This is a genomic window from Streptomyces sp. NPDC029466 (assembly GCF_055574515.1).
In genome coordinates, this window is the sequence record NZ_JBVHZH010000008.1 from 146,350 (window position 1) to 190,037 (window position 43,688).

37 protein-coding genes are annotated in these 43,688 nt (G+C 72.4%); 21 read left to right on the forward strand and 16 right to left on the reverse strand.

What is annotated here, in order from left to right; all coding sequences use genetic code 11:
• Positions 1 to 240: 240 nt before the first annotated feature.
• The 5 genes from cseC to ACZ4XD_RS09845 form a co-directional block, all read right to left on the reverse strand.
• The gene (cseC, locus tag ACZ4XD_RS09825) at positions 241 to 1,545 is read right to left on the reverse strand and encodes a two-component system sensor histidine kinase CseC (RefSeq protein WP_468040007.1); all 1,305 of its coding nucleotides are present in this window, start codon (positions 1,543 to 1,545) and stop codon (positions 241 to 243) included.
• 8 nt (positions 1,546 to 1,553) lie between these two features.
• Entirely contained in the window at positions 1,554 to 2,264 is a 711-nt protein-coding gene (gene cseB, locus ACZ4XD_RS09830; RefSeq protein WP_042150225.1) for a two-component system response regulator CseB, read from the reverse strand.
• A gap of 9 nt (positions 2,265 to 2,273) precedes the next feature.
• Positions 2,274 to 2,885, reverse strand: a complete 612-nt coding sequence (locus tag ACZ4XD_RS09835; protein ID WP_468040009.1) for a hypothetical protein — start codon at positions 2,883 to 2,885, stop codon at positions 2,274 to 2,276.
• 253 nt (positions 2,886 to 3,138) lie between these two features.
• Positions 3,139 to 3,690 carry a SigE family RNA polymerase sigma factor gene (locus ACZ4XD_RS09840; protein ID WP_037743322.1) on the reverse strand — a complete coding sequence of 184 codons (552 nt, stop codon included), beginning with the start codon at positions 3,688 to 3,690 and terminating at the stop codon, positions 3,139 to 3,141.
• Positions 3,691 to 4,344: 654 nt separating this feature from the next.
• Positions 4,345 to 5,304 (reverse strand): HhH-GPD family protein, encoded by a 960-nt coding sequence (locus ACZ4XD_RS09845; RefSeq protein WP_468040012.1) that lies wholly within the window; start codon positions 5,302 to 5,304, stop codon positions 4,345 to 4,347.
• A 390-nt stretch (positions 5,305 to 5,694) separates the two neighbouring features.
• On the opposite strand from ACZ4XD_RS09845, the gene ACZ4XD_RS09850 reads away from it, so the two are divergent.
• The 4 genes from ACZ4XD_RS09850 (at position 5,695) to ACZ4XD_RS09865 (ending at position 11,216) form a co-directional block, all read left to right on the forward strand.
• Positions 5,695 to 6,423 (forward strand): pyridoxamine 5'-phosphate oxidase, encoded by a 729-nt coding sequence (locus tag ACZ4XD_RS09850; protein ID WP_468040014.1) that lies wholly within the window; start codon positions 5,695 to 5,697, stop codon positions 6,421 to 6,423.
• Positions 6,424 to 6,740: 317 nt separating this feature from the next.
• Positions 6,741 to 7,556, forward strand: coding sequence for a hypothetical protein (locus tag ACZ4XD_RS09855; RefSeq protein ID WP_468040016.1), 816 nt, complete (start codon positions 6,741 to 6,743; stop codon positions 7,554 to 7,556).
• 509 nt (positions 7,557 to 8,065) lie between these two features.
• Positions 8,066 to 9,052 carry an NAD-dependent epimerase/dehydratase family protein gene (locus ACZ4XD_RS09860; RefSeq protein WP_468040018.1) on the forward strand — a complete coding sequence of 329 codons (987 nt, stop codon included), beginning with the start codon at positions 8,066 to 8,068 and terminating at the stop codon, positions 9,050 to 9,052.
• A 553-nt stretch (positions 9,053 to 9,605) separates the two neighbouring features.
• A complete protein-coding gene (locus ACZ4XD_RS09865; protein ID WP_468040103.1) occupies positions 9,606 to 11,216 on the forward strand; it encodes a sensor histidine kinase in 1,611 nt (536 codons plus the stop codon).
• 46 nt (positions 11,217 to 11,262) lie between these two features.
• Here ACZ4XD_RS09865 and ACZ4XD_RS09870 read toward each other — a convergent pair whose 3' ends face one another.
• Positions 11,263 to 11,961 carry a response regulator gene (locus ACZ4XD_RS09870; protein WP_468040021.1) on the reverse strand — a complete coding sequence of 233 codons (699 nt, stop codon included), beginning with the start codon at positions 11,959 to 11,961 and terminating at the stop codon, positions 11,263 to 11,265.
• Positions 11,962 to 12,229: 268 nt separating this feature from the next.
• Here ACZ4XD_RS09870 and ACZ4XD_RS09875 point away from each other — a divergent pair, with 268 nt between their 5' ends.
• Positions 12,230 to 13,519, forward strand: coding sequence for a globin domain-containing protein (locus ACZ4XD_RS09875; RefSeq protein ID WP_468040025.1), 1,290 nt, complete (start codon positions 12,230 to 12,232; stop codon positions 13,517 to 13,519).
• 107 nt (positions 13,520 to 13,626) lie between these two features.
• Positions 13,627 to 14,124, forward strand: coding sequence for a pyridoxamine 5'-phosphate oxidase family protein (locus ACZ4XD_RS09880; RefSeq protein ID WP_468040106.1), 498 nt, complete (start codon positions 13,627 to 13,629; stop codon positions 14,122 to 14,124).
• 143 nt (positions 14,125 to 14,267) lie between these two features.
• Here ACZ4XD_RS09880 and disA read toward each other — a convergent pair whose 3' ends face one another.
• Together disA and radA are read right to left on the reverse strand one after the other, a co-directional pair.
• Positions 14,268 to 15,392 carry a DNA integrity scanning diadenylate cyclase DisA gene (disA, locus tag ACZ4XD_RS09885; protein ID WP_387249374.1) on the reverse strand — a complete coding sequence of 375 codons (1,125 nt, stop codon included), beginning with the start codon at positions 15,390 to 15,392 and terminating at the stop codon, positions 14,268 to 14,270.
• Between the two features lie 125 nt (positions 15,393 to 15,517).
• On the reverse strand, positions 15,518 to 16,930 hold the full coding sequence (gene radA / locus ACZ4XD_RS09890; RefSeq protein WP_468040028.1) for a DNA repair protein RadA: 1,413 nt from the start codon (positions 16,928 to 16,930) through the stop codon (positions 15,518 to 15,520).
• A gap of 254 nt (positions 16,931 to 17,184) precedes the next feature.
• Between radA and ACZ4XD_RS09895 the strand changes: the two genes are divergently transcribed.
• Positions 17,185 to 18,936 (forward strand): RNA polymerase sigma factor, encoded by a 1,752-nt coding sequence (locus ACZ4XD_RS09895; protein ID WP_468040031.1) that lies wholly within the window; start codon positions 17,185 to 17,187, stop codon positions 18,934 to 18,936.
• A gap of 47 nt (positions 18,937 to 18,983) precedes the next feature.
• On the opposite strand, the gene ACZ4XD_RS09900 is transcribed toward ACZ4XD_RS09895, so the two are convergent.
• A complete protein-coding gene (locus tag ACZ4XD_RS09900) occupies positions 18,984 to 19,838 on the reverse strand; it encodes a DUF3109 family protein (protein ID WP_423661248.1) in 855 nt (284 codons plus the stop codon).
• A gap of 77 nt (positions 19,839 to 19,915) precedes the next feature.
• Here ACZ4XD_RS09900 and ACZ4XD_RS09905 point away from each other — a divergent pair, with 77 nt between their 5' ends.
• The 6 genes from ACZ4XD_RS09905 (at position 19,916) to ACZ4XD_RS09930 (ending at position 26,596) form a co-directional block, all read left to right on the forward strand.
• Positions 19,916 to 20,842, forward strand: coding sequence for a Ppx/GppA family phosphatase (locus tag ACZ4XD_RS09905; protein WP_468040036.1), 927 nt, complete (start codon positions 19,916 to 19,918; stop codon positions 20,840 to 20,842).
• Between the two features lie 182 nt (positions 20,843 to 21,024).
• Positions 21,025 to 21,849, forward strand: coding sequence for a sugar phosphate isomerase/epimerase family protein (locus ACZ4XD_RS09910; protein ID WP_468040038.1), 825 nt, complete (start codon positions 21,025 to 21,027; stop codon positions 21,847 to 21,849).
• Positions 21,846 to 22,496, forward strand: coding sequence for a TetR/AcrR family transcriptional regulator (locus tag ACZ4XD_RS09915; protein WP_468040041.1), 651 nt, complete (start codon positions 21,846 to 21,848; stop codon positions 22,494 to 22,496). The genes ACZ4XD_RS09910 and ACZ4XD_RS09915 overlap by 4 nt, the downstream gene beginning before the upstream one ends.
• Before the next feature lie 259 nt (positions 22,497 to 22,755).
• The gene (ilvD, locus tag ACZ4XD_RS09920) at positions 22,756 to 24,606 is read left to right on the forward strand and encodes a dihydroxy-acid dehydratase (RefSeq protein ID WP_468040044.1); all 1,851 of its coding nucleotides are present in this window, start codon (positions 22,756 to 22,758) and stop codon (positions 24,604 to 24,606) included.
• 248 nt (positions 24,607 to 24,854) lie between these two features.
• On the forward strand, positions 24,855 to 25,787 hold the full coding sequence (locus ACZ4XD_RS09925; protein ID WP_468040046.1) for an ABC transporter ATP-binding protein: 933 nt from the start codon (positions 24,855 to 24,857) through the stop codon (positions 25,785 to 25,787).
• A gap of 14 nt (positions 25,788 to 25,801) precedes the next feature.
• Positions 25,802 to 26,596: a hypothetical protein gene (locus ACZ4XD_RS09930; protein WP_468040049.1), complete on the forward strand. Its 795-nt coding sequence runs from the start codon at positions 25,802 to 25,804 to the stop codon at positions 26,594 to 26,596.
• 61 nt (positions 26,597 to 26,657) lie between these two features.
• Here the strand turns inward: ACZ4XD_RS09930 and ACZ4XD_RS09935 are convergent, their stop codons facing one another.
• Both ACZ4XD_RS09935 and ACZ4XD_RS09940 read right to left on the reverse strand, forming a co-directional pair.
• Positions 26,658 to 26,870 carry a DUF397 domain-containing protein gene (locus ACZ4XD_RS09935; protein ID WP_468040051.1) on the reverse strand — a complete coding sequence of 71 codons (213 nt, stop codon included), beginning with the start codon at positions 26,868 to 26,870 and terminating at the stop codon, positions 26,658 to 26,660.
• Positions 26,852 to 27,694, reverse strand: a complete 843-nt coding sequence (locus tag ACZ4XD_RS09940; RefSeq protein ID WP_468040053.1) for a helix-turn-helix domain-containing protein — start codon at positions 27,692 to 27,694, stop codon at positions 26,852 to 26,854. Before ACZ4XD_RS09940 ends, ACZ4XD_RS09935 begins: the two co-directional genes overlap by 19 nt.
• Before the next feature lie 170 nt (positions 27,695 to 27,864).
• On the opposite strand from ACZ4XD_RS09940, the gene ACZ4XD_RS09945 reads away from it, so the two are divergent.
• A complete protein-coding gene (locus tag ACZ4XD_RS09945) occupies positions 27,865 to 28,089 on the forward strand; it encodes a hypothetical protein (protein ID WP_468040056.1) in 225 nt (74 codons plus the stop codon).
• Positions 28,090 to 28,240: 151 nt separating this feature from the next.
• Here the strand turns inward: ACZ4XD_RS09945 and ACZ4XD_RS09950 are convergent, their stop codons facing one another.
• Positions 28,241 to 30,634 (reverse strand): serine/threonine-protein kinase, encoded by a 2,394-nt coding sequence (locus ACZ4XD_RS09950; RefSeq protein WP_468040058.1) that lies wholly within the window; start codon positions 30,632 to 30,634, stop codon positions 28,241 to 28,243.
• Between the two features lie 216 nt (positions 30,635 to 30,850).
• Between ACZ4XD_RS09950 and ACZ4XD_RS09955 the strand changes: the two genes are divergently transcribed.
• The 4 genes from ACZ4XD_RS09955 (at position 30,851) to ACZ4XD_RS09970 (ending at position 35,054) form a co-directional block, all read left to right on the forward strand.
• Complete coding sequence (locus ACZ4XD_RS09955) at positions 30,851 to 31,174, forward strand: peptidase (RefSeq protein WP_468040059.1); 324 nt, start codon at positions 30,851 to 30,853, stop codon at positions 31,172 to 31,174.
• A gap of 155 nt (positions 31,175 to 31,329) precedes the next feature.
• The gene (locus ACZ4XD_RS09960; protein WP_468040061.1) at positions 31,330 to 31,884 is read left to right on the forward strand and encodes a hypothetical protein; all 555 of its coding nucleotides are present in this window, start codon (positions 31,330 to 31,332) and stop codon (positions 31,882 to 31,884) included.
• Positions 31,885 to 32,717: 833 nt separating this feature from the next.
• Positions 32,718 to 33,698: an RNA polymerase sigma factor SigJ gene (gene sigJ, locus ACZ4XD_RS09965; protein ID WP_468040065.1), complete on the forward strand. Its 981-nt coding sequence runs from the start codon at positions 32,718 to 32,720 to the stop codon at positions 33,696 to 33,698.
• 225 nt (positions 33,699 to 33,923) lie between these two features.
• Positions 33,924 to 35,054, forward strand: a complete 1,131-nt coding sequence (locus tag ACZ4XD_RS09970; protein WP_468040068.1) for an NAD(P)/FAD-dependent oxidoreductase — start codon at positions 33,924 to 33,926, stop codon at positions 35,052 to 35,054.
• Between the two features lie 36 nt (positions 35,055 to 35,090).
• On the opposite strand, the gene ACZ4XD_RS09975 is transcribed toward ACZ4XD_RS09970, so the two are convergent.
• From ACZ4XD_RS09975 to ACZ4XD_RS09985, 3 genes are all read right to left on the reverse strand, one after another.
• Entirely contained in the window at positions 35,091 to 36,515 is a 1,425-nt protein-coding gene (locus ACZ4XD_RS09975; RefSeq protein ID WP_468040072.1) for a M1 family metallopeptidase, read from the reverse strand.
• A 125-nt stretch (positions 36,516 to 36,640) separates the two neighbouring features.
• A complete protein-coding gene (locus ACZ4XD_RS09980) occupies positions 36,641 to 38,218 on the reverse strand; it encodes a SulP family inorganic anion transporter (RefSeq protein ID WP_468040076.1) in 1,578 nt (525 codons plus the stop codon).
• 224 nt (positions 38,219 to 38,442) lie between these two features.
• Positions 38,443 to 38,844: a hypothetical protein gene (locus ACZ4XD_RS09985; RefSeq protein ID WP_468040080.1), complete on the reverse strand. Its 402-nt coding sequence runs from the start codon at positions 38,842 to 38,844 to the stop codon at positions 38,443 to 38,445.
• Between the two features lie 296 nt (positions 38,845 to 39,140).
• Between ACZ4XD_RS09985 and ACZ4XD_RS09990 the strand changes: the two genes are divergently transcribed.
• From ACZ4XD_RS09990 to proC, 3 genes are all read left to right on the forward strand, one after another.
• Positions 39,141 to 39,938 carry an ABC transporter ATP-binding protein gene (locus ACZ4XD_RS09990; protein ID WP_468040083.1) on the forward strand — a complete coding sequence of 266 codons (798 nt, stop codon included), beginning with the start codon at positions 39,141 to 39,143 and terminating at the stop codon, positions 39,936 to 39,938.
• Positions 39,935 to 40,714 carry an ABC transporter permease gene (locus tag ACZ4XD_RS09995; RefSeq protein WP_468040085.1) on the forward strand — a complete coding sequence of 260 codons (780 nt, stop codon included), beginning with the start codon at positions 39,935 to 39,937 and terminating at the stop codon, positions 40,712 to 40,714. Before ACZ4XD_RS09990 ends, ACZ4XD_RS09995 begins: the two co-directional genes overlap by 4 nt.
• A 92-nt stretch (positions 40,715 to 40,806) precedes the next feature.
• Complete coding sequence (proC, locus tag ACZ4XD_RS10000) at positions 40,807 to 41,616, forward strand: pyrroline-5-carboxylate reductase (protein WP_468040087.1); 810 nt, start codon at positions 40,807 to 40,809, stop codon at positions 41,614 to 41,616.
• Between the two features lie 56 nt (positions 41,617 to 41,672).
• Here the strand turns inward: proC and trpS are convergent, their stop codons facing one another.
• Positions 41,673 to 42,692: a tryptophan--tRNA ligase gene (trpS, locus tag ACZ4XD_RS10005; protein WP_468040089.1), complete on the reverse strand. Its 1,020-nt coding sequence runs from the start codon at positions 42,690 to 42,692 to the stop codon at positions 41,673 to 41,675.
• Positions 42,693 to 43,688: the final 996 nt, after the last annotated feature.

Genomic DNA, 43,688 nt, shown 5'->3' on the forward strand with positions numbered 1-43,688 from the left:
CACCGGGGGGGGGGGGGGGGGGGGGGGGGGGGGGGGGGTGAAACAAAAACAGGCCCCCCCCCCCCCCCCCCCCCGGACCCCCCTCCACCGCACCCACAGCCCCGCGCAGCGGACCCGGCCCGCCGCGTGGGGGTACCTCCCACGCCCTTCAGGCAGTGGGGGAGCAACGGCGGGGGCACCGCGCAGCGGGCACCAAACGGCGGGCAACCACCATGGCGGGACAGCCGAAAGCGTGGGAAGTCAGCGATCCGGCAGCTGAATAACCGGAAAGCTCCCCGTATTGGTAGGAGCGTTCTCCGGAAGCCAGAGAACGGACACCGCCCCCGTCGACCCGTCCGTCAGCTCCTCCGCGTTGCGGAACGTCAGGCGGGCCCCCAGCACCCGGGCCTGGCCCGCCGCGATCGTCAGCCCCAGCCCGTGCCCGCGGCCCGCCCGGTCGCTGCTGCCCGTACGGAAACGGCTCGGGCCCTCCCGCAACAGCGCCTCGGGGAAACCCGGACCGTGGTCGCGCACCCGCAGCACCCGGCCCTCGACGGTGACCTCGATCGGCGGGCGGCCGTGCCGGGCCGCATTGGCGATGAGATTGCCGAGGATCCGCTCCAGCCGACGCGGATCGGTGGTGACATCGGCGTCCCGTACGACGTTGACGACGATGTCCGGGTCCAGGGCCCGCACCCGGCGGGCCACGAACTCCCCGAGCACCACGTCCTGAAGCTCGGCGCGCTCCGCATGACCGTCCAGCCGCGCCACCTCCAGCACATCCTCGACCAGGGTGCGCAGCGCCTGGGCCCGGTCGCGCACCAGCTCGGACGGGCGGCCCGGCGGCAGCAGTTCGGCGGCGGTCAGCAGACCGGTGACCGGGGTGCGCAGCTCATGCGCGATATCGGCGGTGACCCGCCGCTCGGCCTCGATCCGTTCCTGCAGGGCGTCCGACATGGCATCCACGGCCCACGCCAGATCATCGGTCTCGTCCCGCACCCGGCCGATGCCGACCTCGTCGCGGATACGGACCGAGGTGTCGCCGTCGGCGAGCTTGCCGGCCGCCGCGGCCGCCTTGCGCAGGCGCTGGGAGAGCCGCCCGCCGACCAGCACACCCAGCGCACAGCCGCCGACCACCACCGCGGTCGAGCCGATCACCAGCGCCTGGTCCAGATCGTCCAGGACGGCGAAGCGGTCCGGGAAACTGTCGTGGATGGACAGCACCCGGCCGTTGCTGAGCGGGGAGGCCGCCCACACCTCGGGGGCGGTCTGCCCGGTGTCCTGGAGATAGGTGGCGCGCTTGTTCTTGGCGACCTCGTCACGCAGCGGCCGCGGCAGCGACGGATCATCGATCTTCGCGCCGAACTGCAGCCGGTTGGTGGACTCGAAGATCTTCTGCGTGAAGTTGAGCCGCTCGATCTGCACATCCCGGCTGTTGTCGAGCATGGAATGCCGGGCGGCGTTGTGCACGACAAGGCTCAGCGCGATCGCGACCAGTGCTCCGACGAGCGCGATCGCGGCGCTGAGCTTCCATCTCAGCCCCGTCCGCAGGGCCAGCCTGACCACCGGAGGTGTCAGCCTCTCAGCTTGTATCCGAAGCCGCGGACCGTCTCGATCCGGTCCTGGCCGATCTTGCCGCGCAACCGCTGGACATGGACGTCCACCACCCGGGTGTCACCACCCCAGCCGTAGTCCCAGACCCGCTCCAGCAGCCGGTCCCGCGACAGGACCGTACCCGGCGCGTTCGAGAACTCCAGCAGCAGCCGCATCTCGGTGGGCGTCAGCGCGACATTCCGGCCGCCCTTGCGCACCTCCATGCCCTCGGTGTCGACCTCCAGATCACCGAACCGCAGCACGGCCTCGGCGGGATCGTCCGCCTCGGCCGCCGCGGCACCGCCCCGCTCCGGCCCGCTGGCGTGACCGAAGCGGCGCAGCACGGCACGGATCCGGGCGACCAGCACCGCACCGTCGAACGGCTTGGTGACATAGTCGTCGGCGCCGGCCTCCAGACCGAGCACCACATCGATGGAATCGGCACGCGCCGACAGCATGATGACGGGAACCGTCGACTCGTCGCGGATCCGCCGGCACAGGCTGACGCCGTCGAGCCCCGGCACCATCACATCGAGCAGGGCGATGTCCGGACGGTTGGCACGGAACGCCTCCAGCCCCGCGAGCCCGTCGGGCATCGCGGTGACCACGAAGCCGTCCCGCTCCAGAGCGAGCTGAGTGGCCTCGCGGATGACGTCATCGTCCTCGACGAAGAGCACATGGGTCTCGGCCATGCGGTTGTCTCAACCCTCCGATCCCGTGCCGTCGTCCGGCGTGGCGCCGTCGACGGTGGTCTTGCTGTAGTCGGTGTGATAGCCGTGGTCCTCGACGAAGCGGCCACCCGACCAGCGGTAGGGCATCACGTCCTCACCCGAAGGGCAGCACACCTTGTCGCCGGTGTCATAGGTCTGCTTGGAGACCTCCAGCTCGCCCTTGTTGACCCCGGCGGAGACCGACGGCTGTTCGTTCGTGTACACGTTGTCATACCCGAGCTTCGTGCCGCTGTGCTTGCGGTAGACGTACGAGCCGATCCCGACGGAATCCGCGCAGGTCATGACGTTGACGATGACATCGGGGGACTTGCCGCCGGTCAGCGACGCATAGGTCACCTCGACCGGGTACTCGTCGGCGGCGCACGGCTTGGCCAGGGACTTCTTCACGAACGCGCCGACCTTGGGGTCGTCCTTCAGCAGCTGGACCGCGTCGACCTTCTTGTAGTCCGCGGTCGAGGACGGGCTGGGAGAACTGCTCACCGGGCCCTTGGGGGGCACCGGGGTGCTGGTCGCGGAGCCCTCGCTGCGCACACCCTCGCCCCCCGGATTGCATCCGGCCAGCAAAAGGCCGACGGCGGCCACTCCTGCCGTGGCCGCGCCGCCTCTGGTCAACCCGATCCTGGTCAACCTGTACCTGGACAATCCGCTCCCGCTCACCGTGCTGCTCGCACAGCCGCTGATCCCGCTGCTGTTCCTGAAGTGATTGTCGCGCGTCGAGCCCGGAGCCGTAAGGCGCCCGTCGTTCTGCCCGTTTTCACCGGTAAGGATAGTTTTCGTGTGGTAACTGGTGTGATGTCGTGCGTCGTGCCGTGTCCCGCGTGCCGTGCGTCGCCCGTCAGGCCGCGCACCGCTCCCGCTCCCGCTCGCCGCGCTCCAACATCCGGGCATCGATGTCGCGCATCTGAAGCTCCTGACGCAGCCGCGCCAGCGCACGGTGCAGCGTGCTCTTGACGGTACCCGTCGACATCCCGAGCGCCGCCGCGGTCTCCTCCGTGCTCATCTGCTCCCAGTGTCGCAGCACCACCACGCTGCGCTGCTTCGGAGCGAGCACCCCCAGGATGTCCATCAGCAGGGCACGGTCCGCGCGCTGCTCGGTGCCGTCGTCCACGCTCGCGTCAGGGAGCTGCTCGGTGGGCACCTCCTCCAGCTTGCGCGCCCGCCACCACTCCGTCCGGGTGTTGATCATGACGCGGCGGAGGTAGGCGTCGGCCAGCGACTTGTCCGCGATGCCGTCCCAGCGGCCATAGGTGCGGACCAGAGCGGTCTGCAACAGATCCTGAGCGTCCACCGGATCGGGCACGAGGCGCCGGGCGCTCCGCAGCAGGGCCTCCTGCCGCGTACGAACGTACTCTTCGAAGTCCAGTACCTTGCCGCCGCTGGTCGCCATCTCGACGCCTCCGATCCGCTTTCGTTCCCCACGTTGACCGTGCCGGCAGTCATCTCCAGCACGAGGAAGACGCTACGGAGGGGGTGTTGCGACGTAATGTGCGTCGGCCCCACAACGAGTGCACGGAAAACCCTCGGTTGTGTAACAGCGCGCCAGGGGTCCTACTTCGGACGGACGGCAGGCCCGCGCACGTCATACTCCGGGGGGAGAAGCACCCCCGCCGCAAGACCTACCGGCCGTGACGCGACGGCAACCGCGCCCGGCGAGGGCCTTCTTCAGGCCGTATCGCGGCACCTTTCGGTCATGCGGCCCTAAATGTGTTACCGCGTCAGACGGTCGGCCGTCACGCCGGGAGGCGCGGCCGCCTGAGCGGCCGCGCCTCCTTTTGGTGTGAGGGTGTGGTGGGTGTGGGTGGGGCTGGGGGATGGCGGCCGCGGCCCTGTGCGTGTGGCCGGTGCTGGGGACGGCCGCGTTCTTGGGGGAGGGCAGCCGCGGTCGCGCACGTGTGACGGCCGCGGTCCTGTGGGGTGACAGCCGTGCTCTGGCGCACATGGTGGCCGGGCTTCTGCGCGTATGGCAGGCGTAGCCCGGCCTGAGCGACGGCCGGGCTCCTGTGCGTATGGCAGCCGTAGTCCGGCCTGGGTGACGGCCGGGCTACGTCAGTGGCAGCCGGTACCGGCCTCCGGCCAGCGGCTCGACCAGACCGTCCGAGACCAGCCCGTCCAACGCCCGCGCACGCTGCACCGGCTCGTCCCACACCGCGTCCAGCACCTGCTGCGGCACCGGCGCGACCGCCTCGCGCAGCACGGCCAGCAGCTTGCCGCGCACCTGCCGGTCGGTACCGGCATAGGTCTGCGTACGACGCGGCGGACCGTCGTGCGCCGGCGACCCGGCCTGCCGCCACGCGCACTGCGCCGCGATCGGACAACGGTGACACTCCGGCGTACGCGCCGTGCACAGCAGCGCACCCAGCTCCATCGTGGCCGCCGCCCAGCGCGCCGCGAGCTGCTCGTCCTCGGGCAGCAGCGCACGGGCGAGCTTGCGTTCCGCCGCGGTGGTGGCGTTCGGCGGGAACTGGCGGCCGGCCACCGCGCGGGCGAACACCCGGCGCACATTGGTGTCCAGCACCGCGTGCCGCTGCCCGTACGCGAAGGACGCGACCGCCGCGGCCGTGTACTCGCCGACGCCGGGCAGCGCCAGCAACTGGCCGTGCTCACGCGGCACGTCGCCGCCGTGCCGCTCCTGTATCGCGGAGGCGGCGGCGTGCAGCCGCAGCGCGCGGCGCGGATAGCCGAGCCGGCCCCAGGCCCGGACCGCCTCGCCCGGCGCCTCGGCGGCCAGGTCGGCGGGGCGCGGCCAGCGGGCCAGCCACTGCTCGTACACCGGCAGCACTCTGCTGACCGGGGTCTGCTGCAACATGAACTCGCTCACCATCACACCCCAGGCGCCCGCTTCGGGGCGGCGCCAGGGCAGATCGCGGGCGTGCTCGTCGAACCAGTCGGTGACCGGGCCGTGCAGCGCGGTCCCGTCGGCGGCTTCCGCGGCCGCGTCGGCGGCAGAAGCGGTCTCGGCGGCGGCGGTCGTGGCAGTGGTGGTGACAGGCGTCGAAGTCATGGCATGCCGATCCTGGCACGTCCGGCCTCGCCCAGGAAACGCACCGGGCCCGCCCCGCCGCACGCCCACCCACACGCAGGACGGCCAACCACTCACGGACGGGGGCTACTGGGGGGTAGGGAGGGGTGGGGCGGGGCATGGGGGGAGGGTGGTGAGCGGCGAGCGGCGAGCGGTAAGCGGTGGGCGAATCGGTCGGCGGTCGGCGCTCTGCGTTCAGGGGCCGGGGGTCGGTGGCCCGGCGGCGGGCGGGGAGAGGGCGTGCGATGCGGGGGACCGGCGCGTCGCCTCAACCGCAACACCCCGCCAGGAACTCGCTACTCTCCGTAATCGTTGCTGGAATAGAAGGAGGCGGCAAGCGAGGCCAAGGAGACAACGAGCGAGGATGCGGGCATGGCGGAGATGAGTGGAGCGGGCGGCACGGACGGTACGGGGACGGGCGGGGCGGACGGCGCGGGCGCGACGGCCGGGCCGGTCTGCCCGGAGGTGATCCGGCGAGCGCTGGCCGCGCATACGACGATGACGCTCGCGTATGTGGACGAGGAAGGGCCGCAGGCCTGCGCGGTGCTGTACGCGACCGGGGCGGCCGAGGCGGTTGAGGGGACTGCCACCGCCGACGCGGCCAAGACACCCGGCGCGATCGACGAGGCCTTCGCAACCGACGAGGCCGGCGCAACCGACGGCGTCGACGAGGCCGATGAGTCGGGCGTGTCCGGCGCGTCCGGCGTGTCGGGGGTGGAGGCCGGCGGGGCGGCCGGCGTGACGGGCGGCCTGGAGGCTGGTGCCGGGCCCGTGCTGTATTTCGTCACCGCGACCACGACGCGGCACGGCCGGGCCCTTGCGGAGCCCGGCGCGCGGGTCGCGTTCACGGCTCAGCGGGACGGGCAGGAGTGGGGCGGCCTGACGGGGCTTCAGGGGCGGGGGCGCTGCCGTCCGCTGACCGGCGCCGAGCGGGCGGCCGGCTGGCAGGTGTATGTCGAGCGCTTTCCGTTCGTCGCGACGAGTGACCGGCTGCGTGCCGCCCTGGAGCGGACGACGCTCTGGGAGCTGCGCCCCGACTGGCTGCGGCTGATCGACAACAGTCAGGGCTTCGGCCACAAGGAGGAGTGGTCGCGGGGCTGAGCATGATCAACGGCCGTATGGACGGGTCCGGTTGTGCCGCTGCTGGCGATCGGCCGGGGCGCAGCTGACAGTGAGGCCGGAGTGGAGTAGCCGGAGCGGACCGGAGTGGAGTGGATCGAGAGCTGGTGGCGCCCGCGCCGACGGCGGCGGTTGTCGAGGAGTTGCTGGGCCATCAGGCACCGTTGGGACGGAAACGCGGGTCGGGGGGCGGCTTCCGACCGGCTTCTGGCCGGTTCCGGGCCGATCATGGGAAAAGTTGCAGCCGGAAGCGGCGGGTACTGGCCGGTGTGGGTGCCGATCTCTCGTAGAGTTTCCGCGTGGGATCACTGCGCAATCCGATCGGGCCGCTTCCCTCCTCCATCTACTGGCGGCGGAGGGCCGTTGCGCTGGCCATCGTCGTCCTGCTCGCCCTCCTGGTGGTGTGGGCCGTCAACTGGGGCGGGGATGCCGGAAAGAGCGGTGATGAGGGCAAGGGATCGCACGGCCAGGGACCCGCGACGTCCATCACGCCTGGACCTTCCGCCAGCGGGCCGGTGAATGACCAAAAGCCGGGCGGGCGCGATGAGTCGGGTGACGACGGGGGCTCGGGCTCCGGTTCCGGTGGGTCGGGCGCCGCGGGGGGCGGCAGTGGTAGTTCCGGCGGCAGTGGAGGATCCGGTGGTTCCGGTTCCGGGAGTGGGCCGATCGGTCAGGGCTCCGGCAAGAACGCCGTCGCGGCCGGTTCCTCGCTCCCCAACTGTGTTACCGGTAAGGCCGAGTTGGATCTTCGTAGCGTCAAGCACTCCTACGCGCCCGGTACCCGGCCGAAGTTCGAGCTGACGATCGAGAATGCGGCCGGGGCGGCCTGCAAGGTGGATCTCGGGCAGAAGGCCGCGGTGCTCACCATCAGCGACGCGGCGGGCGACGAACGGGTCTGGGCCTCGAACGACTGCCCGTCGGGCACCGCCCCCGCGCTGTTGCAGGTGCCGGCCAAGGGGTCCGTGCAGCGCACCATCGAGTGGGACCGCCGGGCCAGCGGCCCGCAGTGTGCCACGCCGAGTTCGGCCAAGGTGCCCGCCGGCAAGTATGAGATCGAGGCGAAGGTGCCGGGGCTGGAGGCGGCCCGTACGACGTTCGTCCTGGCTGAGGGCTGACACGGCGGAGGGCTGACACGGCTCAGGGATGACACGGCTGAGGCCGTCGCCTGAGGGCCGAAGCCGCCGCCTGATGCCCAGAGCTGAGCCCAGAGCTGAGCTCGGAGCTGAGCCTGGAGCTGAGGCTGCGAATCGAGCCCGACGACCGGCACCGGCCGGAGCCGACCACCACTACTGACCGGCTCCGATCCGCGCCGACCAGAGCCGAACGCCCGGCCGCCCCAAGCACGGAAGCGCCCCCGGCACCGGCTGGGCCGACCACTACCGACCGGCTCCGACCTGCGCCAATCAGAGCCGAACGCCCGGCCGCCCCAACCACGGAAGCGCCCCCGGCACCGGCTGGGCTGACCACTACCGACCGGCTTCGACCGCGCCAACCAGAGTCGAATACCCGGCCGCCCCCAAGCGCCAAGTACGGAAGCGTCCCCTCCCCTTGTTCTGCTCAGAGGGATTCTGCTGAGAGCGTGCGGTGCTGGTCGCGGGTGGTGGCGTGCGGCACAGTCGCCGCTATGAAGCTACTGATGCTGGGTGGTACGGAGTTCGTGGGGCGGGCGGTTGCCGAGGCGGCGTTGGCGCGGGGGTGGGAGGTGACGGTGTTCCACCGGGGGAAGCATGCGCCGCCGGAGGGGGCGAGGGCGCTGCACGGCGATCGTGGGAGTGCGGCGGGGCTCGCCACCCTGGAGGAGGGTGAGTGGGACGCCGTCGTCGACACCTGGAGCGGTGCCCCGTCGGCGGTGCGGGACACGGCGCGGCTGCTGGCCGGGCGGGTCGGGAGGTATGCGTATGTCTCCAGCGGCTCGGTGTACACCTTTCCGCCCACGCCGCCGTTCGACGAGCACGCCCCGGTGGTGGCGGGCTCCCCCGACGCCACGGACGCCGAGGACTATGCGCAGGCCAAGCGGGGCGGTGAGCTGGCCGCGGCCGAGGGGTTCGGGGACCGGGCGCTGCTGCTGCGTGCGGGGCTGATCCTCGGGCCGTACGAGAACATCGGGCGGCTGCCGTGGTGGCTGACCCGGATCGCCCGTGGTGGCCCGGTTCTTGCGCCGGGGCCACGGGAGTTGGCGCTCCAGTACATCGACGTCCGGGATCTCGCCGTATGGACGGTCGACGCGCTGGAGGCCGGGCGCGGCGGTGCGTACAACCTGGTGAGCGAGGTCGGGCACGCCACGATGGGGGAGTTCCTGGAGAGTTGTGTGTCGGTCACGGGCGCGGACGCGGAGCTGCGCTGGACCGCCCCGGAGGAGGTTCTCGCCGCCGGTATCGCGCCATGGATCGAGCTGCCGGTCTGGCTGGCGCCCGGCGAGCCGGATGCTGCGATCTACGGTTCCGATGTGTCCAAGGCTCTGGCGGCGGGGCTGCGTTGCCGTCCCGTGGGTGAGACGGTCGCCGACACCTGGGACTGGCTCCAGCGCATCGGCGGGGTGGCGCCGCAGCGGTCGGACCGACCGGTGGTGGGGCTGCCGGAGGAGAAGGAGGCCACGGTCCTGCGGGGGTGAGGGCCGCGTCCTGTGGGGGTGAGGGTCGCGCCCTGCGGGGGTGAGTTTTCGCGGTTTCTCCACGAGACGAGGTCCCGCGGTCCCCGCGAGGCCCGGAAACGCGGCCAATGGACCGGGAAGGGCCGGGACATGAGCACGGGGGAGACTCGGCCCTTCCCGGTGTCACCATGCTCGTTCGCCGGGGTGCCGGCGCCCAGGGCCGAACAGCCCCCTCGCCGGGCCGAAAAGCCCCTACGGGGAGGGGATGTTCGGCGGTGCGGCCCCCGGGTCGGGGTGGCCGGCCGGTGCGGTCCCCGGGTGGCGTGGCCGGGGGGATGCGGCCCCCGGTCGGGGTGGCCGGCCGGTGCGGTCCCCGGTTGGGGTGGCCGGGGGACGCGGTCTCCGGTCGCGGTGGCCGGGGGATGCGGTTTCCGGACGGGGCGGTCGGGCTGCTCGCGTACGCTGCTGAGCAGGGACGGGGTTCGGGGCAGTGGGGGGCAGTGCGGTCATGTCCGAGGCGAAGCGGGCCGTGCCGGAGGCGCGTTGGGCGCAGCTGCGTGCGCCGGAGGACCGGATGCGCAGTCTGCTCGACGCGGTGATGGGCCTGGGGCGGGGGCTGGAGTTGCCGCAGGTGCTCGGGGGGATCGTGGAGGCGGCGGTCGACCTCACCGACGCGGAGTACGGCGCGCTGGGTGTGGTCGGTGACGGGCAGCGGCTCTCGCAGTTCCTGCCGGTGGGGATGTCCGAGGAGCTCATCGCGTCGATCGGCCCGTTACCGTGCGGCCGGGGCATTCTCGGTGAGCTCATCCGCCGTCCCGAGCCGCTGCGGCTCAACGATCTGTCCCGCCATCCGCGCAGTTACGGTTTTCCCGCGCACCATCCGCCGATGCGGACGTTCCTCGGGGTGCCGGTCCGGGTGCGTGACGAGGTGTTCGGCAATCTCTACCTCACCGAGAAGCGGGGCGGCGTCTCGTTCGACGCCGATGACGAGGCGGTGGTGACCACGCTGTCGATCGCGGCGGGGGTGGCCATCGACAACGCCCGGATGTATCACGAGAGCCGTCGCCGGGAGCGCCGGCTGGAGGCGCTGGGCGAGATCACCAGGAGTCTGCTGTCCGGTACGGAGGCGGACCAGGTGCTGCGGCTGATCGCCGAGCGGGCCATGGAGGTGGCCGGCGCCGACTGTGCGGCGGTGCTGCTGCCGGTGCCGTCGGCCCCGGACCGGCTGGCGGTGGCGGTGGCGCACGGCGCGGGCGCCGGCCGTATCGCGGGGCTGACGGTGCCGGCCGAGGGGTCGCTGCCCGGGACGGCGGCGCGTACGGGGCGGCCGGTGGTCAGCGCCGATGTGCGGAGCGATCCACGGGCGCATCCGCTGGGGGCGGGTACCGGGGCGGACGAGGAGTACGGTCCGGCGGTCGCGGTGCCGCTCCAGGTCGACATCGGGTGCGGGGCGCTGCGGCTGTGCCGGCTGGCGGGCCGGCCGGCCTTCGACGAGACCGACGCGAAGCTGATTTCGGGCTTCGCCGATCAGGCCGTGATCGCCCTGGAACTCGGCCGGCGGCGGGCCGAGTCGGAGGAGCTGGCGGTCTTCCACGACCGGGACCGCATCGCCCGGGACCTGCATGATCTGGCCATTCAGCGGCTATTCGCCACCGGGATCACGCTGCAGAGCGCGACCCGGCTGATCGACCGGCCCGAGGCGGCCGAGCGGGTCGGGCGGGCGGTCGATGACCTGGACACCACCATCAAGATCATTAGGTCCACCATCTTCGAACTGCGCACGGCCGGGGACGGCGCTGACGGTGCGGGTCTGCGCCGCGGGCTCACCGACGCCGTGCGGACGGCGGCGCGCACGCTGGGCTTCACCCCGTCGCTGCGGATCGACGGCCCGGCGGACACCAACGTCCCCGAAGAACTGGCCGGGCACCTGCTGGCGGTGACCGCGGAGGCCCTCAGCAACGCCGCCCGGCACGCCCGCGCCCGACGTCTCGATGTCGCCCTGACGGTGGCGGACGAGGTGACGCTGACGGTGGTGGACGACGGGGTGGGGGTGGGCGCCGCGCGGCATACGGGGGGCCTGGCCAATATGCGGGCGCGGGCCGAGCTGTACGGGGGCCGGCTGACGGTCGAGTCCCCGGAGGCGGGCGGTACCCGGATCGTGTGGCGGGTTCCGCTGCCGGGCTGAGCCCCGTCGGGCATCGGGGCGGACCCGGTGGGGCGGACGGCGGCGCTCAGCCCCGCTGTTCCCGGACGCGCTCGGCGACCATCGCCGCCTGGACGCGGCGGCCCACGCCCAGCTTGGCGAGGATGGCCGAGACGCGGTTCTTGACGGTCTTCTCCGCGAGGAACAGCCGGTCGGCGATCTCCCGGTTGGTCAGTCCCTCGCCGATCAGCTCCAGTACCTGCCGTTCCCGGGGCGAGAGCTGGTCCAGCTCCGACGGCGGTGCCTCGGGCGTCTCGTGGGGGCCGCGCAGCCGCGCCATCACCCGGGACGCGGTGCGCGGGTCCAGCATGGATTCGCCCGCCGCCACCGTGCGCACCGCGTGGACCAGGCCGGATCCGTTGATCTGCTTGAGGACGTAGCCGGCGGCCCCCGCCATGATGGCGTCGAAGAGCGCTTCGTCGTCGTCGAACGAGGTCAGCATCAGGCAGGCCAGCTCCGGCATCCGGGCGCGTAACTCCCGGCACACCTCGATGCCTTCGTGGTCGCCGCCGGGGCCGTCGCCGCCGCCGAGGCGGACGTCGAGCACCGCCACCTGCGGGCGGACGGCCGGTACCCGGGCGAGGGCCTGCCGGCGGTCGCCCGCCTCGCCCACGACCGCGATGTCCTCCTCCGCTTCGAGGAGGTCCCGCACCCCGCGCCGGACCACCTCGTGGTCGTCGAGGATGAAGACGCGCAGCGGCGCGGCGGGTGCGGGATGCAGATTCATTCGGTGCTCGCTTGGTCGCCCGGTGGTGCGGGATGCGGTCCGTTGTGGGGACTCTCAGTATGGGTGGCCCTAGTGGGCGTGCCGTGCCCGGTACGGCCCCCGGGGTCGAGCATCGCGGGCTGCGCGGCGGGGCGAAAGGGCCGAACGGCCCTGGGGAGCAGGGCCGATGGGGCACCTCGGCCCGCTGCCATACTGGCGCCCCTTTCCGGACCGCGGCATCCCCGGTATCCCGCCGCCCGGTCCCTCGTCGCAGCCAGGAGGTCCGCTCATGCATGCCTTTACGGGCACCGTCGGCCACGAGTACCACGCACTGCTGGCCCGGCACGACGCGATGCGGCTGCGGCGCCGGATGCTGGGCCAGGACCGTGCGCCGGAGCCGGACTTGGCGTCGGCGGTGCCCTATGACGGCGCCGCCGACCAGCGGCTGATCGTGCGGCACCTGCCGCTGGTGACGCCGTTCGACGAGTTGATCGGCCTTCTCTACGACGAGATGTTCGCGCGGTGGCCGTCCCTGCGGCGGCTGTTCCCCGCGTCGATGGAGTTCCAGCGGTCCCATCTCGCCCGCGCCTTCCGCTACTTGATCGAGAACCTGGACCGCCCGGACGAGGTGGCCGCGTTCTTCACCCGGCTCGGCCGGGACCACCGCAAACTCGGGGTGCGGCCGGTGCACTACGAGACGTTCGAGGCGGCCTTGTGCGTGGCGTTGCGGAAGTCCGCGGGGCCGGGCTGGAGCGAGGCGGCGGAGCAGGCGTGGGTGCGGATGCTGCGGTTCGCCGTGGCGGCCATGGTCGACGGCGCGGAGGCCACTCTGGCCGAACCGGCGTACTGGCGGGGCACGGTGGTCGGCCATGAGCTGCGCCGCCCGGACCTCGCGGTGCTGCGGGTGCGGACCGACGAGCCGTATCCGTACCGGGCCGGCCAGTACGCCGCCGTCGAGTCCCCGCTGCTGCCGCAGGCCTGGCGGCAGTACTCCCTCGCCTGCGCCCCGCGGCCGGTGCGCGAGCTGGAGTTCCATGTGCGGCAGACCGGCGCCGGAGGGGTCAGTGAGGCGCTGGTGGCGCACACCCGGGTCGGGGACGCCCTGCGTCTGGGGCCCGCCCAGGGGACGATGACGCTGGACGACGACCCCTCGCGCGAGCTGCTGATGGTGGCGGGCGGCACGGGCTGGGCCCCGGTCAAGGCGCTGCTGGAGGAGCTGGCCGGGCGCCGGGGCGGCGGTGGTGGGCCCGCCCGGCCGGCGGTGCGGGAGCCGCGCGGGGTGCGGCTGTTCCTGGGCGCCCGCAGCCGCGATGAGCTGTATGACGCGCGGGTGCTGTCCCGTTGGGCGGAGCGCCATCGGTGGCTGCATGTGGTGCCGGTGCTCGACGAGGGCGCCGGAGGGGGCGGCCGCGGCCCGGTGGCGGAGGCGGTGGCCCGCCGTGGTGACTGGTCCGGGCATCTCGCCTTCGTCAGCGGGCCGCCCGCGATGGTCGGCGCGACCGTGGCGCGGCTGACCGCGGCCGGACTGCCCGCCGAGCGGGTCCGGTACGACCCGGTCCTCGACTCCCCGGCCGCCTGATCCCGCGCCGCCCGGGGGCCGAACGGCCCCTGGTGCGCGGTGCTCGCCGGCTTTCTACTGGGCATGTCAGCGCGTGGGAGGACGAGAGGGAGGACATGGTGAACTACATGGCGTCCCGGCCGGGTACCGGAGTGACCCGGGCGGGCGGGGCCGGGACCGCGGGGCCCCGGCGCAGCATCCCGCTGCACCGTGCGGAGGCGCTGCGGCTCCTCGGCAGTGTGTCGCTGGGCCGGATCGTCTTCACCCAGGACGCGCTGCCGGCCATCCGCCCGGTCAACCATCTGCTGGACCGGGGCGAGATCATCATCCGGACGCAGGAGGGCGCGGCGATCGCCACGGTGACCCGGCAGGCCGAGACCGAGGGCGTCGTCGTCGCCTACGAGGCGGACACCATCGACCCGGTGACGCACGTCGGCTGGAGCGTGGTGGTCACCGGTTACTGCCGGCCCGTCACCGATCCGCGCGACCTGGCGTACTACGGGGAGCTGCTGCACCCCTGGACGGAAGGGCAGCGGGAACACGCCCTGCGCATCCGCCCCGACCTCGTCACGGGCCTCCGGCTCACCGCCACGCTCCCCGCACCTGCCACCGGGTCCCGCCCCTGACCGGACGAGCCCTGAGGCGTCTCGTCCGGCTCACCGGCGGCACCACCCCATCGCGGCGTACGGCGAGCGGCGGCGACCAGGGCGTGCCCCCTTGGACGTACTGCATGGACGTACTACTTGGACGTACCGCTCAGAGGTGCCGCTCAGACGTACCGCTCCAGGATCGACGACTCCGCCAGCCGCGACAGGCCCTCGCGGACCGAGCGGGCGCGGGCCTCGCCGACGCCGTCGACCGTCTGGAGGTCGTCGACGCTGGCCGCGAGCAGCTTCTGGAGGCCGCCGAAGTGGTCGACGAGGCGGTCGATGACCGTGCCGGGCAGCCGGGGGACCTTCGCCAGCAGGCGGAAGCCGCGCGGCGAGACCGCGGAGTCCAGCGTCTCGGGGGCGCCGCTGTAGCCCAGGGCGCGGGCCACGATGGGGAGTTCGAGGAGTTCGGTGTGGCTGAGGGCGTCCAGTTCGGCGAGCGCCTCGGCGACCGTACGGGACCGCTTGGCGGTCGGCTCGGGGACATAGTCGCGGACGACCAGCTCCCGCTCGGGCTCCACGCCGGCGATCAGCTCCTCCAGCTGGAGGGCGAGCAGCCGGCCGTCCGTGCCGAGCTCGACGACGTACTCGGCGATCTCGGTGGCGATCCGGCGGACCATTTCCAGGCGCTGGGCGACCGCGGTGACATCGCGGACCGTCACCAAGTCCTCGATCTCCAGGGCGGAGAGGGTGCCGGCGACCTCGTCCAGGCGGAGCTTGTAGCGCTCCAGCGTCGCCAGCGCCTGGTTGGCGCGGGAGAGGATCGCCGCCGACTCCTCCAGGACGCGGCGCTCCCCGTCGACATAGAGGGCGATCAGGCGCATCGACTGGCTGACGGAGACGACCGGGAAGCCGGCCTGGATGGAGACGCGCTGCGCGGTGCGGTGGCGGGTGCCGGTCTCCTCCGTCGGGATGGAGGCGTCCGGTACCAGCTGGACCCCGGCCCGCATGATCTTGGTGATGTCCTTGTCGAGGACCAGGGCGCCGTCGAGCTTGCACAGCTCGCGCAGCCGGGTCGCGGTGAACTCCACATCGAGGACGAAGCCGCCGGTACACATGGACTCGACGGTCTTGTCGAAGCCGAGGACGATCAGCCCGCCGGTGTTGCCGCGGAGGATGCGCTCCAGGCCGTCGCGCAGGGCGGTACCGGGCGCGACGGCGCTCAGCGAGGCGCGCATCAGGCTCTCGGTGCCGGAGCTTCCACCGGACCTGCCGGAAGTCGATGCCCGGTCGTTGGCTGCCACTGCACTCCTCCGTCACAAGGTCTGTCGGTCCGCAGGCCGCCCGGCCCATGCTGTGGTTGACGTACCAGCGGAGCGTACGTGGCCGACAGGCAATTCTGCGGTGACGGGCGAGACCAGGGCAAAGTCTACCGGCGTGCGCCCTCTTCCTGTGGGGCCTCCCGGCGCACCCGCTTGGGCAGCACGCTGAGCGCCTGTCCGACGTCGGCGACCTCCAGGACCCGCATCCCGTCGGGGATCTTGCCGGGGTCGGTGGGGACGAGGGCGTGGGTGAAGCCGAGGCGGGCCGCCTCGGACAGCCGGCGCTGGACGCCGGTGACCCTTCTGACCTCGCCCGCGAGGCCCACTTCGCCGATGGCGACGAGGTTCTTCGGCAGCGGGGTGTCACTGGCCGCGCTGGCCAGGGCGAGGGCCACGGCGAGGTCCGCGGCGGGCTCGGTCAGCTTCACGCCGCCGACCGTCGCGCTGTAGATGTCGCGTTTGCCCAGGGCGCTGATCCGGCCGCGCTGTTCCAGGACGGCGAGCATCATCGAGACGCGGGAGGTCTCCAGGCCGGAGGTGGTGCGCCGGGGGGAGGGGATCTGGGAGTCGACGGTCAGCGCCTGGACCTCGGCGACCAGGGGGCGGCGGCCCTCCAGGGTCACGGTCAGGCAGGTGCCGGGCACCGGCTCGGCGCGGCGGGTCAGGAAGAGGCCGGAGGGGTCGGCGAGGCCGGTGATGCCTTCGTCGTGCAGTTCGAAGCAGCCGACCTCGTCGGTGGTGCCGTAGCGGTTCTTGACGCCGCGGACCAGGCGCAGCCGGGCGTGCCGGTCGCCCTCGAAGTGCAGGACGACATCGACGAGATGCTCCAGGAGGCGCGGTCCGGCGATGGCGCCGTCCTTGGTGACATGGCCCACCAGGAGGGTGGCCATCCCGCGTTCCTTGGAGGCCCGGATCAGTGCGCCGGCGACCTCGCGGACCTGGGCCATCCCGCCGGGCGCCCCTTCGATCTCGGGGGAGGCGACGGTCTGCACCGAGTCGAGGATCAGCAGCGACGGCTTGACGGTGTCGAGGTGGCCGAGCACCGCGGACAGGTCCGTCTCGGCGGCCAGATACAGATGGTCGTCGAGGGCGCCGATGCGGTCGGCGCGCAGCCGTACCTGGCTCGCGGATTCCTCGCCGGTGACATACAGCGTGCGGTGGGCATCGGAGGCGGCCTTGGCGGCGACGTCCAGCAGCAGGGTGGATTTGCCCACGCCGGGCTCGCCGGCCAGCAGCGCGACGGCGCCGGGGACCAGCCCGCCGCCGAGGACGCGGTCCAGCTCGGGTACGCCCGTCGAGCGGGCGGTGGCCTGCTTGCCGTCGACCTGGCCGATGGGCAGGGCGGCGGTGGTGACCCGGCCGGGCGCGGTCGTGCGCACCGCGGGGGCGCCGCCGAACTCCTCGACCGTGCCCCACGCCTGGCACTCGGGACAGCGGCCGAGCCATTTGGCGGTGGTCCAGCCGCATTCGGTGCAGCGGTAGGAGGGACGCTCCTTGCCCGACGATTTACGCGTTGCCATGGGGTCACCGTAGCGGCGGGGTCCGACAACGCCGCCGGGAGCCGGCTCTCGCGGAGCGGAGGCCCCGGCGCGGAGCCTCTCGGGAGGGGGCGCCGCCGTCGGCAGTTGCGCCGACCGAGTGGCGCATACGGAGCGCACCGCCCGTGTAAAGAGCCATTCGTGTCCCCTTTTGAGGGAGATGGTCACCCGTAAGGGTTAAAAGTGTCCAACGCGAGCGAGCGGGGCTGCATCATCCGCCTACCGTCGCCGGGGTGATGAGCAGCAGGCCCGAGCACCCCACGCACTCCACCGGCGCACACCGGTCGCGCGGCGACGCGCGGCGCCGGAACCGGCCGCAGCCGTCCGAGCGGCCCGGCCCGGACACCGCGCGCCCCCCGGACCGGGGCCGGGACGGCTACCAGCCCCATCTGGACGGGCTGTTCACCTACTGCCTGTCCGTGCTGTGCGAACACGACGCCGCGACCGCGGTGCTCGGCGAGACGCTCGCGCTCGCCGAGCGGCACCGCGGCCGGCGCCCCGGCGACCCGGCGCTGTTCCGCTCCTGGCTCTACGCCCTCGCCCGCTGGGCCTGTTTGCGCCGGCTCGCCGAGCGGACCGCGCCGGCCGCCGGGACGCCGGGCCCCGGCGCGGCCCGCGAGGCCGAGCGCCGGCAGCGTGAACTGGCCGCGCTGGCCTGGCCGGAGGCAGCCGGCACCACCCCCGAGCAGCGGGAGGCGCTGGAGCTCTCGGTGCGCCACCACCTCTCGGCCGACGAGGTCGCCGCGGTGCTCGGCGCCGACCCGATCGCCACCCGCACGCTGCTGGCCACCGCCGCCTGCGAGGTCGAACGGACCCGGGCGGCGCTGGCCGTCGTCGAGTCCGGCCGCTGCCGGGAGGTCGCGCAGCTGGCGGGCGACACCCAGATGCTGCTGGGCGCGGCGCTCAGCCGGGAGCTGGTGCGCCATGTCGACGACTGCGGCGAGTGCCGGCGGACCGCCGAGCGGGCCACGGCGCCGGGGACCTGGCCGGGCACCGCGCCGGTGGAGCGGGGCAGTCTGCCGCTGGTCACCGCGCCCCGGGAGGCCGTGCTCGGTGCGCTGGCGGTCGCCCGGCGCACCAAGTCGGGCCGCGCGGAAGGGGTGGCCGGGGCGGGAGGTGGCGGCCGGGCGAGTGGGGCAAACGGTTCTCCTCGTTACGACCGGAGCGGTTTCCCTGTGGGCCCCCCGAAGGACCGGGTGGCCCGCCGGCGCCGGCTGCGCAACCGGGCGCTGACCACCACCGTGGTCGCCACCGTTATCGCCGCGCCGGTGCTGGCCCTGTGGGCGGCCTACCGGGGCGCCCCCGCCACCGACGTGGCGGCCGAGGACGCGCCCTCGGTGACCGCCGGCGACAAGGAACCCGGGCCGCGGCTGGGCGGCAGCCCGTACGAGAACGCCGGGAACGCCAGGACGACGCCCGGGCCCGGCTTCAGGGCGGGTGACGGGACGCCCGATGTGTCCGTTGAGGTGATCAGTGCGGACGGCACCCCGCAGCGGCCGGAGGACGCGGACCGCCGGCGGGAGTCGGGCCCCGGCCGGCTGACGATCGCCGCCGAACCCAGGGGCCGGACCACGCTCCTCACGCTCCGCGCGACCGGCGGCACCCCGGTGCGCTGGTACGCCGCGGCGGGCGCGGCCTGGCTTCAGATGAGCCGTACGGCGGGCACCCTGCGGCCGGGCGAGACCACCACGATCACGGTCCATATCGACCACGACCGGGAGCCGGCGGGCCCCTGGCGGGCCAGGATCGCCATCGAGCCCGGGGGCACCGCCGTCACGATGCGGGGCTACGGCGCGACCGGCCCGGCCGCCGGTCCGCAGCGCCCGGGGCCCGCGCACCCGAGGCCGACCCGGCCGGCCCCGAAACCGACGCCCACGCCGACCCGGACATCGCCGTCACCCACGCCGACGGCGACGGCCCCGACGCCGAAGCCGACCGGCCCGGCCCCGTCCTCGACGCCCTCGAACACCACGCACCCGGCGCGCTGAGCACGGACGGGTGCCCGGCACCGATGTGGCCCGGCCCGGGTCGCGTGCTACTCCTGCGGCTTCTTCAGGGGCGCCGGGTCCGCCGGGTGCGGCGCCATCGGCAGCGTCGCCGCCAGCCGCTCCTCGCACAGCTCGGCGAGCTTGGCGTAGCCCTTCTTGCCCATCAGCTCGGTCAGCTCGGGCTTGTACGAGACGTAGACCGGCTCGCCCGCGCCGTGCGCCGAGGTCGCTGAGGTGCACCACCAGTGGAGGTCATGGCCGCCGGGGCCCCAGCCGCGGCGGTCGTACTCGCCGATCGTCACCTGGAGGATCTGGGTGTCGTCCGGCCGGTCGATCCAGTCGTAGGTGCGCCGGACCGGCAGCTGCCAGCAGACGTCCGGCTTGGTCTCCAGGGGCTCGCGGCCCTCGCGCAGCGCGAGGAGGTGCAGCGAGCAGCCCGCGCCGGCCGGGAAGCCGGGGCGGTTCTGGAAGATGCAGGAGCCCTCCCAGCGCCGGGTCTGCCGTTCGCCGTCCTCGTCCTCCTCGACCCAGCCGGTCGTGGTGCCCACGTCGTGGTGCTGCCACACCTCGGGCGTGAGCCGTGCCACATGCTCGGCCACCCGCTTCTCGTCGTCGTCGTCCGAGAAGTGCGCGCCGAGCGTGCAGCAGCCGTCGTCCGCCCGGCCGGCCTGGATGCCCTGGCAGCCACTGCCGAAGATGCAGGTCCAGCGGGAGGTCAGCCAGGTCAGGTCACAGCGGAAGAGCTGCTCGTCGTCGCCCGGGTCCGGGAAGGTGACCCAGGCACGGGCGAAGTCGAGCCCGACCTCGTCGGCGGGGGCCCGCCGGCCCTCGGCCGCCTGGGCGCGCCGCTTTTCTTCCTTCTTGAGCGCTTTTTCGTGCTTCGCCTTTTTCGTCTTTGCCACGACTCCAGCGTAAGGGGGAGCGACGGGTGCCGACCGCGCCGACAGGAGCGGTCGGCGCGCGCAGTAGGTTTCCCCCCATGAGACTCGGTGTCCTCGATGTGGGTTCGAATACGGTCCATCTGCTGGTGGTGGACGCACACCCGGGCGCGCGCCCGCTGCCCGCCTATTCGCACAAGGCGGAGCTGCGCCTTGCCGAACTCCTCGACGAGGACGGCGCGATAAACGACGCCGGGGTGGAGCGCCTGGTGGCCACCATCCACGAGGCGCTCCAGGTGGCCGAGGACAAGGGCGTCGAGAGCGTGCTGCCGTTCGCCACGTCGGCGATCCGGGAGGCCACCAACGGGGAGGACGTACTGCGCCGGGTCGCCCTGGAGACCGATGTCTCGCTCCAGGTGCTCTCCGGTGAGGACGAGGCGCGGCTCACCTTCCTCGCCGCCCGCCGCTGGCTGGGCTGGTCGGCCGGCCGGCTGCTGGTGCTGGACATCGGCGGCGGCTCCCTGGAGATCGCCTACGGCCTCGACGAGGACCCGGACGTGGCCGTGTCGCTGCCGCTGGGCGCCGGCCGGCTGACCGCGGGCGACCTGCCCGGCGACCCGCCGGAGGCCGATGACGTCCGGACGCTGCGCCGCCGGGTCCGGGCCGAGATCGCCAAGGTGGTGAGCGACTTCAGCCGCCACGGCACGCCTGACCAGGTCGTCGGCACGTCCAAGACCTTCAAGCAGCTGGCCCGGATCGCGGGCGCCGCGCGCTCCGCCGAGGGCCTCTACGTCCAGCGGGAGCTGACCCGTAAGAAGCTGGAGGAGTGGGTGCCGCGGCTGGCCGGGATGTCCGCGGAGGAGCGGGTGGCGCTGCCCGGGGTGTCCGAGGGGCGCTCGCGGCAGCTGCTCGCCGGGGCGCTGGTCGCCGAGGCGGCGATGGACCTGTTCGGGGTCGAGACGCTGGAGATCTGCCCGTGGGCGCTGCGCGAGGGCGTCATTCTGCGGCGCCTGGACCACCTGCCGTAGGGCGCCCGGCCGTCCGCCGCAGCGCGCCCGGCGCGGGTGAGACTCGTCACGCCCCCGCTGGCCGCGCCCCGCGGTGGCGCCCGTCCCGGCCTCCCCGCCCACGGGGACGGGCCACCGGCGGCGGCCCGCGGCTGCCCGGACCTCCTGCCCCGCACCCGGCCCCGGCCCGTACGCTGTCCCTCGTGACAGAGCCAGTGGTGCGCATCCCGGATGCGAAGGTCGCGCTGTCCACGGCCTCGGTGTATCCGGAGTCGACGGCGACGGCCTTCGAGATCGCCGCGCGCCTGGGCTACGACGGCGTCGAGGTCATGGTGTGGACCGATCCGGTCAGCCAGGACATCGAGGCGCTGCGCAGGCTCTCGGACTACCACGGCGTGCCGGTGCTGGCCGTCCACGCCCCGTGTCTGCTGATCACCCAGCGGGTCTGGTCCACCGACCCGTGGGTCAAGCTCCAGCGCGCCCGCAACGCCGCGGAGAAGCTGGGTGCCTCGACGGTGGTCGTGCACCCGCCGTTCCGCTGGCAGCGCAGCTATGCGCGGGAGTTCGTCCGCGGGGTGTGGCGGATGGCGCACGAGACGGATGTGAAATTCGCCGTCGAGAACATGTACCCGTGGCGCTACCGGGACCGCGAGATGCTCGCCTACGCCCCCGACTGGGACCCCACCAACGACGACTACCGGCACTTCACCGTCGACCTGTCGCACACCGCCACCGCCCGCAACGACGCGCTGGCGATGGTCGAGCGGATGGGCGACCGCCTGGGGCATGTCCACCTCGCCGACGGCAACGGCTCCGCCAAGGACGAGCATCTGGTGCCGGGACGCGGCAGCCAGCCCTGCGCCGAGGTCCTGGAGCGGCTGGCCGCCACCGGCTTCGGCGGACATGTCGTCGTCGAGGTCAACACCCGCCGGGCGATGTCCGCCGCCGAACGCGAGGCCGACCTGGCCGAGGCGCTGGCCTTCACCCGGCTGCATCTCGCCTCACCGAGCCGGGTCCAGGGCCCGTGAGCGCCGGCCGGGACGACGCGGCCCCGGAGCCCGGTACACCGCCCGCACCGGCCCGCCGCCGGGGCCGCCCGGCCCGCGCCGCCGACGGGGCCGGCCCCGGTGCCCGGGAGCGCATCCTGGCCGCGGCCCGTACGGAGTTCGCCGCGCGCGGCTACGACAAGACCTCGGTCCGTGGTATCGCCAAGGCGGCCGGGGTGGACGCGGCGCTGGTCCATCACTACTTCGGCACCAAGGAGCAGGTCTTCGCGGCGGCCATCGAGCTGACCTTCGCGCCCGCGCTGACCATGCCGGACGCCCTCGCGGGCGGCGGCGCGGACGTGGGCGAGCGGATGGCCCGCTTCATGTTCGGCGTCTGGGAGAACCCGGTCAGCCGCCCGCCGCTGCTGGCGATCATGCGCTCGGCGCTGACCAACGAGACCGCCGCGGCGGTGCTGCGCGGCCTCATCGAGCGCCGGATGCTCCAGCGGGTGGCGGGCGAACTGGACGTCCCCGACCCGGAGTTCCGGGTACAGCTGGCCGCCGGGCACCTCATCGGGATCGCCATGCTGCGCTATGTGATCAAGATGGACCCGATCGCCTCCGCGGACCCGGAGGAGATCATCGCCATGGTGGCGCCGACGCTCCAGCGGTATCTGACCCAGCCGTGACCGCAGCCGTGACGCAGCCCTGACAAGCGCTCCCCAGGGCGCCTCCTCGGCCCGCCGAAGCCCTCGACCTGCGAGAAGCGCTCCCCGTCCGCTGTCCGCACTGCGGTCAGCCGTCTCACATGCCGGAGAGGCTGTCCAGATCTTGGATCAGAAGCGTAATCTCGACAGGAGCTGCTATATGACGCCGCCCGGTACGCGGCCAGGGGGCCAGGTACCGGCAGCGGCGGTCGTACGGACGATCCCGAGGGAGTGACCCACCGTGCCTGATCTGAGGTCCCGCACCGTTACCCATGGCCGCAACATGGCCGGCGCCCGAGCCCTTATGCAGGCCTCCGGCGTAGCGCGCGAGGACTTCGGCAAGCCGATCGTCGCGGTGGCCAACAGCTTCACCGAGTTCGTGCCCGGCCACACCCACCTCCAGCCGGTCGGCCGGATCGTCTCCGAGGCGATCCACGCCGCGGGCGGCATCGCGCGCGAGTTCAACACCATCGCGGTCGACGACGGCATCGCCATGGGCCATGGCGGCATGCTGTACTCCCTCCCCTCCCGCGACCTGATCGCGGACTCGGTCGAGTACATGGTCGAGGCGCACTGCGCCGACGCGCTGATCTGCATCTCCAACTGCGACAAGATCACGCCCGGCATGCTGATGGCCGCGATGCGGCTCAACATCCCGACCGTCTTCGTCTCCGGCGGCCCGATGGAGTCCGGCAAGACGACCCTGGTCGACGGCACCGTCCGCACCCTCGACCTGGTCGACGCGATCTCCGACGCCGTCAACGACAAGATCTCGGACGAGGACATCCTCCGCATCGAGGAGAACGCCTGCCCGACCTGCGGCTCCTGTTCGGGCATGTTCACCGCCAACTCGATGAACTGCCTGACCGAGGCCATCGGCCTCTCACTGCCCGGCAACGGCTCGACGCTGGCCACCCACACCGCCCGCCGGGCGCTGTACGAGAACGCCGGCCGCACGGTCGTCGAGATCACCAAGCGGCACTACGACGAGGACGACCACACCGTCCTGCCGCGCAACATCGGCAGCCGCGCCGCCTTCGAGAACGCCATGGCCCTGGACATCGCCATGGGCGGCTCGACGAACACGATCCTGCACCTGCTCGCCGCGGCGCAGGAAGCCGGCCTGAACTTCGACCTGGACGACATCAACGCCGTCTCCCGCCGGGTGCCCTGCCTGGCGAAGGTCGCCCCGAACGTCGCCCCCGGCGGCACGTACTACATGGAGGACGTGCACCGCGCCGGCGGCATCCCCGCCATCCTCGGTGAGCTCTACCGCGGCGGTCTGCTCAACGAGGACGTGCACACCGTCCACAGCGCCTCGATCGAGGACTGGCTCAAGACCTGGGACGTCCGCGGCGGTTCCCCCTCCGACGAGGCCGTCGAGCTGTGGCACGCGGCCCCCGGCTGCAAGCGCTCCGCGACCGCCTTCTCGCAGTCCGAGCGCTGGGACTCCCTCGATGTGGACGCGGCCGGCGGCTGCATCCGCGACATGGCGCACGCCTACTCCGTCGACGGCGGCCTGGCGGTCCTCAAGGGCAACATCGCCGAGGACGGCTGCGTCGTGAAGACCGCCGGCGTCGACGAGTCCATCTGGACCTTCGAGGGCCCGGCGGTGGTCTGCGAGTCCCAGGAAGAAGCGGTCGACAAGATCCTCAAGAAGCAGGTCAAGGAGGGCGACGTCGTCGTCATCCGCTACGAGGGCCCCAAGGGCGGCCCCGGCATGCAGGAGATGCTCTACCCGACGTCCTTCCTCAAGGGCCGCGGCCTGGGCAAGACCTGCGCCCTGGTCACCGACGGCCGGTTCTCCGGCGGCACGTCCGGCCTGTCCATCGGCCACGCCTCCCCCGAGGCGGCGGCCGGGGGCACCATCGCCCTCGTCGAGGACGGCGACCGCATCCGGATCGACATCCCGAACCGCGGCATCGAACTCCTCGTCAGCGACGAGGAGTTGGCGGCCCGCCGCGAGGCCCTCGGCGGCGTTTACGCCCCCAAGAACCGCGAGCGCAAGGTCTCGCAGGCCCTGCGCGCCTACGCGGCCATGGCCACCAGCGCCGACAAGGGCGCGGTGCGGGACGTGTCGAAGCTCGGCTGACACCCGACCGAGGACTCACCCCGGCAACGCCGAACAGCAGCACCCCGGACCCAGTTGGGCCCGGGGTGCTGCTGCATCCGCTCCTGGAATCCTTGCGTCCGTATACCCCTCAGGTCGTACGCCGCATCAGACCCCGAGCTCATGGCCACGGCGGATTACCGGCCGCTGGAGTGACGGAACCCCGCTGTCACGCGCCCTAGCGTGGTGCACCTGCACTCCGGAATCCGCCTTCCGCCCTGAGGAACACCATGATCGAAGTACGGGGACTGTCCAAGCGCTACGGCGACAAGACCGCCGTCGACAACCTCACGTTCACCGTTCAACCCGGCAAGGTCACCGGCTTTCTCGGACCGAACGGTGCCGGGAAATCCACCACACTGCGCATGATCGTCGGCCTGGACCGGCCGACCTCGGGCACCGCGACCGTGTGCGGCCGGCCGTATCACCAACTCCCCACCCCGCTGCACACCGTCGGTGCGATGCTGGACGCCAAGGCGTTCCACACCGGCCGCACCGCGCGCAACCACCTGCGCGGGATCGCCGCCTCCCACCACATACCGGGTAGGCGGGTCGACGAAGTACTCGCCATGGTCGGTCTGACCTCCGCCGCCCGCAGACGCGCCGGCGGCTTCTCCCTCGGCATGAGCCAGCGCCTGGGAATCGCCGCCGCACTGCTGGGAGACCCCGAAATCCTCATCCTCGACGAGCCGGTCAACGGGCTGGACCCCGAAGGCATCCAGTGGGTGCGGGAGTTCATGCGGTCCATGGCGGACGACGGCCGCACGGTCCTGGTGTCCTCGCATCTGATGAGCGAGATGCAGGACACCGCGGACCACCTCATCGTGATCGGCCGCGGGCGGCTGGCGGCGGACAGCTCCATGGCGGAGTTCCTCGCCCGCAGTTCCCACAACGGCACCGTGGTCCGCAGCCCGCACGCGGCACACCTCGTCCGCCTGCTGCGGCACGAGGGCGCCACGGTCGACGCCGCCCCCGGCCGGTCCGCACCGGACGCGATGCTCGTACGGGGCATGGACGCGCAGCGGATCGGCGAGCTGGCCGGGCGGAACGGGCTGTGGCTGCACGAGCTGGCGCCGCAGCGGGTCTCGCTGCAAGAGGCCTTCATGGAACTGACCGCGGACGCCGTCGAATACCGGGTGACGCACAGCGGAGAGGCCGCGTGATGAGGACGACGACCATGACAGACAACGCTGCTGCCGCCTCCTGGAGCGGCGGCACGGAGGGCCGAAGGGCGCGGTTCATCGATGCGGTCGCCTTCGAGTGGATCAAGGTCAGTACGGTCCGTTCCACCTGGTGGACGCTGTTCGCCGCCGCCGCCATCACGATCAGCATCGGGGCGTTCGCGGGCAGCAGCGCGGAGGGGGAGGTGGATTCCGTCCTCCGGGAGATCTTCGTAGGACTTCCGATCGGCCAGCTGGCGATCTGCCTCTTCGGCGCGCTGGCCGCCACCTCCGAGTACGGCACGGGTTCGATCCGCAGCACGCTCACCGCGGTACCGAAGCGGCCCCGGTTGCTGGCGGCCAAAGCCCTGGTGGTCTTCGCGGTCTCCCTGGTGACCGGGCTGCTGATTTCCTTCGCCACCTACACCGCCGGGACGCTGTCACTGGGCGCGGCGGCTGCCCATCCCGAGCTGTCCGACGGGTCCGTGCTGCGCGCCGTGATCGGCGGCGGTTGCTACCTGGGCGTACTCGGAGTCTTCGCGCTCATCGTGGGCCTGGTGCTGCGCGCCTCCGCAGGCGCGATCACCGCCTGCGTCGGCCTGACCTTCATCCTCCCCCTCATGTTCCATGCGCTCAGCTCCCTCGGTGACCTGCTGCTCAAGTGGTGGCCCACCGAGGCGGGGCAGCAGATCCTCCATGTGCTCCCCTCCGAAACGCGTCTGGCACCGCTCGCGGGACTCGGCTGGTTCGCGCTCTGCACGCTCGTCGCGCTGGCCCTCGTGACCTCCCGGGTTACGCGGCGCGACGCCTGAAGAGCGTGCGACGGCCCCCGTCGCGGGCGAGCGACGGGGGCCGGTCTGTGGGGCGGCGGCGTTAGGCGCTGGGCAGTTGCCCGTCCTTCAGGGCGTTCACGAAGGACGACCAGGTGGCGGCCTCGAAGAGGAGGGCCGGGCCGTGGGGGTTTTTGCTGTCACGGACGGGGGTGAGGGCGGGGAGGCCGTCGGAGACCTCAATGCAATTGCCGCCGTCCGAGTTGCTGTACGTGCTCTTGCGCCAGGTGATGTTGCTCAGGTCGATGGCTCGCACGGCACTTCCTCCAACATCCGCGTGATGAACTGTCGCGACTCGGCCCGGGATAGCGCCATGTCACGTACCGCATCATATGCGCGATGCAGGCGCTCAACCCGGGCTGACTCCTCGATGAGTTCTCCGCCCACGTCGGTCTCGGCGTACGCAACCGTGCGACCGTCCAAGAGCCGGAGAAACATCACGTCGGTGCCTGTCATCCCGTGAGGACCGGCGCTGAAGGGCAGTACTTGGATCGCGACGTTGGTGCCCTGCGATGCGTTGACCAGGTGCTCCAACTGCTCACGCCACGCCTGTACATCGAGCAACGAGGTGCGCAGCACCGCCTCGGACAGAATCGCGCGAAACGGGGGCGGGTTGTCTCCCTCCAGCAACTTCTGTCTCCCGGTGCGTGCTTCGACCTGCTGATCCAGCTCTTGGCCCGTGAGGCCACCTCCAGCGAGAGCGTCGCGCGCGTATCCATTCGTCTGGAGTAGCCCTGGTGGCCTGCTCACGGAGTACTGCCACAGCCCCACGGCCTCGCGCTCCAGCGCCATATACCGCCGGTACCGCTCGCGGAACTGCGTGGGATCGGCCACCGCCAACTCCCACAACGTCAGCAGCAACCCCGGTGTGCCGTAGTGCTGGTCCAGTGCCTCGGCGACCTCGGGGCCGCCGATCGTCTGGCCGCTCTCCATCTTCCCGAACAGCGACCAGTCCCACCCCAGCGCTTCACCGAGCTGCCGGAGGCTGTCACCTTTCTCGGCGCGCAGTAATCGCAGCTCTTCTACGTAGCGCTGGCGGGGCTCCTGGCTGCGACCGGTGACCGCTCGCCTCGGTGGCATGGCGACCTCCTCCGTGGAAGGTGTGGAACTAACGGTGCGTGCGGGCGAAATACAGCCAGCAAGGGGTATTCGCGCCCTTTTTCCGGGCCATTCTCGTGAGGGCCGGAATACGCACAGTAGTGGCGCTCCGGGGTCTCACGCAGGGAAACGGCAGACGGGAGCGGGCACTCATGACGAGGGAACGACGGGCGGCGGCGGACGGGATGGCCGAGGCCGAAGCAGCGTGTGAGGAACTGGACGCCGTGTTGCGGCGCGCCGGGATCGTGCTGCCGTCACTGATGGTCGACCCGGTGACGTACGGCTACGAACAGAGCCGCGTTCTGGTCGAGTTGGGGCGCTGCAACGTGGAGACGACGCGTCGGCTCGTCGCGGTGCTGAAGAAGGCCGCCCCGTGAGCGGGCGCGACCCGTACGTCTCCCCGGCGTGCCATGTCGGCCGGCATCCGGCGTGTGACAAGGGCTTCGCCGTGCCCGAGGCCGTCACCGTGCCCGGCGTGCGGCGCGAAACCTGTGCCTGCCGCTGTCATACGGGCGGCGGGCCGTCCCCTCACCAGCCCGCCGGGTCCTTCGTCGCCGCCGCGAAGACCGTCCCGTCGGGGGCCGCCGCGTAGATCCGGCCACCCGGGCCGTCCGTACGCGGGGCCGGGAGCGTCTCCACGAAACCGTTGTGGCGCCCGTTCATCCGCGGCGGGGTCTGTCCCAGCAGCTCGCCCGACCTGGTGTCGACCGCGAGCAGTCGGCCGTCGGCGGCGGTGAAGTAGAGCCGGCCGCGGCTGACGACCGGTGCCGAGCCGCGGCTGACCGAGGTCTCGGTGTCCCATTTCCGCTGGCCGACGGCCTGGAGCGCGCCGCCCTCGGCCAGCAGATACACCGACTCGCCGTGCACCACGGCGGACGCCCCGTCCAGCGGCGCGGTCAGCTTGAGGCGGCGGCTGTGCCCGGTGGCCGGGTCGTAGCGGACGACGGCGGTGGTGCGGTACGAGAGCGTCGGGTCCGTGACGGTCAGAAAGAGCGTCCCGGACGCACCGGAACCGGCCACGGTGAGCAGCCCGTTCAGCCGCCGGGCCCAGCGGACCTTGCCGTCGGCCGGGTCGATGGCGGTGACCTGGGTGCCCTTTCCGTCGGGGGTGGGCTCGGCCGCGTAGGCGGTGTGGGCGGTGTGGGCGTCGCCGAACGAGGTGAAGAGCGGCAGCCGATGCCCCGGGAACCGCTTCTGCCAGCGCTGTTGGTGGGTTCTGCTGTCCAGCGCGGTGATCGTGCCGTCCGCCGCGGCCAGCAGGATGCGGTCGCCGATGACCTTGGCGCCGCCCTCGTACCCGGAGACGTCCTTGGTCCAGCGGGTGGCGCCCTTGCCACCAGGCGACGGGTCGAGGGCCAGCAGCCGGCTGCCGTCGTTGGAGAAGACGTACAGCAGCCCGCCGGAGAGCACCGGTGCGGTCCGGGAGATGGCCTTCTTCGCCGCCTGCTTACCGGTGGCGGTGGGGTCCTTGCTCCGCCATGCCACCCGGCCGGAGTCCGGGTCGAGCCGGGCGGCCAGCATGCCGGGCTGGCCGCAGAAGACGGCACCGGAACCGGTGGTGCAGTGCGGGAGTTCGGCGTCGTGGCCCTTGGGGCGCTCGACGAGAGTGGTGTGCCACGGGCGGAAGTCGGCGTGGCCGTCGCGCGACGGGTGGGTCTGAAGGGCCGGGTCCCGGCCGGGGCCGCCGGACAGCGCCTGGACGCCCGCGTACGTGCCGGCTCCGGTGACGACGAGGGCGACGGCGGCCCAGAGGGGCCAGCGGCGGGCGCGGGAGCGGGAACGGGCGGTCCGGCGGGGGAGGGAGGGATGTACGGAATCGTCAGTGCGTCCGGGGGCGCTGATGGCGTCGGGGAGGCCGGGGCCCGCGGGAAGGGCGGCGTCGTCGGGGTTCTCGACGGGGGTGCGGGCGCGCACATGCGTCGTCTCGGCGGGCGGCGGGGCGGCCTCGGCGCGTACGGGCTGCGGCTGCTCCGGCCGAACCGGCTCCGGCCGCACCGGCTCCGGCCCGTCCCGCTCTGCCTGCCGCTGCTCCGGTATACGCACCTCGGGCACCGCACCGCCCACCAGGCCGCCGACCGGCACGTCGGCGCGGCGCGGCTCATCCGTCCGCAGCAGCTCCATCAGCGCGTCCGGAGTGGGCCGGTCCGCCGGATCCTTCGCCAGACAGCTCTCGACGAGTGGCACCAACTCCGCCGGCACGCCCGCCAGATCGGCCTCGTCGTGCACCACCTGATACGCGACGAGATACGGGCTCTCCGAGTCGAACGGGCCACGCCCCGTGGCGGCATGCACCAGCACCGACCCCAGCGCGAAGACATCCGCCGCCGGGCCCACCTCACGCGGCCGCTGGAACTGCTCGGGCGCCATGAACGGCGGAGTCCCGATCAACTTGCCGGTCTCGGTGCGCATTTCACTGTCGGAGGGCCGCGAGATACCGAAGTCGATGACTTTCGGGCCATCTGTGGCCAGCAGCACATTTCCGGGCTTCAGATCGCGGTGCACCACCCCGGCACGATGGATGTCACGCAGCGCCTCGGCGAGCCCCGACGCCAGCCGCCGCACCTCGTCGACCGCCAGCGGGCCATTCCGCTTCACATGATCGGAGAGCGTCGGACCGGGGATGTGGAGGGTCGCCATCCAGGGCCGTTCGGCATCCGGATCGGCGTCCACGACGGGCGCCGTGAAGGCCCCGCTGACCCGCCGCGCGGCCGCCACCTCCTGCCGGAACCGCCCGCGGAACTCCGGGTCCTGGGCGAATTCGGCATGGATGACCTTGACCGCGAGCAGCAGCCCGGAGGACGAGCGCGCCAGATGAACCACGCCCATACCGCCGGAGCCGAGCCGCGCCTCCAGGCGGTATTGGCCGGCGTATTCCGGATGCTCCGCTTCCGGCCCGATGCCGGAATCGCGCAGCGATGGCATGGTTCCACCCCCGTGTCATTACCCGTGCCATTCGGTCGCAAGTGCGACGCGCGGAGCCTAGTCGATAGCGCGTACGAGATGAACGAGGCTTGCTAGCGTGCGCGTTGCGGAGCCGCACCGAGCGGCTTCACGGGGGCTCCACGAGCCCCTCCACGCATGGCCTCTGGGCCAACGTCACCACCACCATCACCGACATCATCAACGGGGGAACACGAAATGACCACACAGGACCATCAGGGCGCCGCGGAAGCGGCCGACGGCCAGACGCTCGCCGCCGCCGCGGCGGGCGGCCTCACATATCCCATCGCGCCCGGCTACCGCGTCAAGGTCCGTCAGGGCCCCAGCACCGACTCCCCGGTCGTCCGCCAGCTCGCCGAGGGCGCCAGGATCCAGATCCGCTGCCAGCGACACGGCCAGAAGGTCAGCGGCCCGTACGGCACCTCGGACATCTGGGACAACATCGCGCCCGGCGAGTACATCTCCGACACGTACGTCCGGACCGGCAGCAGCGGCATGGTCGCGCCGCTCTGCACGAGCTGAGGCGCGGCAACCGCGGGTGCTGAGGCGCGGCACCGCGGAAGCTGAGGCGCGGCAACCGCGGGTGCTGAGGCGTGCCGCCGCGGGAGCGTGGAGCCGGTGCGCCGCGCGGCCGCAGGTCGCCGGGTGAACCGGGCCCGCCGGGGATAATCGATGCCATGAGCGATGAGCAGCGGTCCCCGGCGAGCCCGGAGCCCGGCGGCGGCGCGTCCGGCGGGCCCGAGCGACGGGGGCCCGAGCCGGAGGCGATCCGGTTCTTCGGCACGACCTGGCTCCAGCACGACGGCGGCTACGGCCTGCGCCGGGCCGGCGTCGCGGTGGGCTCGCTCGCGCTCGCCGTGGCCGGGGCGGTCGTCCTGCGCTTCGCGTTCCAGGGCCTGGAGATCGCCGACGTCGGCCCGTTCGTCGGCATCCTCGTCGTCGCCGGCTTCGCCATCTGTAGCGCGCTGGCCTTTCGCCGTACCTGGGACGGCTTCGTTCGGCGCCGCGACCCGGCCGCCGAGAGCGCGGCTGACAGGTCCGCGCAGAGCCTGATGTTCATCGGTTTCATCGGCTCGCTGCTCGCCTACTTCTGCCGCAGCCTTGTCGAGGCCCCCGGGGAGAAGCTGTGCCGCGCCGAGTACGCGGCGGCTTGCGAACGCCATGAGCGCCGCCGTGGCAGCCGTACCGGCAATCCTGCTGCGCGGAAGCCCAGGCCGAAGAAGCGGGGTTGAGGTCGGCGCTCCTTGCTGTTTGGCTGCGGTGCCGTTGTGGCTGGGCGCGCAGTTCCCCGCGCCCCTGTGGGGGTGGCCGTGCGTCTTTTGCTGCGGCGGCGTTGTGGCTGGCGCCGGGCGGCTTGTGTGGTTGCCGCGGGGGCCGGAGGGGACGCACCGGGGCCCGTCCTCGGCGCGGGCGACGCGGGTGCGTGGGATTGATTGCCCCGGTGTTTGCTCCGGTCCTGCGGGCGGGCCCCGGTACATCCCCTCCGACCGTTCAGCGTTGCCGTCTGCCGACCGGTGGCACTGCGCGTCACGGCCCAGCTCGGCCTGCGCCCAAGCTGCGGGGGCCCGTTCGGCCAGGTGCCTGCCAAGGGGTGCCGCTGCATGGCTGCCGTAACGGCCATCGGTACGGCGGGGCGGCCGCGCATGGACGGAGGTCGGAGGGGATGTCCGGTGAGCCGCCCGCAGGACCCGGAGCGAACAACGGGGTGAGCAACCTCTGGGACCCGCGTCGCCCGCGCCGAGGACGGGTTACCGGGCGTCCCCTTCGACCCACCACCCACCAACCGAAGGCGCACCGGCCCCAGCCACCGGCAACCCGCACCACCCACCCCCAGTCACCAAAAGCGCCACAGTCCCGGAGGCGCTGAGGGTGTTCTCGCGGCCGAGCGGGAAGCCCTGCGTGACGTCTTCCCGGACGGCATCGTCGAGGAGGCCTACGCGCTCGACCTGACTGTCACACTCCGGCCGCCCGCTTCGTCCTGAGGGGGTGCAGGGCCGACGCGGTGCGGTGTTGTACAGGTGGTGGAACGACGTGGCGGCGCGAACGGACAACAGGGGAACGGACGATGACGCAGCAGGAGCAGGAGCAGGAGCAGGAGCAGGAGCAGGAGCAGGGGCCGGACGGGGGCCGGCTCGGGCAGTTCGAGGAGCAGCGCGGGCGGCTGTGGGCCATCGCCTACCGGATCATGGGCACGGTCACCGACGCCGACGACGCGGTCCAAGAGGCATGGTTGCGCTGGCAGGCGCTGCCCGGTGAGCAGGTGGTGGCCAGCCCGCGCGGCTATCTCACCACCGTCGTCAGCCGCATCTGCTACGACCTGCTGGGCTCGGCCCGCGCCCGCCGCGAGACGTACGTCGGGCCCTGGCTGCCGGAGCCGCTGCTCAACGGCACCGGCGGGCCCCTGCCCCTGGGCGGCGCGGCCTCCGCGGGGCCCGGCGGTCCCGAGGACCGGGTCACCCTCGACGAGTCCGTCGGAATGGCGCTGCTGACCGTCCTGGAACGGCTCACCCCGGCCGAACGCACCGCCTTCATCCTCCACGACGTCTTCGCGGTCCCGTTCCCGGAGATCGCCGAGGCGGTCGGCCGCACCCCGGATTCCGTACGGCAGTTGGCCTCCCGCGCCCGCAAGCGGGTACGGGCCGAGGCGCCGCGCCGCAGCGTCGACCGGGCCGAGCACCGCCGCACCGTCGAGGCCTTCCTCTCCGCCGTCATGGGCGGCGATTTCGAGGCGCTGCTGTCCGTCCTCGACCCCGAGGTGGTCTGGCGCACGGACGGTGGCGGCAAGGTGTCCGCCGCGCGCCGGCCGGTGCTGGGCCGCGAGAAGGTGGCCCGCTATGTGCAGGGCCTGGTCAAGCGCGGAGCGCAGCGGGAGGGGCTGCGGGTCGCGCTGGCCGAGGTCAACGGCGCCACCGGGCTGGTCTTCGTCGACCCGGCGGGGGAGCAGTCCGGGGTGTTCGCCTTCGCTGTCGACGACGGCCGGATCACGGAGGTGGATGCCGTCGTCAACCCCGAGAAGCTCGGCCATCTGGACCTCGACGGGCTCTGATCCGGCCGGCCGCCACGTCCCGACCCGCCGCCACGTCCCGGCTGGTCCCCCCGACCCGCCGCCACGTCCCGGCTGGCCCCCCGGCGCGGCCGGGCCCGGCCGGTCGCGCCCCACCGCTCGCCGCCCCGCCCCGCCCCCGTGTCACACCCCACCGCCCCACGTCGTCCCCCTAGTGGCGCCGCCTCCCACACCGGCGCCCCGGACCGACCGACCTCAGGAGGCAGCATGAAGAGCGTCACGAAGCACGGGGGCTCCCGGGGCCGCAAGGCCCGGGGGAGGGTCGTGGTCCTCGGCGGCGGGTACGCGGGGACGATGGCCGCGCTCCGGCTCGCCCCGTACGCGCGGGTGACGCTGGTCGACCCCAGTGACCGGTTCACCGAACGCGTCCGGCTGCACGAACTGGCCGCCGGCCGCCCCGAGGTGAGCCACTCCCGGGCCCGGATGCTGCACGGCACCGGCATCGAGCATCTGGCCGCCCGCGCCACCTCACTCGACCCGGACGTCCGCGCCGTACACACCGACAGCGGCCGCACCCTCCTCTACGACCGGCTCGTCTATGCCATGGGCAGCCACACCGATCCGCGCGGTATCGGGGAGCGGGCCTTCACCGCGGAGAGTGCCGCCGCCCTGCACAAGCGGCTGGTGGACGGGCCGGGTGCGCTGACCGTGGTCGGCGGCGGTCTGACCGGCATCGAGATGGCCACCGAGATCGCCGAGTCGCACCCGGAGTGGCGGGTCAGGCTGGTCACCGGCGGCGAGCTCGGCGGCGGTCTGTCGGTGCGCGGCCGGGACCATGTCCGTACCGTCCTGGACCGGCTGCGCGTCCGGGTCGAGGAGGGCCGCCGGGTCGACGACGGGGACGCCGTCGATGCCGACGCCGTGGTGTGGGCCGGGGCGTTGCGGGCCACCGGCGGTCTCGCCCAGGACGCGGGGCTGGTCACCGAACCGGTCACCGGCCGGCTCCGGGTCGACGCGCGGCTCCGCTCGGTCAGCCACCCCGACATCTACGCCGCGGGCGACGCGGCCGCGGCCCGTACGCCCCGCGCCGGTGCCCTGCGGATGTCCTGCGCCGCCGCGCTGCCCACGGGCTCGTACGTGGCCGGCGCCATCGCCGCCGAACTGCGCGGCGCCGCGCCCCGGCCGCTGTCGTACGGCTTCTTCGTGCAGTGCGTGAGCCTGGGGCGGCACGATGCCCTGATCCAGTCCGTACGGGCCGACGACACCCCGCGCGAACGCGTCCTGACGGGCCGCCCGGCCGCCCGGGGCAAGGAACAGGTGGTCCGCAACGCCGTCCGCGTCCTGCACCTGGCGGCCCGCCGCCCGGGCGTCATCCCGCTGATCCCGGGCATCGGCTGAGGGCTGCCCCGTACCACCGCCCGGCACCCCGCCCCCTCAGTCCGACAGCTCCGGCTTCCCCTTCTCGTACAGCCACTTCTTGAACAGCGGCTCCAGGTCCACCTCCGTGCGCTCCTGGCAGAAGTCGATGAAGTCCTGTGCGTCGGCGTTGCGGTAGCGGTACTTGGTGGGCCACTCGCGCAGGATCGTGAAGAAGGTCTTGTCGCCGACGGCGTTGCGCAGCTCCTGGAGGAGCATCGCGCCCCGCTCGTAGACGGGGGTGCCGGTCACATTCTTCGCCTGGCCCGGTTTGCCCGGCGGGAAGGCCCAGCGGTCGGGGTCCGTGGTGTCCTTGTAGAGGGCGTCGAATTGCTCCTGGGGGGTCTTGCCGCCCTCGCGCTCCTCCCACAGCCACTCGGCGTAGGTCGCGAAGCTCTCGTTGAGCCAGGTGTCCGCCCAGGTCTTGGGCGTCACCGAGTCGCCGAACCACTGGTGAGCCATCTCGTGCACCAGGGTCACGGTGTCCGGCGCCCCGGCGTAGACCGGCTTGGTCTGGGACTCCAGGGCGAGCCAGTCGATCCGTTTCGGGGTGTCGTCGACGATCGCGCCCGCGGAGGCGAAGGGGTACGGGCCGAAGAGCTTGCTCTCCCACTTCACGATCTCGGGCAGCTTCTCCAGCGGCTTCTTGCTGGCCTTGGCCTCCGCCGGGTCCACCGCCACATACAGCGGCAGCCCCTCGGGCGTACGGGAGGTGTGGACCTCGAACCTTCCGATGGTGGCCGTCGCGAGATAGCTGGCCATCGGCCGGCCGTTGTGCCAGCGGAAGGTGGTCCGGCCCCCGGCGGTCCGCTCGGACCGCAACTCCCCGTTGGCGACGGCGGTGTAGCCCTTCGGCACGGTGAGGGTGAAGTCGTAGGTGGCTTTGTCCCGGGGGTGGTTGTTGCCGGGGAACCACGTCATGGAACCGGCGGGCTCGCCGGCGACGAACGCCCCGTCGCGGGTCTTGACCCAGCCCTCGGTCGACTGGTCGGGGTCCTTCATCTCCTGCGGGGTGCCGTCGTAGTCGACGCGGGTACGGAATTCCGCGCCCTTGCGCAGCACCTCGGCCGGCCGGACGGTGAGCTTGTGGCCCTTACGGGAGAACTCCGCCTTCTCGCCGTCGACCCGGACCTCTGTCACCCGCAGGCCCTGGAGGTCGAGCTGGAAGGACCGCAGGTCCGCCGTGGCCTCGGCGGTGAGGTCGGCGGTCGCGTCCAGATGCCGCTTCTTGATGTCGTAGTCGAGGTCGAGCCCGTAATGGCGCACCTGGTAGCCGCCGTTGCCGAGCGACGGGAAGAGCGGGTCGCCCACTCCGCCGCTGCCCGCCGCGCCTCGTACACCACCGGTGCACGAGGAGAGCAGCAGGGCGACGGAGAGGGCGGCGGTCGCACCGCATCTGCGAAGGGGCCGGCGGTTCACAGCACTCCCGGGGTCGGCGGTCATCAGCGTCCCGACCCTACGGTCATTTCCGCGCGCACACCGGCCCTTTTCCGGGCGGTCGTCCTACCCGGCCGTTCCTATCCGGCCGTTCCTACGGCCGTCCTACCCGGCCGTCCCACGCGGCCGTTCTACGGGGCGACGGACGGAGCTTCCTTCCGGGCGGTCCCGTCCGGACCCCGGCCCCGGCGCTGTTCCTCCCAGGCACCGAGCGCGGCCGCACAGGCATGGTCGAGATGCCGCAGCCCGGTCAGATCCAGCTCGACCTCCCGGTCCTTGGGCAGCGCCTCCAACTGGTCGAGCAATTTGGGCAGCCGGAGGAAGGTGGCATTGCCGAGGGCCCGGACGCGGACCGGGCGACGGATCCCCGGACCGGCCGGTGCCGCGTCGCGCGCCGCCGGCTCGTCCAGCCCCACGATCTCCAGGTGGACGTGCGAGGTCTCCCACGCCGACTTGGCGACCGCCAGCAGCAGCCCCAGCAGCACCCCCTCGAACATGTTGGTGGCCACGATCGCCACCGCCGTCGCCGCGAGCACCACGGCCTCACCCCGGTGCTCCCGCCACAGCGGAAGCCACTGCTTCACCGGGATCAACTTGCCGCCCGCATGCACCAGTACGCCCGCCAGTGCCGCCAGCGGCACCACGCCCAGCGCCGCCGGGAAGGCCGCCGCGAAGACCAGCAGCCACACCCCGTGCAGCACCCGCGAGGCCTTCGTCTGCGCCCCGGCGAACACATTGGCGGAGCTGCGGACGATCACCGCGGTCATCGGCAGCGCGCCGAGCAGCCCGCAGACGGTGTTGCCCGCGCCCTGCGCCATCAGCTCCTTGTCGTAATCGGTCTTCGGGCCGTCGTGCAGCCGGTCCACGGCGGCCGCGCTGAACAGCGACTCCGCCGACGCGATCAGGGCGAACGCCAGCACCGTGCCCAGCGCACCGGCCAGTGCCCCCGCCTCCGTCAGCCGCGCGAAGTCCGCGCCGCCCGGCGGCTGTACGACTTCCAGCAGGCCCGCCACTTCCACCCGGGCCACCGGCAGGTCCAGCACGAAGACCACGACCGTGGCCAGGGCCACCGCCACCAGCGGCGCCGGCAGCACCCGCGCCGCCCGCCGCCACTTCGGCCACAGCACCAGCAGCACGATGGTGCCCGCGCCGACCGCCAGCGCCGACAGCGCCGTAGTGGATCCGGCGGTGTCCGCCGCGAGGTCCGGCAGCCCGGCCAGATTCGCCGGCCCGTTGCCCGGCGCCCGGGCGTCCACCAGGGCGTACAACTGCCCGGCGATCAGCACCAGTCCGATGCCCGCGAGCATGCCCTGGACGACGGCCACGGAGATGGCCCGGAACCAGCGCCCCAGCCGGAGCGCGCCCATGACCAGCTGGAGCAGCCCGGCGAGCAGGACGAGCGCACCGAGCGCCCCGACGCCGAACTCCTGCACGGCCTCGTAAACCAGCACGGTCAGCCCGGCGGCCGGACCGCTGACCTGGAGACTGCTGCCCGGCAGTAAGCCGGTGAGCAGCCCGCCGACGATTCCGGTGACCAGCCCCAGTTCGGCCGGTACCCCGGAGGCGACGGCCACCCCGACACACAGCGGGACGGCGACGAGAAAGACGACCAGCGAGGCGGTGAAGTCGGCGCGCCAGACCGACAGCCTGTGCCGTGACGGTATGGAGGGCCGGGACGGGCGTTGTCGGGCAATACGGAACCTACGCATGGGGATGCCTCCAGCGAGTGCGAGATGCGGTGGCGCACGGGTACGCACGGATACGCACGAGCGGACGCGGGGCGGGTACGAGCAGCCGGCCGGCGACCACCGCGACTGGTCTGTGCGGTCGCCTGCTGCCGCGCACTGCCCGCGCGGTGCGCGCCATGGGGAAATGACGGCTGGATCCGTCGGATGCGCGGGCCGGGGAGGCCCTTGGGGGCAGCTCTCAGCGCTCAGCAGCGGAACACGGCGTGCTGGATCGGCAGTTCACCTGATCTCGACAGGGGTACGGCCTGCCGGCCGGTCAGCGGAGCGGTCAGGTGCAGACCGCCCCCGGTCCGGGCCGGTGCGGCGGTCGAGACGGTGCTGAGCGGGGGCGTCGGCGCGGACACCGAGGCCGTGGACCGTCCGTCGCGGCGCGGCGGGCAGCGGTCGTTGCCGGATTCGGAGTCCTCGGAGGAGTCGGATGCCCAGGGGGTGGGGCCGGGGGGACCGGTACGGCCCACGCCGTTCGTGGCCATCGCGGCCGTCGGACGTTCCCCGTACACGCCTTCCGCACCCAGGGGCAAGGCCAGCAGGACGGCCATGACGATCAACAGGAGCCGGCCGAGGCCGCGGACCCGGATCTTCGCCATCGTCGCCCCCTCCGGCGCGCCTGGACAGGTCATCCCATTGTGTCCAAGCGGGCGCGCAGGACCGCCAGTCGGTTTGTAACCACCCTGTAAACGCGGAGTTATCGACCAAGAACGGCCGGTTTCTTTCACTACGGCGCCCGCCGGTGCGCGGAGATCCTCACCATGCGCCGCTTCCGCACCACACCTGGCCGGATCACCACCCCCCTGGCCCCACCGCCCTGCCGCCCCCGCGGCGCAGGCCCTCCCTCCCGTCCCCGCCCTTGACGCCCCACCCCGCCCGGCGCATTATTCATCGCATGATGAATTATGGCGTGAGCCCCGCTGTCCACGCCCGCGACCTCACCGTCGTCCGGGGCGGCCGCACCGTCCTCGACGGCCTCGCCTTCGACGTGCCCCGCGGCCAGGTCACCGGCCTGCTCGGCCCCTCCGGCTGCGGCAAATCCACCCTGATGCGCGCCCTCGTCGGCACCCAGGCCAAGGTCACCGGCACCCTCGACGTCCTCGGCCGGCCCGCGGGCGACCCCCGGCTGCGCCCCCGTATCGGCTATGTCACCCAGGACCCGTCCGTCTACGACGACCTCACCGTCCGGCAGAACCTCGACTACTTCGCCGCCGTCCTGCACCCCGGCCGGTCCGCCCGCGGCCTGCGCCACGAGCGCGTCACCCGCGCCATCGAGGACGTCGACCTCACCCGCCACGCCGACGCCCTCGCCGGCAACCTCTCCGGCGGCCAGCGCAGCCGGGTCTCCCTCGCGGTGGCCCTGCTCGGCGCCCCGGAACTCCTCGTCCTCGACGAGCCCACCGTCGGCCTGGACCCCGTCCTCCGCCGCGACCTGTGGAACCTCTTCCACACCCTCGCCGCCGACCGCGGCACCACCCTCCTGATCTCCTCGCACGTCATGGACGAGGCCGAGCGCTGCCACCGGCTGCTCCTGATGCGCGAGGGCCGCCTGCTCGCGGAGGACACCCCTGGCGCCCTCCGCGACCGCACCGGCACCGCCACCGTCGAGGCCGCCTTCCTCCACCTCGTCGACGAGGCCGCGGCCGCCACCCGGCCCCCGCGACCCAGCACCCCCCAGGAGCCCGCGCGATGACCACCACACCCCGCCCCGCGGCACCCGCCCCCGCGCCCTTCTCCCCGTCCCGCGCCCTCGCCACCGCCGCCCGGGTCCTGCGCCAACTGCGCCACGATCCGCGCACCATCGCACTGATGCTCGTCGTCCCCTGCGTGATGATCGCCCTGCTCCGCTACGTCTTCGACGCCCGCCCGGAGACGTTCGACAGCATCGGCGCCTCGCTCCTCGGCATCTTCCCGATGATCACGATGTTCCTGGTGACCTCCATCGCCACCCTCCGCGAACGCACCTCGGGCACCCTGGAACGCCTGCTCGCCATGCCCCTCGGCAAGGCCGACCTGATCAGCGGCTACGCCCTCGCCTTCGGCCTGCTCGCCATCGTGCAGTCCGCCCTCGCCACCGGCCTGTCCGTCTGGCTCCTCGGCCTCGACGTCACCGGCTCCCCCTGGCTGCTCCTCCTGGTGGCCGTCCTCGACGCCCTCCTCGGCACCGCCCTCGGCCTGTTCGTCTCGGCCTTCGCCGCCTCCGAATTCCAGGCCGTCCAGTTCATGCCCGCCGTCCTGATGCCCCAGCTGCTGCTCTGCGGCCTGTTCACCCCGCGCGCCACGATGCAGCCGGCCCTGGAGGCGCTCTCCGCCGTCCTCCCGATGTCCTACGCCGTCGACGGCATGAACGAGGTCCTCCAGCACCCCGACATCACCGGCGACTTCCTCCGCGACACGGTCATCGTCACCGCCTGCGCCCTCCTCGTCCTCACCCTCGGCGCCGCCACCCTCCGCCGCCGCACGAGGTGACACCGCCCGCCGCCCGCTGACCCGAAGCGGCACCCCCGCAGTGCGAGGATGGCCCGCAAACGCCCAGCGCAGCGGAAAGGTGAACCCGCACGATGACCCAGAAGGTCGCAGTACTCGGCACCGGAAAAATCGGCGAAGCCCTGCTCAGCGGAATGATCCGGGGCGGCTGGGCACCCTCCGACCTGCTGGTCACCGCCCGCCGCCCGGAACGTGCCACACAGCTCCATGAGCGCTACGGCGTCGAAGCGGTCAGCAACGCCGAGGCCGCCAAGTCCGCCGACACCCTCATCCTCACCGTCAAGCCCCAGGACATGGGCAGCCTGCTGCGGGAGCTGGCCCCGCACGTCCCCGCCGACCGCCTGGTCATCAGCGGCGCCGCCGGCATCCCCACCGCGTACTTCGAGGAGCGCCTGGCCGCCGGCACCCCCGTCGTCCGGGTCATGACGAACACCCCCGCCCTCGTCGACGAGGCGATGTCCGTCATCTCCGCCGGCAGCCACGCCAACGGCACCCACCTCACCCGCGCCGAGGAGATCTTCTCCGGCGTCGGCAAGACCCTGCGCGTCCCGGAGTCCCAGCAGGACGCCTGCACCGCGCTCTCCGGCTCCGGCCCCGCCTACTTCTACTTCCTCGTCGAGGCCATGACCGACGCCGGCATCCTCCTCGGCCTGCCCCGCGACAAGGCCCACGACCTCATCGTGCAGGCCGCCATCGGCGCCGCCGTGATGCTCCGCGACAGCGGCGAACACCCCGTCAAGCTCCGCGAGAACGTCACCTCCCCGGCCGGCACCACCATCAACGCCATCCGCGAACTGGAGAACCACGGCGTACGCGCCGCCCTCATCGCCGCCCTGGAGGCCGCCCGCGACCGCAGCCGCGAACTGGCCTCCGGCAACGGCTGACCCACGACCGTCACCGGGGGCGCGACGGCCACCGCGCCCCCGGCACGTCCGTCACCTCACCCCGCGGGCAGCAACCCCACCGCCTCGAACGCCGCATCCACCCGCGGCCGGGCCAGCGCACGCGCCCGCTCCGCCCCGCGCCGCAGCACCCCGTCCACATACGACGGATCGGCGGCCAGCTCCGCATGCCGCTCCCGCACCGGCCGCAACGTCTCCACCACGGCCTCCGCCACATCCTTCTTCAGCGCGCCGTACGAGTCGTACTCCCCGGCCAGCCGCCCCGGATCGCCCCCGCCGCACGCGGCCAGCACATTCAGCAGATTCGCCACCCCCGGCCGCTGCTCCGGGTCATACACGACATCCCGCTCCGCATCGGTCACCGCCCGCAGCACCTTCTTCCGCACCACCTCCGGCTCATCCAGCAACGAGATGACCCCCGCCGTCCGGGCATGAGACTTCCCCATCTTCGACGTCGGCTCCTGGAGATCCATCACCCGCGCCGCCACCGCCGGAAGCGTCGCCCTCGGCACCACGAACGTCGCTCCATAGCGCTGGTTGAACCGCTCCGCCAGATCCCGGGTCAGCTCCACATGCTGCGCCTGGTCCTCCCCGACCGGCACCTCATGCGTCCCGTACGCCAGGATGTCCGCCGCCATCAGCGCCGGATACGTCAGCAACGACAGCCGCACACTCCCCCCGCGTGCCTGCTGCGCCGCGGCCTTCTCCTTGTACTGGATCATGCGCCGCATCTCCCCGTCGGAGGCCGTGCACTCCATCAGATACGACAGCCGCAGATGCTCATCCACATGGCTCTGGACGAACACCGTGCACAGCTCCGGATCCAGCCCCGAGGCCAGCAGCAGCGTCGCCGCCTGCCGACTGAGCCGCCGCACCCGCGCCGGATCGTGCTCCACGGTCAGCGCATGCAGATCCACCACACAGAACAGCGCCTCCGCCCGGTGCTGGTCCTCCCGCGCCCACCGCCGCACCGCCCCGAGGTAGTTCCCCAGCGTCAGATGCCCCGTCGGCTGCACCCCACTGAAGATCCGGGTCCGCCCGCTCGCCGTCATCGCCATCTCGTCCGTCCTTCTCTCCGCACTGCCCAAGGAGTGCGCGTCAGGACCGCCGACCTCACCGGCCGGCTACGAGAGGGAGATACGCAAACGGCCGCCGAAGCGGCGGCCGTGGTCATGCATGCGCTGTGGTCGGCCGCCGTCAGGCGAGCCACCACTGCTGTACGAGCGCATGCGTAGTCATGGCCCCCAAAGTACTCCCCACAACCCACCCTCGCGCGGGTTTGAACAACCCCAACCCCTCGTGTAGTGTCCTCCGAGTTGCCACGGAGCCGACAGGCCCGGGGCAGCCATCCCGCCGCTTCGCGGCACACCACTACTGCACGGCCCCTCAACGGGAACGATTTCGCATGCCGAAATTCGAACCGCGACGTGATTATGCGTCAACGAGGAATTCCGCTAAAGTAGTGATCACGCCGAAAGGCACGGCAACGCAAATTGCCGGACCACGGCGGAACCCCCTTCCGACGGGGATTCGGAAACGAATTCGGACCGGCAACGGACCGAAACGGATCTGATAGAGTCGGAAAGGCCGAAAAGCGAAAGCCAAACGGCCGAGCCCGCTCCAACAGGGCGCCGGAGACGGAAACGGATCTGGTAAGGTTGGAAACGCGAAGAAGCCGAAAGGCCGAAACGCACCGGCGAAAATCGGGCCCGCAAGGATCTGATAGAGTCGGAAACGCAAGACCGAAGGGAAGCGCCCGGAGAGCCTGGTGAAACAGGCACAAAGGAAGCGTCCGTTCCTTGAGAACTCAACAGCGTGCCAAAAGTCAACGCCAGATATGTTGATACCCCGTCTCCATCATGGAGATGAGGTTCCTTTGAAAGCCCACCACGGCCCATGCGGTCGGGGTGGCACACACAGCGAGGACGCTGTGAACGACCGGACCTATTCCGTCTGGTCGTTCCGCTCTCGTGTGTGTTTCACCGGATTACCGGTAAACATTCACGGAGAGTTTGATCCTGGCTCAGGACGAACGCTGGCGGCGTGCTTAACAC

Coding starts and splice junctions, on each gene's coding strand:
- sigJ (WP_468040065.1), top strand. CDS start 32,718: ATGACGCAGCAGGAGCAGGAGCAGGAGCAGGAGCAGGAGCAGGAGCAG.
- ACZ4XD_RS09840 (WP_037743322.1), bottom strand. CDS start 3,690: ATGGCGACCAGCGGCGGCAAGGTACTGGACTTCGAAGAGTACGTTCGT.
- ACZ4XD_RS09945 (WP_468040056.1), top strand. CDS start 27,865: ATGACGAGGGAACGACGGGCGGCGGCGGACGGGATGGCCGAGGCCGAA.
- ACZ4XD_RS09995 (WP_468040085.1), top strand. CDS start 39,935: ATGACCACCACACCCCGCCCCGCGGCACCCGCCCCCGCGCCCTTCTCC.
- ACZ4XD_RS09930 (WP_468040049.1), top strand. CDS start 25,802: ATGACAGACAACGCTGCTGCCGCCTCCTGGAGCGGCGGCACGGAGGGC.
- ACZ4XD_RS09955 (WP_468040059.1), top strand. CDS start 30,851: ATGACCACACAGGACCATCAGGGCGCCGCGGAAGCGGCCGACGGCCAG.
- trpS (WP_468040089.1), bottom strand. CDS start 42,692: ATGGCGATGACGGCGAGCGGGCGGACCCGGATCTTCAGTGGGGTGCAG.
- proC (WP_468040087.1), top strand. CDS start 40,807: ATGACCCAGAAGGTCGCAGTACTCGGCACCGGAAAAATCGGCGAAGCC.
- radA (WP_468040028.1), bottom strand. CDS start 16,930: ATGGCAACGCGTAAATCGTCGGGCAAGGAGCGTCCCTCCTACCGCTGC.
- ACZ4XD_RS09895 (WP_468040031.1), top strand. CDS start 17,185: ATGAGCAGCAGGCCCGAGCACCCCACGCACTCCACCGGCGCACACCGG.
- ACZ4XD_RS09905 (WP_468040036.1), top strand. CDS start 19,916: ATGAGACTCGGTGTCCTCGATGTGGGTTCGAATACGGTCCATCTGCTG.
- ACZ4XD_RS09985 (WP_468040080.1), bottom strand. CDS start 38,844: ATGGCGAAGATCCGGGTCCGCGGCCTCGGCCGGCTCCTGTTGATCGTC.
- ACZ4XD_RS09865 (WP_468040103.1), top strand. CDS start 9,606: ATGCGCAGTCTGCTCGACGCGGTGATGGGCCTGGGGCGGGGGCTGGAG.
- ACZ4XD_RS09990 (WP_468040083.1), top strand. CDS start 39,141: ATGATGAATTATGGCGTGAGCCCCGCTGTCCACGCCCGCGACCTCACC.
- ACZ4XD_RS09880 (WP_468040106.1), top strand. CDS start 13,627: ATGGCGTCCCGGCCGGGTACCGGAGTGACCCGGGCGGGCGGGGCCGGG.
- ACZ4XD_RS09860 (WP_468040018.1), top strand. CDS start 8,066: ATGAAGCTACTGATGCTGGGTGGTACGGAGTTCGTGGGGCGGGCGGTT.
- ACZ4XD_RS09975 (WP_468040072.1), bottom strand. CDS start 36,515: ATGACCGCCGACCCCGGGAGTGCTGTGAACCGCCGGCCCCTTCGCAGA.
- ACZ4XD_RS09845 (WP_468040012.1), bottom strand. CDS start 5,304: ATGACTTCGACGCCTGTCACCACCACTGCCACGACCGCCGCCGCCGAG.
- ACZ4XD_RS09970 (WP_468040068.1), top strand. CDS start 33,924: ATGAAGAGCGTCACGAAGCACGGGGGCTCCCGGGGCCGCAAGGCCCGG.
- ACZ4XD_RS09940 (WP_468040053.1), bottom strand. CDS start 27,694: ATGCCACCGAGGCGAGCGGTCACCGGTCGCAGCCAGGAGCCCCGCCAG.
- ACZ4XD_RS09875 (WP_468040025.1), top strand. CDS start 12,230: ATGCATGCCTTTACGGGCACCGTCGGCCACGAGTACCACGCACTGCTG.
- ACZ4XD_RS09950 (WP_468040058.1), bottom strand. CDS start 30,634: ATGCCATCGCTGCGCGATTCCGGCATCGGGCCGGAAGCGGAGCATCCG.
- ACZ4XD_RS09960 (WP_468040061.1), top strand. CDS start 31,330: ATGAGCGATGAGCAGCGGTCCCCGGCGAGCCCGGAGCCCGGCGGCGGC.
- ACZ4XD_RS09850 (WP_468040014.1), top strand. CDS start 5,695: ATGGCGGAGATGAGTGGAGCGGGCGGCACGGACGGTACGGGGACGGGC.
- cseB (WP_042150225.1), bottom strand. CDS start 2,264: ATGGCCGAGACCCATGTGCTCTTCGTCGAGGACGATGACGTCATCCGC.
- ACZ4XD_RS09980 (WP_468040076.1), bottom strand. CDS start 38,218: ATGCGTAGGTTCCGTATTGCCCGACAACGCCCGTCCCGGCCCTCCATA.
- ACZ4XD_RS09925 (WP_468040046.1), top strand. CDS start 24,855: ATGATCGAAGTACGGGGACTGTCCAAGCGCTACGGCGACAAGACCGCC.
- ACZ4XD_RS09870 (WP_468040021.1), bottom strand. CDS start 11,961: ATGAATCTGCATCCCGCACCCGCCGCGCCGCTGCGCGTCTTCATCCTC.